Below are 55654 nucleotides of genomic sequence, written 5' to 3' on the forward strand. Positions count from 1 at the left end.
CTATGCGTCGGCGGCCGAGTTCCACGCCGATCTCGACGTGATCGACCGCTCGCTGAAGACCCACAAGTCCGGCGCCATCGCCCGCGGCAAGCTCCGCGCCCTGCGCCGCGCCGTCGATTGCTTCGGCTTCCACCTGGCCATCCTCGACTCGCGGCAGAATTCGGACGTGCATGAGCGCTGCATCGGCGAACTGTTCGAGGTGGCGGCGCCCGGCACCGGCTACAAAAGCCTGCCGGAGGGCACGCGCGTGGCACTGCTGCTGCGCGAATTGACCACCGCGCGACCGCTGACCTCGCCCTTCGCCGCCTATTCCGACGAGACGGTCGGCGAGATGGACATGCTGCGCACCTGCGCCCGCATCCACACCATTTTCGGCGCCGAGGCGATCCAGACCTGCATCATCTCCAAGGCCGAGGGCGTCTCGGACATGCTGGAGCTGGCGCTGCTGCTCAAAGAGGTCGGCCTCGTCGACCCGGCCGGGTCGAGCGCGGTGAACATCGTGCCGCTGTTCGAGACCATCGAGGACCTGCGCAACTCGGCCAGGGTGATGGAGCAGATGTTCCGCCTGCCGGAATACCGCAAGCTGGTGGACAGCCGCGGCGGCATGCAGGAGGTGATGCTCGGCTATTCCGACAGCAACAAGGATGGCGGCTTCGTCACCTCCGGCTGGGAGCTCTACAAGGCCGAGATCGAGCTCATCGAGGTGTTCAAGCGCCATGGGGTGCGGCTGCGGCTGTTCCATGGCCGCGGCGGTTCGGTGGGGCGCGGCGGCGGGCCGAGCTACGACGCCATTCTCGCCCAGCCGGGCGGGGCGGTGCAGGGGCTGATCCGCATCACCGAGCAGGGCGAGATCATCTCGTCGAAATATTCCAACCCGCAGGTCGGGCGCGGCAATCTGGAGATCCTGGCGGCGGCGACGCTGGAGGCGACGCTGCTCTCCGGCGATGCCAAGGCGCCGCGCGAGGAATATCTCACCGTGATGGAGGCGCTGTCGGACGCCGCCTTCAAGGCCTATCGCGGCCTCGTCTACGAGACCCCGCGCTTCGAGGATTATTTCTGGGAATCGACCGTCATCAACGAGATCGCGACGCTGAACATCGGCTCGCGCCCGGCCTCCCGCAAGAAGACGCGGCGCATCGAGGACCTGCGCGCCATTCCCTGGGTGTTCTCCTGGGCGCAGTGCCGGCTGATGCTGCCGGGCTGGTACGGTTTCGGCACCGCCATCCGCGAATGGCTGGCCAAGAACCCGAACGGCCTGCCGCTGCTGCAAGAAATGTATCGCGAGTGGCCGTTCTTCCGAACCCAGCTGTCCAATATGGACATGGTGCTGGCGAAAAGCTCCATCGCCATCGCCTCGCGCTACGCGCAGCTGGTGGAGGACGCGGAACTGCGCGAGAGCATTTTCGGGCGGATCCGCGCCGAGCATCAGGCGGCGATCGACGCGCTGCTCGTCATTTCCGAGCAGCCGAAGCTGCTGGGCTCCAACCCGATGCTCGACCGCTCGATCCGCGCGCGCTTCCCCTATATCGATCCCCTCAACCATGTGCAGGTCGGGCTTTTGAGGAAGTACCGCGCCAACGACACCGACGAGAAGGTGCTGCAGGGCATCCAGCTCACCATCAACGGCATCTCGGCCGGCCTGCGCAATTCCGGCTGAGGCTCAGGCCGTCGCGGCCGCCGCAGGCGGCAGCCGCGCCATCAGGAACGCGGCCTTGATGAGCTCGGCATTGCCGGCGGCCTCCTCGCCGCCCGGCAAATGCTTGCCGTCCTCCAGGCCGATGCGGCTATCGAGGCCACGCATCAGCGCGTCGCGATAGACCGGCCAGACGGTGGCGTCATAGCCGTGCTGCAGCACCGGCAGGTCGAGGCTGGCGCGAGCGAGCACGGTGCGGATGGCGGCGGCGGCGGCGAGGCCCTCGGCCTCGTCCTGCTCGTTGATCTCGACGAGTATGCGCAGGCATTTCGGCGCCGTGTCGAGCTTCACGAAACGCTCGGCGTCGGCGACCGACCACAGGCCGGCCTCGACGCCGATGTCCTGTCCGAGCGCCAGCGCGATCATTTCCGGCGCGTCGTCCTCGCTGAGATTGACCGAGACGTAGTCGGGCCGCTCCGTCCACGCGGCGACGGCGTCGAGCCGCCCGCGCCCGCCGGGCGCGATGCCGGCATGGGTCGACAGGCCGACCGGCACGCCGGGCACCCGCTTGCGAATGGCGATGAGCGCCGCAGCGACATGGGCGGGATCCAGCGTCTCGGCGCCGCTGCCGTCGCGTGGATGGACATGCAGTTCGCCGGCACCCGCCGCCACCGTCGCCTCCGCCTGGAAGGCGAGTTCGGCGGGAGAGAGCGGCGTCTCGGCGTGAAAGCCCTTGTCGCGCGAACCGTTGAGGCAAGCCTGGAGCATGATGGGTTTCCTTGTCGCGTGAGGATTGCTCTCCTTCAACCCGCCTGGAAGCCCATTCGTTTCAATCGGGAGACGGTTCTCTCCAGCGCCTGAAGGAATTCGGAGCGGTCGCGCGGCGAGAAGGGGCGGGGGCCGCCGGTGATTTCGCCGACCTCGCGCAACTCCTGCATGAGGTTGCGGGTGGCGAGCTGCAGGCCGATGGACGAGGCGGTGAATGCCTTGCCGTTCGGCGCCAGCGCCTCGGCACCCTTGGCGACGGACCGCGCGGCCAGCGGCACGTCGGCGGTGATCACGACGTCGCCCGGCTCCACCCGTTCGGCGATCCAGTCATCGGCGACATCGAGGCCGGCCGGCACGATCACCCGCTCGATCCAGTCCTCGCGCGGCACCGCGATGAAGCTGTTGGAGACGACGAACACTTTCAGCCGGTGCCGCTCGGCGACCCGGTAGGTTTCCGCCTTCACCGGGCAGGCATCGGCATCGACATAGATGAGGATGGGCTTGGCCAAGGTATTCCGCAGTGATCGTGAGGAGGGCTCAAGAAAGAAGGGCTGCCCTTGCGAGCAGCCCTTCCCATGTCAGACCGCGGTCCGGCCCGGTAGCCGCCTCAAGGGCGGCGCGAAGTGTCGCTTCACGCGGCACGGACCTCGCAAGAGGCAAGTGTCCAGGTCACGGAAACCGACGACCGCGGATCAAGACGATCAGACACTGGATCACCTCCTTTCAATTGTTGACGACCATTGGAGCTTAGCGTGATTCGCGCCTTCGTCATCCTCCCCCGTGCGACGACCGTTCACTTCCGGTTACGGTGTGACATGTTTGGTGCGCGACGCGCGACGCGGGAGGTGACCGATGCGCAAGTCAGTCGGCAAGTCAGTCGGATGGATGATGGCGCTGATGCTGATGGCGGTTCCCGCCTTCGGGCAGCAGGCGTCGGATACGCAGGTGCCGGAAGCTCCCAGCGCCGTCGCGGCCGCTTCGAAATCGGCGACGTCCGGGCACTGGATGGTGGCGACCGCCAATCCGCTCGCCACCCGCGCCGGCGCCGCGACGCTGCGCGCCGGCGGCAACGCCATCGACGCGCTGGTGGCGGTGCAACTGGTGCTCGGCCTCGTCGAGCCGCAATCCTCCGGCCTCGGCGGCGGGGCGTTCCTGGTCTATTGGGACGCGGCGGCCGGCAAGCTCACCACCTTCGACGGGCGGGAAACCGCGCCGAGGGCGGCGACGCCGACGCTGTTCCAGGACGAGAAGGGCGAGCCGCTGAAATTCATGGCCGCGGTGGTCGGCGGGCGTTCGGTCGGCACGCCGGGCACGCCGCGGCTGCTGGATTTCGTGCACCGGCGCTACGGGCATCTCGCCTGGAGCCATCTGTTCCGTCCGGCGGTCCGGCTCGCCGAGGACGGCTTCCCGGTCTCGCCGCGCCTGTCGCAGCTGATCGCCGAGGACGCCGAGACGCTGAAGGCGAACCCGGTCACCGCGGCCTATTTCTTCGACGACGCGGGCGCGCCGGTGGCCGTCGGCACGACGCTGAAGAACCCGGCCTATGGCGACACGCTGCGCCAGCTCGCCCGCCATGGCTCCCCTGCCTTCTATCGCGGCCCGATCGCCCGCGACATCGTGCGCACCGTGCGGGGGGCCGGCAATCCGGGCGTGCTGTCGCTGGAGGACCTGCGCGCCTATCGCGTGAAGGAGCGCGCGGCCGTCTGCGCCGCCTATCGCGGGCTCGACGTGTGCGGCATGGGGCCGCCGAGCTCCGGTGCGCTGACGCTGGGCCAGATCCTCGGGCTGCTGGAGCCCTATGACCTTAAGGGACTGGGCCCGCAATCGCCGGAGGCGTGGCGGCTGATCGCCGATGCCTCGCGCCTCGCCTTCGCCGATCGCGACCGCTACATGGCGGATCAGGATTTCGTGCCGATGCCGACCAAGGGGCTGCTGGACCCGGAATATTTGAAGGCGCGGGCGGCCTTGCTCAGGGGCGACGATGCGCTGCCCGAGGTGGCGCCCGGCACGCCGACCTGGGACCACGCCATGCTGGCGCCGAAGCGGGCCGACGACGAGGCGATCGAACTGCCCTCGACCACGCAGGTCACCATCGTCGACGAGGAGGGCAACGTCGCTTCCATGACCTCGACCATCGAGGCCGGCTTCGGCTCGCGGCTGATGGTGCGCGGCTTCCTGCTCAACAACGAGCTGACCGATTTCTCCTTCCGCTCGCAGCGCGACGGCGTGCCGATCGCCAATCGCGTCGAGCCGGGCAAGCGCCCGCGCTCCTCCATGGCACCGACCATCGTTCTGAAGGACGGCAAGCCGATGCTGGCGCTGGGCTCGCCGGGCGGCAGCCAGATCATCGGCTATGTCGCCAAGACGCTGATCGCCCATCTCGACTGGGGCATGGCCCTGCCGGAGGCGATCGCGGCGCCCAACGTGCTGGCACGTTTCGATACGGTCGAGATCGAGCAGGGGACATCGGCCGAAGCATTGGAGCCGAAGCTGACCGCGCTCGGCTTCAAGGTGAAGAAGGCACCGATGACCTCGGGCGTGCAGGCGGTGGCGATCGGCCCGGACGGGTTGACCGGCGCCGCCGACCCGCGCCGGGAGGGAGCGGTCGTCGGTGAGTAGCCGACCGCCGATTCAGTGGCTGATCATCCAGGGCCGCGCCGAGGGGAAGCTCTTGACGCCGGCCGGGGCGGTCGCGGTCTTGCTCTTCCGGCTCTTCATGCCGGCCGAGCAGCAGGAGCATCCCGAGCCGTGCCTCTGCTTCGCCGCGAACTCGCCATTGGTGAGCGGCGCGTTGGCGGCTCGCTCGTTGGTGGCGTGGGCGACAAGGCTGTCGCGCGACATGCCGGAGAAATGCGGCGCGGTCAGCATCACCCGCGGCGCGGCGATGCCGCAATCCGGGCAGGGCTGCGGGTCGCGATATTCGCTCATCGGCCGGACGGCGGTGAAGTCGCCGCAGGCGTCGCACATATATTCATAGACGGGCATCGGCGGGTTCCTTGGGCACCTTGAACGGTTGCTTGGGCGTTTCCTCGATCAGGTGGCGGGACGGCCTTTCGACCGCCCCGCCTGCCGGACTAAGCGGGGGGTCAAAGGTCCGGCGAAAGCGGCATGTCGACGGTGCCGTCGATGAACTTCGTAGGCCCGGCGGCGGTCGGGTTGATGTCGAAATCGAAGATCTCGGTCGGCAGCCACAGCGTGGCGCAGGCATTCGGGATGTCGACGACGCCGGAGATGTGACCCTGCACCGGCGCGGTGCCGAGGATCGAATAGGCCTGCGCGCCCGAATAGCCGAATTTCTTCAGATATTCTATGGCGTTGAGGCAGGCCTGCCGGTAGGCGACATTGACGTCGAGATAGTGCTGCTGGCCGTGCTCGTCGACCGAGATGCCCTCGAAGATGAGATAGTCCTTGTAATTCGGGGTCATGGGCGAGGGCTTGAAGATCGGCGTCTTGATGCCGTACTTGGCCATGCCGCCCTTCAGCACGTCGACCTTGAGATGCACCCAGCCGGCCATTTCGATGGCGCCGCAGAAGGTGATCTCGCCGTCGCCCTGGCTGAAATGCAGGTCGCCCATCGACAGGCCGCCGCCGTCGACATAGACCGGGAAGTAGATCTTCGAGCCGCGCGACAGGTCCTTGATGTCGCAATTGCCGCCATGCTCGCGCGGCGGGACGGTGCGCGCGCCCTCGGCCGCCGCCTTCGCCTTGGCGTCGCCGGTGAGCTGGCCCATATGGGCGGTCGCCGCGAAGGGCGGGTTGGCCAGCGGCGGCACGCGGGTCGGGTTGGTGGCGATGAAGCCGACCTCGCGCTCGTTCCAGGTGGCGAGCAGCTTCGGGTCCGGCAGGCAGCCGATCAGGCCGGGATGGATGAGGCCGGCGAAGTTCACGCCCGGGATGTGGCGCGAGTTCGTGTACATGCCCTTGAAGTCCCAGATCGACTTCTGGGCCAGCGGGAAGTGGTCGGTCAGGAAGCCGCCGCCGTTCTTCTTGGAGAAGAAGCCGTTGAAGCCCCATTCATTGCCGGGGATGGCGCCGATGTCGAGCAGGTCGACCACCAGGAGATCGCCGGGCTCGGCGCCCTTGACGCCGATGGGGCCGGACAGGAAGTGGACGATCGACAGGTCGATGTCGCGCACGTCGTCGGCGCTGTCATTGTTCTTGATGAAGCCGCCGGTCCAGTCATAGGTCTCGACGATAAAGTCGTCGCCCGGCTTCACCCAGGCCACCATCGGAATGTCCGGGTGCCAGCGGTTGTGAACCATGTCGTTGTCATAGGCTGACTGCGACAGATCTATCTTGATCAGCGTATCGGGCATGCTTTTTCTCCGTTCCCCTTGGGCCGAACTACACGGACAGGAAGCGCGCGACCTTCGCCTCGTCGACGTCGGCGCGCAGATCTTCGTGGACGATTTCACCGTTTTCGATCACCAGCACCCGGTCGGCGATGTCGAGCGCGAAGGACAGGACCTGCTCGGACACCACGATCGACAGGCCGCGCTGGTCGCGGATGCGCTTCAGCGTGCGCGCCATCTCGCGGATGATGGAGGGCTGGATGCCTTCCGTCGGCTCGTCGAGCAGCAGCACCTTGGGCTGGGTGGCGAGCGCGCGGGCGATGGCGAGCTGCTGCTGCTGGCCGCCGGAGAGGTTGCCGCCACGCCGGCCCTTCATCTCCAGCAGCACCGGGAACAGCTCGTAGAGGTCCGGCGGCACGGCGATCTTGCCGCGCGGGATGAGGCCGGTCTCGATATTCTCCTGCACCGTCATGGTGGAGAAGATCATGCGGCCCTGCGGCACATAGGCGATGCCGTTGGCAACCCGCTCATAGCTCTTGAGCCGGGTGATGTCGGTCGGGCCGATGGAGACCGAGCCGCTCCTGGTCGGCACGATGCCCATGAGCGATTTCATGAGCGTGGTCTTGCCCATGCCGTTGCGGCCCATGATGGCGACGATCTCGTTCGGCGCGACCTTGACGTCGATGCCGTGGAGGACCTCGCTCTGGCCGTAGGAGACGACGAGTTTGGACACGTCCAGCATGAAGCGCTCCCTCAATGGCCGAGATAGACTTCGATGACCTTGGGGTCCGCCTGGACCTTGGCCATGGAGCCTTCCGACAGGATCTTGCCCTGGTGCAGCACGGTGACCTTGTGGGCGATGTCCTCGACGAATTTCATGTCGTGCTCGATCACGATCACCGAGCGATCCTTGATGATGCGGTTGAGCAATTCGGCGGTCTTCTTGCGCTCGGATACGCTCATGCCGGCGACCGGCTCGTCGAGCATCAGCAGCTCGGGGTCCTGGATGAGCAGCATGCCGATCTCCAGCCACTGCTTCTGGCCGTGGGAGAGGAATTCGGCGCGCTGGTCGAGCTGGTCGGCGAGGAAGATGGTCTCGGCGACCTCCTGCACCCGGCTCTTCACCGCGGCGTCGCGCCGGAAGGTGAGGGCGCCCAACACCGAGCGCCCCTTGGGATAGGAGATTTCCAGGTTCTCGAAGACGGTGAGGTCCTCGTAGATCGAGGGATTCTGGAACTTGCGCCCGACGCCGGCGCGCACGATCTCGTGCTCCTTCAGCGTGGTCAGCTCGCGCTCCTTGAAGCGGATCGAGCCGGCGGTCGCCTTGGTGCGGCCGCAGATGAGGTCGAGCACGGTGGTCTTGCCGGCGCCGTTGGGGCCGATGATGACGCGGATCTCGTTCTCGTCGACATAGAAGGACAGGTCGTCGACCGCCTTGAAGCCGTCGAAGGAGACGGTCAGTCCCTCGACCGCCAGCACGAAGTCCGGGTTCATCGTGTCGCTGATCACTTGCGCGTTCATGGGAGGCGTCCTCACTCGGCGGCGACGGGAGCGGCATCGGGGCTTTTCGGCCTGGAGCCGAAGAGCGGGCCGAGGCGCGGGGCGACATAGGACTGCCAGAGGCCGGCAAGGCCGTTGGGGAACAGCAGCACCACGGCGATGAACAGGCCGCCGAGACCGAACAGCCAGAGTTCCGGGAAGCTCTCCGAGAACGAGGTCTTCGCCCAGTTCACCAGCAGCGTGCCGTAGATGGCGCCGAGGATGGACAGGCGCCCGCCGACCGCCGTGTAGATCACCATCTCGATCGACGGCACGATGCCGACGAAGGAGGGGGACATGAAGCCGACCTGCAGCGTGAACATCGCGCCGCCGATGGCCGACAGCGAGGCGGCGAGGCAGAACACGAACACCTTGAAATTCGCCACGTCATAGCCGGAGAACCGCACCCGGTCCTCCTTGTCGCGCATGGCGACCAGGATGCGGCCGAGTTTCGAGGACTTCACGAAATACGCGATGAGGATGCAGGCGAGCAGCAGGCCGACGCAGACGAAATAGAGGATGTTCTTGGCGCTGTCGGTGCGGATGTCCCAGCCGTGCAGGGTTCGCAGGTCGGTGATGCCGTTGATGCCGCCCGTATAGCCCTGCTGACCGACGATGAGGATGGTGAGGATCGCGGCCAGCGCCTGGGTGATGATGGCGAAGTAGACGCCGCCGACGCGCCGCTTGAACATGGCGAAGCCGACGATGAAGGCGAACAGCGCCGGCACCAGGATGACCGCCAGCAGGGTCAGCCCGAGATTGTTGAAGGGCTGCCACATCAGCGGGAGTTCGGTGATCTGGTTCCAATCCATGAAATCCGGGATGCCGGGCGTGGACTGGATCTTGGTGTTCTCGACGCTGGAGGCCTCCAGCTTGAGATACATCGCCATGCAGTAGCCGCCGAGGCCGAAGAACACGCCCTGGCCCAGCGACAGAATGCCGGCATAGCCCCAGCACAGCACCAGGCCGAGCGCGACGAAGGCGTAGGTGAGGTATTTGCCGACGAATTGCAGCCGGAAGCTGTCGAGGGTCAGCGGCAGCACCACCACCAGCAGCACGATGAGGAGGGCAACGCCGATCATGTCTTTCGGCGCGAGGAAGAAGGTACGGCCCGATTTCGTCATGTTCGCCTCCTCAACGCCGGACCTTGATGACGAACAGCCCCTGGGGCCGCAGCATCAGGATGATGACCACGCCGAGCAATGTGAGAACCTTGGCCATCGAACCGGAGAGGAAGAACTCCATGGTCGACTGGGCCTGGGAGATGGTGAAGGCCGACGCGATGGTGCCGAGCAGGCTCTGCGCGCCGCCGAAGACGACGACCAGAAAGGTGTCGACGATGTAGAGCTGGCCGGAGGTCGGACCGGTGGAGCCGATCATGGTGAAGGCCGAGCCGGCGACACCCGCGATGCCGCAGCCGAGGCCGAACGTGTAGCGATCCACCTTCTCGGTGTTGATGCCGACGGCGCCGGCCATGACGCGGTTCTGCACCACGGCACGCACCTGCTTGCCCCATCTCGACTTGTACATCAGCAGCGCGACCGCGATGGTGATCGCGATGGTCAGGCCCATGACGAACAGGCCGTTGATCTGCACCTCGACGACATCCGTCACCGGGAGCGAGCCCATCATCCAGCTCGGCAGCTCGACGCCGACCTCGCGCGGGCCGAACACCGAGCGATAGAACTGCTGAAGGATGAGGCTGAGTCCCCAGGTCGCCAGCAGCGTATCCAGCGGGCGCTTGTACAGATGCCGGATCATCAGCCATTCGACCGCCATGCCGAGGGCCCCGGAGGCGACGAAGGCCAGCGCCATCGCCACGAAGAAATAGCCGGCGAACAGGCCGGGCAGGAAATTCAGGAAGAACTGCGAGGTGAAGTAGGTGACGTAGGCGCCGAGGATCATGAATTCGCCGTGCGCCATGTTGATGACGCCCATCTGGCCGAAAATGATCGCCAGTCCCAGCGCCATCAGCAGGAAGACGGAGAACAATATCAGGCCGGCAAAGCCCTGCATCAGGAAGATGGAGCTGAGTTCGGCCAGCGAATAGTCAGAAAACATCACGAATCCCCCGGCATGTGCGCTGCGACGCGATCCCCGATCGAACGGAAGTTGCCCGGAGAGGACGCGTTGGCCCTCTCCGGGTGGCCGTCCTGCCGATCACTGGTAGCCCTTGGGGAAGGGATCCGGCTCGATGAGCTCGGGCGTCTCGTAGACCACCTTGAACTGGCCATCGAGCTGGGCCTGGCCGACGCGGGCCTTCGACCACAGATGGTGGTTCGGATGGATCTTGACGTAGCCTTCCGGCGCCTTGGTGAACTCGATGCCGGCCGAGGCGGCGGCAATCTTGTCGACGTCGAAGGAGCCGGCCTTCTCGACCGTCATCTTCCACAGCCACGGGCCGAGATAGGCGGCCTGCGTCACGTCGCCGATCACGGTCTTCTCGCCCCACATCTTCTTGAAGGCGGCGACGAATTCCTTGTTGTTCGGATTGTCGAGCGACTGGAAGTACTTCATGCAGGCATAGGCGCCGGCGATGTTCTCGCCGCCGATGCCGTCGATTTCGTCCTCGGTCACCGAGATGGTCAGCATGGTCTGCTTGCTGAGGTCGATGCCGGCCGCCTTGAGCTGCTTGTAGAAGGCGACGTTGGAGCCGCCGACGACCGCGGCATAGATCACGTCCGGCTTGGTCAGCTTGATCTTGTTGATCACCGAGTTGAACTGGGTGTGACCGAGCGGGAAATACTCTTCGCCGGAAACCTTGCCGCCGAGATGCCCTTCGATATGCTTGCGGGCGATCTTCATCGAGGTGCGCGGCCAGATATAGTCCGAGCCGATGAGGTAGAAGCTCTTGCCGTTCTTGGTCTTGGAGACCCAGTCGAGGCCGGCGAGGATCTGCTGGGTGGCTTCCTGGCCGGTATAGATGACGTTCTTCGACTGCTCGAGGCCTTCATAGAAGGTCGGGTAATAGAGCATGCCGTTATACTGCTCGACGACCGGGAGCACCGCCTTGCGCGAGGCCGAGGTCCAGCAGCCCATGATGGCCGCGACCTTGTCGTTCACCAGCAGCTTCTTGGCCTTTTCGGCGAAGGTCGGCCAGTCGGAGGCGCCGTCCTCCTGGATGAACTTGATCTTGCGGCCGAGCACGCCGCCCGTGGCGTTGATCTGCTCGATGGCGAGCTTCTCGGCCTGCACCGAGCCGGTTTCCGAGATCGCCATGGTGCCGGTCACAGAGTGCAGGATGCCGACGGTGACTTCCGTGTCGGTAACGGCGAGGCCTGTCGTGTTGATGGCGGATGTCGCCGGCGCCTGGGCGAAGGCGCTCGAAGAAAACAGGGCGGTCGATGAAAGCAGAGGTGCCGCCGGAAGGACGGCAAGACCTTTGAGAAGTTTGCGGCGCGTCGACGAAAAATCATTCGAATCGTCGTTGTACGAAGGCATACGATCCCCTCCACGGGTTTGACGTGGTCTCAACAAGCTTGTCGATGTGCTTGTGTTGGTGTGATCGTGGTGGCCGATGCCGCGCCGCAGCAATACGTCGATTGACGTATAGGGGTTTCGCGCCATACGCCTCACCATGTCTGCGAGCTTGGCGGAATAGGTTCTGTCAATCGTGCTATTTATTTTTACGCGCGCGCGTGAGGCATGGCGCGGCCTATACTTTTTGTTTGATCGGAGAGGAGCCAGGTTTCCGGCCATCTAGACGGCGCTTCATTGTCGATGGCGGTGCGAGTTCATGGCCGGAGTTGGCGCTGTACAATCCTGGCGTGCGTGGTGCGGTTTTTGCTGGCGTATGACCGGCCCGGAACGAGGCTGGCAGCAGAACAGGCGTGGGAGGCAGGCGGAGGGGATGTCGGGCGGCAGGGTGGCGAGGCAGGAATCCATGGCGGCCGAGCAGAAGATCGTGCGCGTGCGACGCCGCTACAACCAGTGGGTCGTCAACGAAACGCTCGAGGACTACGCGCTGCGCTTCACCGCCAAGAGCGCGCGGCGCTGGTCGGCGTTGCGGGTCGCCAACACCGCGCTCGGGGCGGTATCCTTCCTGGCGCTGGAGGCGATCGGCGGCGCGGTGACGCTGACCTACGGATTCCACAACGCCGTCGCGGCCATCCTCGTCGTCTGCGTGCTGATCTTCGCCGCCGGCCTGCCCATCAGCTACTACGCCGCCAAATTCGGCGTCGACATCGACCTGCTGACCCGCGGTGCCGGCTTCGGCTATATCGGCTCGACCGTTACCTCGCTGATCTACGCCTCCTTCACCTACCTGTTCTTCGCCATCGAGGCGGCGATCATGGCGCTGGCGCTGGAGATGTGCTTCGGCGTGCCGCTGATGGTGGGCTATTTCATCAGCGCCCTGGTCGTCATTCCCCTGGTGACGCATGGCATCACCTTCATCAGCCGTTTCCAGCTCTGGACGCAGCCGATCTGGCTGGCGCTGAACCTGATCCCCTTCGTTTTCATCTTCTTCAATCACGGCGCCTCGTTTGCCGCATGGACCGGCTACACCGGTCGTCTGGGCGCGTCGGACGGCTCGTTCGACATCCTGCAATTCGGCGCCGCCGCGACCGTCATCTTCGCGCTGGTGGCGCAGATCGGCGAGCAGGTGGATTTCCTGCGCTTTCTGCCGCGGCGGGCGCCGGGCCGCAGCGAGGCGATGCGCAACGCGGTTTGGTGGTTTGCGCTGCTCTCGGCCGGGCCGGGATGGATCGTTCCGGGCGGGTTGAAGATGCTCGCCGGCTCGTTCCTCGCCTATTTCGCGCTGACGCACGGCGTGCCGTTCATCCATGCCGCCGAGCCGACCCAGATGTATCGGGTGGCGTTCGAAACCGTGTTCTCGCCGCCGGTCGCCTTGGCCTTCACCGGCGTCTTCGTCATTCTCGCGCAGCTCAAGATCAATGTGACGAACTCGTATGCCGGTTCGATCGCCTGGTCGAACTTCTTCTCGCGCCTGACGCACAGCCATCCGGGACGGGTGGTGTGGCTGGTGTTCAACGTGACCATCGCGCTGATGCTGATGGCGCTCGGCATCTACAAGGCGCTGGAACAGATTCTCGGTCTCTACGCCATCGTGGCGGTGGCCTGGGTCGCGGCGCTGGTGGCCGATCTCGTGGTCAACAAGCCGATGGGCTGGAGCCCGCCCGGCATCGAGTTCAAGCGGGCGCATCTCTACGACATCAACCCGGTCGGCGTTCTCGCGCTCATTGCCGGGACCGGTGTCGCGGTGCTGGCCTTTGCCGGGCTTTTCGGTCCGGCGCTGCAGGCCTTCGCCCCTTTCGTGGCGCTGGTGGTCTCGTTCGGAACCGCCTGCGGCGTCGCCTGGGGCACCGGGGGGCGCTACTATCTCGCCCGTCGCGCCTCCAAGAAATGGGAGGGGCGGGCGGCGCTCAAATGCTGCATCTGCGAGCACAAGTTCGAGCCGGAGGACATGGCGCATTGCCCGGTCTATGCCGGGCCGATCTGTTCGCTGTGCTGCTCGCTCGACGCCCGCTGCCATGACCGCTGCAAGGAAGAGGCGCGGTTTCCCGACCAGATCCTCGCGGTGCTGCGCGCGACGCTGCCGGTATGGGCGGTGGCGCAGATCAATTCGCGGCTCGGCCATTATATCGGCGTGCTGGCGCTGCTCGCCTCCGTCATCGGCGCCATTCTCGGCGTGATCTATTTCCAGGCGGCGTTGTCGCCGCCGGCCGAGCACGAGGCGATCGGCGGCATCCTGTTCACGCTGTATTTCATCCTGCTGATCATTGCCGGCGTCGCCGCCTGGCTGTTCGTGCTGGCGCAGGAGAGCCGGCGCGTCGCACAGGAGGAGAGCAGCCGCCAGACCGCGCTGCTGATGCGCGAGATCGAGGCGCACAAGCGCACCGACGCCAAGCTGCAGAAGGCCAAGGAAGTCGCCGAGGCCGCCAATCTCGCCAAGAGTCGCTACGTCGTCGGCATCAGCCACGAGCTGCGCACGCCGCTCAACGCCATTCTCGGCTACGCGCAGCTTCTGGAGCGCGATACCGCCATTCCCACGCACCGACGCGATGCCATCCGGGTGGTGCGGCGCTCGGCGGAGCATCTGTCGGGATTGATCGACGGCCTGCTCGACATTTCAAAGATCGAGGCCGGGCGGCTGCATCTGACCCGCGACGAGGTGCGCATCGGCGAGTTCCTCGATCAGCTGGTCGACATGTTCCGCCTGCAGGCCACCGCCAAGGGCATCGACTTCGTCTATGTCCGGGCGGAACGGTTGCCGGCGGTGGTCTATACCGACGAGAAGCGGCTGCGGCAGATCCTCATCAACCTGTTGTCCAACGCCATCAAATTCACCCATGCCGGGCGGGTTGCGCTCCGCATTTCCTACCGCAACCAGGTCGCCGAGTTCGAGGTGGAGGATACCGGCATCGGCATCCCCAAGACCGATCACAAGCGCATCTTCGAGCCTTTCGAGCGTGGGGAGCGGGCCGGCACCTATTCGACCAGCGGCATCGGCCTCGGCCTGACCATCACCAAGCTGCTGACCGAGATCATGGGCGGCGAGATCTCGCTGGTCTCGACGCCGGGCAGCGGTAGCACCTTCCGCGTCAAGATGATGCTGTCGGAGGTGGCGCGGCCGACCCGCAACGCCTCGATTCCACACCGGCGCATCTCCGGCTATGTCGGCCGGCGCCGCACCGTGCTGGTCGCCGACGACGATGCGGCGCATCGCGACCTCATGCATGAGGTGCTGGTGCCGCTCGGCTTCACCGTCGTTGCCGCGGCCGACGGGGTGGCGGCGCTGGAAATGGTGCGGCAATGGGACCCGGACCTCCTGCTGCTCGACATCGCCATGCCGGGCCTCAACGGCTGGGAGGTGGCGCGCCAGCTTCGGGACGAGGGCTTCCTGCGGCTGCGGATCCTGATGATCTCCGCCAATGCCGGCGAGATCATCAGCGAGAGCCTCGATGACCGGCACCATGACGACCAGATGGCCAAGCCGGTGCAGCTCGGCGCCCTGCTGGACAAGCTGGAGAAACTGCTCGATCTCGACTGGACGGGCGAGGGGCAGCCGCCGGTAGCGGTTCCGGCCGCGCCGCCGGTGCTGCGTCCGCCGGCGAACGTGCATATCGAGGACCTGATGAAGCTGGGCGAGATCGGCTATGTGCGCGGCATTCAGGCCAAGCTCGCCGAGATCGAGACCGTCTCGCCGGACCATGGTGCGTTCGTCTCGCACATGCGGGACCTGATGGAAACGTTCGACCTCAAGCAATATATGGCCGTCCTGGAGGCGTTGCGCACCAATGATGCATAGCGTGGAGCGCCGCGACATCGTCCTGGTGGTGGACGATTCGCCCGAGACCCTCAGCCTTCTCACCGATGCGCTGGAAGCCGCCGGCGCCACCGTGCTGGTGGCCGTCGAGGGCGCCAACGCCTTGGCGCTGGTCGAGCGCATCACGCCCGACGTCATCCTGATGGACGCGGTGATGCCGGGGATGGACGGCTTCGAGACCTGCCGGCGGTTGAAGAGCAACAAGTCCATCGCCCATGTGCCGGTGATCTTCATGACCGGACTGTCGGAAACCGAGCAGATCGTGAAGGGACTGGAGGTCGGCGGCGTCGACTATGTCACCAAGCCGATCTCGCCCTATGAGCTGATCGCCCGCATCAAGGTGCATCTCGCCAATGCCCGGCAGACCCATAGCGCGCGGGCGGCGCTCGATGCCTCGGGCCGCTTCCTCATGTCGTCCACCGCCGAGGGCCGGGTGCTGTGGAGCACCCCTCAGGCGACGTCGCTGCTGACGGCCATCACCGTCTCGCCGCCGGGCGATGCCTTCCTGCTGCCGGAGGCGGTGCGCCGCTGGCTCGCCGGCCGTCGCGGCGACGGCGCGCCGGGTGTGGAGCGAGAGGCGATCGAACTGCCGATCGAGGGATCGACGCGGCGGCTCCGCCTTTCCTATGTCGGGCAGATCGGCCCGGACGAGCTGCTGCTGCGCATCGTCGAGGACGAAGGCCTCGCTCCCCAGCAGGTGCTCAAGGCCAGGCTGAACCTGACGCTTCGCGAAGCGGAGGTATTGATGTGGCTGGCGCGCGGCAAGGCCAATCGCGATATCGGCGAGATTCTCGGCCTGTCGCCGCGCACGGTGAACAAGCACCTGGAGCAGATCTATTCGAAGATCGGCGTCGAGAATCGCGCCGCCGCGACCGCGCTGGCCGTGACGACGCTCACGCCGCGATAGCGGTGCACCGTGTCGGTGTGCCGTGCCGGTGCGCCTTCGGGCGTCCGGCGTTTTCTCGCCCGAGATAATCAGGTATGAGCCTGCGCCGGATCACCCGATGAGGCCGGCATCGCCCTGGTTTGGCGCGTCAAAACGTCGCGACTGGGATGTATTTCGATTTTAGAATATAATTTACTTGAAAATACAACGAATTTATCCGCCATAATCGCCCCGTCAATCAAGCTGGAAGAATCCCGCGCCGACGGGGGGACGAGATGAAGCAGGGACTGGGGCTTTGGGGTTGTGCATCGCTGCTTTGCGCCGCGGTGCAGGGGCCGGTGGTCGCCGCTCCCATGCAGCAGGGGGCGATGGCCGAGACGGCCGAGCGCCTGTGCGTCGTCGAGATCACCTCGCCGAGCAGCGAAAGCATCCGCATCCAGAATCTCTGCCGTAACCCGGTCGCGGTACGGATCAGCTGGGGCGACGGGCGGTTGTTCGATTATTGCCTGAACAGCAGCGGCGACGTGCGCTCGGTGGCGAAGCGGACGACGTCCTACAAGCTGACCCGCGAGCAGGCGATCCTGCTCTGCCAATAGGTCGCGGCGCCCGCTGACGTGCGCGCTCCATGAACGTATACGCGCCTCGGCCGCAAGCCGGGGCGTTTTGCTGTCGAACTGACCGCCGGGGAGATCGCGCGTCGCCTTGGACGTGATCCGCAGCGCCTTCGCGGCTAGACGGCCGGACCGCGGCCGAGCGGCGCGAGGTGGTCCAGATCGGCGTCGGTGAAGAGCCGCGAGCGGGTGAGGAAGCGCACGCCACGCCCGTTCTCTAAGCTGAACATGCCGCCGCGCCCCGGCACCACGTCGATGATCAATTGCGTGTGCTGCCAATAGTCGAATTGCGACGAGCTCATGTAGAAGGGCGCCCCGCCGATCTCGCCCATGCGGACGTCGTCGTCGCCGACGATATAGTCGCCCTGCGGGTAGCACATCGGCGAGGAGCCGTCGCAGCAGCCGCCGGACTGGTGGAACAGCACCGGGCCGTATTCCGCGCGAAGTTCCTCGATCAGATTCAGGGCGTCCGTCGTCGCCCGCACGCGCGGCACCGTCTCGGCGTCAACGATCATGTCCTGCGTCATCGTCGTTCTCCCGAGAATGGTGCTGCCGTCCCGATCGCCCCGGCGCGCGGCCGGGGCGAGGGATATGCGACCGTATCAGAAGAAGCCGAGCTTCTTCGGGCTGTAGCTGACCAGCAGGTTCTTGGTCTGCTGATAGTGGTCGAGCATCATCTTGTGGTTCTCGCGCCCGATGCCGGACTGCTTGTAGCCGCCGAACGCCGCATGCGCGGGATAGGCGTGGTAGCAGTTGGTCCACACGCGGCCGGCCTGGATGGCGCGGCCGAAGCGATAGGCGCGGTTGCCGTCGCGGGTCCACACGCCGGCGCCGAGGCCATAGAGCGTGTCGTTGGCGATGGAGAGCGCCTCGTCCTCATCCTTGAAGGTGGTCACGGACACGACCGGCCCGAAGATCTCCTCCTGGAAGATGCGCATCTTGTTGTGGCCCTTGAACACCGTGGGCTTCACATAGTAGCCGCCGGCAAGGTCGCCGGACAGGTTGTTGCGCTCGCCGCCGGTAAGCACCTGCGCGCCTTCCTGCTTGCCGATGTCGATATAGGACAGGATCTTCTCCAGCTGCTCGGAGGAGGCCTGCGCGCCGATCATCGTCGCGGGATCGAGCGGCGAGCCCTGCACGATGGCCTCGACGCGCTTCAGCGCCTTCTCCATGAAGCGGTCATAGACCTTCTCCTGGATCAGAGCGCGGCTGGGGCAGGTGCAGACCTCGCCCTGGTTGAGCGCGAACATCACGAAGCCCTCGACCGCCTTGTCGAAGAAGTCGTCGTCCTCGGCCGTCACGTCGCTGAAGAAGATGTTGGGCGACTTGCCGCCGAGCTCGAGCGTCACCGGAATGAGGTTCTGGCTGGCATACTGCATGATCAGCCGGCCCGTCGTCGTCTCGCCGGTGAAGGCGATCTTGGCGATGCGCGGCGAGGAGGCCAGCGGCTTGCCGGCCTCGAGGCCGAAGCCGTTGACGATGTTGAGGACGCCCGGCGGCAGCAGGTCGCCGATCAGCTCGACCAGCACGAGGATGCTCGCCGGGGTCTGCTCGGCGGGCTTCAGCACCACGCAATTTCCGGCCGCCAGTGCGGGAGCGAGCTTCCACACCGCCATCAGGATCGGGAAGTTCCACGGGATGATCTGGCCGACCACGCCCAGCGGCTCATGGAAATGATAGGCCACGGTGTCATGATCGATCTCGGAGAGGCCGCCTTCCTGCGCCCGCACGGCGCCGGCGAAATAGCGGAAATGATCGATGGCGAGCGGCATGTCGGCGGCCGTCGTCTCGCGGATCGGCTTGCCGTTGTCCCAGGTCTCGGCGAGCGCCAGGAGATCGAGGTTGTCCTCCATCCGGTCGGCGATCTTGTTGAGGATGATCGCACGCTCGGCGGCGCTGGTCTTGCCCCAGGCGTCCTTGGCCTTGTGGGCGGCGTCGAGCGCCTTTTCGATGTCGTCCTTATCGGAACGCGGTATCTCGCAGATCTTGCCGCCGGTGACCGGCGAGGTGTTGTCGAAGTAGCGGCCATTGACCGGCTCGACGAACTGCCCGCCGATATAATTGCCGTAGCGCGCCTTGAACGGCGACTGCTTGGTGATGGCGATTTCCGGTTTATTCATTTTGGGTCCTCCCATGTTGGTGGACCCCAAGACTGCACCGCACGTGCCAGAGCTCTGTGGCGACGCACAAAATCGTTGACGCAGCACGGCAAAATATTGAAACGATTGGTGAAAGAATTCAGCTCACATTCGTTTCAAAAGAAAGGGTGTGGACCTTGCGCCGGAACTTTGCCACAACTGTCGTGCAAAACAACAAGAACTAGAACAGGTGTTGCACAATGCAACACTCCGGGAGGAGCGCATGCGAACCGACACGATGTCGAGGGCGGTTTCGGCCGCCCGCAGGCAGTTCTTCGACCAGGGACGGCCGCCGCAATCGCTGGTCGCCGAGCCGATCCTGCGGTCCTGGCGTCGCTGCGCCGACCGCGGCCTGGACAATCATTCCCTGCCCTCCCTGGTTCCGCTGACGGCGCCCGAGCTGCGCGAAGCGAGCGAGCGCAACGAGCGGCTGCGGCGGCTCAGCCGGCCGGAGATCGAGAGCCTCTATGCCGAGGCGATGCAGACCGGCTGCGTGGTTATCCTGACCGATGCGTCGGGGCTCATCCTCGAATCGCGCGGCCATACCGCCTTCGCCTCGCGCGCGGCGCAGGTGGCGCTGCGGCCCGGCGTCGACTGGAGCGAGGCGGCGACCGGCACCAATGCGGTCGGTACCGCGCTGCTGGAGAGCCGGCCGATCGCCGTGCATGGCGGCGAGCACTATCTCGACCCGCACGGCATATTGAGCTGTTCGGCGGCGCCGATCATGGACCCGTTCGGCCACGCGGTCGGGGTGCTCGATCTCTCCGGCCCCGCGGCGGTGGACCATCGCCACGCGCTGGGGCTGGTGCGGCTCGCGGCCGAGCAGATCGAGCATCGCTTCTTCGATGACGGGTTTTCCGGCCTGCGGGTGCTGCGTGTCGGCGCCGACAGGGCGCTGCTCGGGACCGCGCGCGAGGGCGTGCTGGTGTTCGACGGCGAGCGGCTGGTGGCGGCGAACCGCCACGGGCTGGGGCTGTTCGGCATGGACTGGTCGGCGCTCGGTGTCCGCCGGGCCGACGAACTGGTCGAAGGGCTGCCGCATGGATCGGGCATCGCGAGGCTGGAGACGGCGGGTGGACGCGCCCTGTTCGCCCGGCTGGACGGCGAGGAGGCGGAAGCGCCGCGCCGTCGCGGCGTCGCCGTTCGTCCGGCAGCGAAGGGGCTGCCGCATTTCGGCGATCTGCTGCTGCGCGAGGAGGACGAGCGGGCGCTGTCGCGGGCGGTTCGGATGATCGAGGCGGGCGTACCGGTATTGATCCAGGGTGAGACCGGCACCGGCAAGGAGATGGCCGCGCGGGAGATTCATCGCCGCGGGCCGCGCGCAGCAGCGCCCTTCGTGGCGGTGAACTGCGCGGCGATCCCGGAAACGCTGATCGAGGCCGAACTGTTTGGCTATGAGGAGGGAGCCTTCACCGGAGCCCGCCGCCATGGCCGCAAGGGCCTGCTGCGCGAGGCCGATGGCGGCGTGCTGTTCCTCGACGAGATCGGCGACATGCCGCTCGCCCTGCAATCGCGGCTGCTGCGGGTGCTGCAGGACCGCGAGGTGCAGCCGCTGGGCGGGGGAAAGCCGGTCAGCGTCGATTTCGCGCTGGTCTGCGCCACGCACCGCAATCTCCGGGAGCTGATCGAGAAACAGGCCTTCCGGTCCGACCTCTATTTCCGCATCGCCCACTACACGATCGACCTGCCGGCGGTGCGCGACCTGCCGGATCGCCTTTCGACGGTGCGCGAATTGTGGCGGCGGGCGGCGTCCGATGCGGATCTCACCTTGTCGGCCGCCTGCGAGAGCCGATTGGCCGCCCATGACTGGCCCGGCAATTTTCGCCAGCTGGTCGGCACGCTGCGCGTGCTCGCCGCGCTGGCCGAGCCGGGTCAGCCGGTCGATGCCGATATGCTGCCCGAGGACGTGGCATCCGCCGCCGCGCGGCGCGAGCCGGGCAAGGAGGCGCCGAACGCCGGGTCTGAGGACCTGCAGGCCATCGAGCTCGCGGCGATGCGCCGGGCGCTGGACGCCCATGGCGGCAACGTCTCGAAGGCGGCGCGGGCCCTCGGCATCAACCGCTCGACGCTGTATCGACGGCTGCTCAGCGCGAACTGAGGTTCACGGTTCGCGCCGCTCCAGCGAGGCCGTATCGGTCGGAGGCACCTCGGGATTTCCCTCCACGCGGTCGCGGTGGAGCGAGGCGCGGGCGAGCAGCATCAGCGTGACCGGCGTGGTGACGGTGACGAACACCGCGATCAGCACTTCGTGCACCATCGGCCGGCTCTGCAGCACGCTGAAGCAGATCATCGAGCCGATCAGGATGCCGCCGACGCCCAAGGTCGCGCCCAGCGTCGGTGCGTGGACACGGGCGTAGAAACTGTCCAGCCGGATGAGGCCGATGGAGCCGACAAGGGCGATGGCGGCGCCGGCAACGACGAAGAAGCCGACAAGGAGCGCCGCCCAGAGCGGCAGGTCGGGAGCGGCGGTCATTCGATCACCTCGCCGCGCATGAGGAACTTGGCGAGCGCCACCGTGCCGCTGAAGCCGAGCAGGCCGATCACCAGTGCGGCCTCGAAATAGAGCGTGGTGCCGGAGCGGATGCCGACGGTGAGCAGCAGCAGCATCGCGTTCACATAGAACGTGTCGAGGCCGAGGATACGGTCCTGCGCGCGCGGGCCGATGAGGATGCGGTAGAAGGCGCAGGCCATGGCAAGGCCGATGAGGACCTGCGCGAGGGTGAGGGACCAGCCGAGGACTGTCATGCCGAGCGGGGCGGTCATTCGAAGATCTCCATCAGCAGGCGCTCATAGCGTAGCTTGATGAGGTCGATCCACGCCTGTTCGTCGACGAGGTCGAGCACATGCAGCAGCAGCGTGCCGCGAGAGGGATCGTAATTGACCCATAGCGTGCCCGGCGTGCAGGTCAGGACGATCGCCAGCACCGCCAGCCCGTAATGGCTGCGCAGGTCGAGTTCCACGGTCATGAAGCCGGCATGGGCCGCCCGCTGCCCGCCGCGCAGGATGATGGTGCCGACCGCGAGATTGGAGCGGAACACGTCGACGAGCACGCGCCCCGCAAGGCGCACCATCGCCGCAGGCCGCCGCAGCCGCACCGGCTCGGGCCGCAGCGCCACCATCGCCCAGGTGCCGCCGAAGGCGACGATGGCGCCCAGCACCATATGGCCGGCCGCCAGCGTCTGGTTGAGCAGCAGCCACATGGCAAGCAGCGACAGGAACAGCAGGGGGAAGGGCAATATCCGGCGGAGCAGGGTCATGGCGTGACCCCGCTGCCGGAAGTGGGGCGCAGCGGCACCATGCCGGCCGGCGTCATCCCCATGATGTCGCGGGCATATTCCTGCGGCCAGTAGAGCATCTGGGCGGTGGCGTCCATGTAGCGCATGGCCGGTCCGCCGAACACCGTCAGCGCGGCGCAGAGCAGCAGCAGCGCGCCGATCGGCGCCGCCTCGACCGCGCGCACCCGCGGGATGGCACCTTCGTTCGGCATCCACAGGGTGCGGATGCCGGTGCGCGTCATGGCGATCAGCGTGGCGAGGCCGGTGAGCATCAGCAGCGCGACGAGCGTCCAGTGCGAGAAGGAGATGGCGCCGGCCTCGTTGATCAGCGCCGAGAGCATGGCGAGCTTGCCGACGAAGCCCGAGAGCGGCGGCAGGCCGGCGAGCAGCGCCGTGCAGGCGACGAAGGCGCCGCCGAGCAGGGCGATGGTGGCCGGAATGGCGATGCCGACCTCCTCGTCCTCGTCCTCGATATCGTCCTCGGGGTCGCCGAACGCCTCCATGGTGACGGCCAGCACGTCGGCGCCGGCTTCGCGGCCGCGCTCGATGAGCTCGATGAGCAGGAACAGGGCGGAGATCGCCAGGGTGGAGGTGACGAGGTAGAACAGGGCGCCGGAGATGACGGCGCTGTTGGTGGTGCCGACGGCGGCAAGGATGGTGCCCGACGACACCAGCACGCTGTAGCCGGCGAGCCGCAGCATCGATTGCGAGGCGAGCACGCCGATGCCGCCGAAGGCCAGGGTCGCCATGCCGCCGAAATACAGCCAATCCGCCCCGAAGCCTGCCGAATTGCCGGCATCGCCGCCGAAGCACAGCAGGAACAGGCGCAGGATCACATAGGCGCCCACTTTGGTCATGATGGCGAACATGGCGGCGATGGGCGCGCAGGCGGCGGCATAGGTGGTCGGCAGCCAGAACGAGAGCGGCCACATGCCGGCCTTGATCAGGAAGGCGACGCCGAGCACCGCCGCCCCGGTCTCGAACAGCGCGCGCTCGTCGACATTCAGCGTCGGCACCAGCCGGGCGATGTCGGCCATGTTCAGCGTGCCGGTGACGCCGTAGATGATCGCGACGCCGATGAGGAACAGCGAGGAGGCGACGAGGTTGACCGGGATGTAGTGCAGCCCGGCCTTGACCCGCGCCGTGCCGGAGCCGTGCAGCACCAGGCCATAGGAGGCGGCGAGCATCACCTCGAAGAACACGAACAGATTGAACAGGTCGCCGGTGAGGAAGGCGCCGTTGAGCCCGGCGAGCAGCAACAGGAACAGCGTGTGGAAGCGCGGCCCCGCCTTGTGCCAGCGCGCCAGCGCGTAGAGCAGGCTGGAGACCCCCAGCACCGCGGTCAGCACCAGCATCATGGCCGACAGCCGGTCCACCACCAGCACGATGCCGAAGGGTGCCGGCCAGTTGCCGAGCGGGTAGACCAGCACGGTGGCGTCGCCGTCGGATTCGATGGTGTTGGCGCGCAGGAGCAGCAGGGCCGCCACCGCGAGCAGCGCCGTCACCGTGGCGAGGCTCAACGTCATCTTGAGCTGCCGCCGCCGCTCGTCGAGCAGCAGCATGGCGGCCCCCACCGCCAGCGGCAGCAGGATCGGGGCGATGACGAGGTGGTCGGCGAGAGAGCGGACCATCAATCCTCCCGACCGTTGACGTGATCGGTGCCGGTGAGGCCGCGTGCCGCCAGCAGCAGCACGAGGAACAGCGCGGTCATGGCGAAGCCGATGACGATGGCGGTGAGCACCAGCGCCTGCGGGGTCGGATCCGCCATGGTCGCCGGATCGCCGACCACCGGGCCGGGCAGGATCGGCGCCGCCCCCACCTTCAGCCGGCCCATGCTGAAGATGAACAGGTTCACCGCATAGGAAAGCAGCGACAGGCCGATAATGACCTGATAGGTGCGCGGGCGCAGCAGCAGCCACACGCCCGAACCGGCAAACACCCCTATGCCGATGGCGAGCACCATTTCCATCTACTCGCCCTCCGCCGTGCGGCTCGAGCGCGTGCTGCGCAGCGACTGATGCGCCAGCGCCACCAGCATGAGCACCGTGGCCCCGACCACCACCGCGAAGATGCCGAGATCGAACAGCAGCGCGCTCGCCACCGGGAACTTGCCGACCAGCGGCCAGTCGAGATAGCGCATATGGGTGGTGAGGAACGGATAGCCGAACCACCACGAGCCGGTGCCGGTCGCCGCCGCCACCAGGAGGCCGAGACCCATCCAGCGCAGCGGCAGCACGCGCAGATGGTCCTCCACCCAGCGGGTGCCGTTGGCCATGTACTGGACGATGAAGCCGATGGAGAGAGTGATGCCGGCCGCGAAGCCGCCGCCTGGCAGATCGTGCCCGCGCATGAACAGATAGACCGCGAAGGTGGCGATGACCGGGAACAGCCACTGCATGACCAGGCGCGGGATCATCAGATAGTCCGCCACGGTGTCGCCGGGCGTGCGGTCGGGCGCCGCCTCGTCCAGGGCGTCCTGGACGCGCTGTTGCTCGGGCATCTCGATGCTCTCCGCTGCCGGGCGGAAGCGGCGCAACAGCGCATAGACGGTGAGCCCGACCAGGCAGAGCACCACCACCTCGCCCAGCGTATCGAAGCCGCGGAAATCGACCAGGATGACATTGACGATATTGGTGCCGCCGCCGCCGACATAGGCGCGTTCGACGAAATAGCGCGAGACACTCTCCGCCAGCGGCCGGGTCATCATGGCATAGGAGATCACGGCGATGCCGGCACCGACGCCCATGGCGATGGCGAGATCGGTGTAGCGACGCAGCAGCACCGAGGCCGGCGCCCGTGTCGGATAGGGCTCCTCCAGGCGCTTGGGCAACCAGCGCAGGCCGAGCAGCAGCAGCACCGTAGTGACGATCTCGACCAGCAGCTGGGTCAGCGCGAGGTCCGGCGCCGACAGCCAGGCGAAGGTGATTGAACTCACCAGCCCGGCGCCGCCGAGCAGGACGAGGGCGGCGAAGCGGTGGAACTTCGCCTGCCAGGCGGCGGCGAGGGCGCAGCCGGCGCCGATGGCCCAGAGCAGCGCGAAGGCAGGGTCGAATTCGGTGCGCGGCTGCGTGCCGTCGGCGACCATGCCGCGCAGCCACAATGGCGAGACCGCGGCGAGCAGCGCCACCGCCACGACGATGCGCAGCTGCGGCTGCAGGCGCCGGCTGCCGAGCGCGCGCTCCAGCGCCCGGGCGAGCTGCCAGGACACCACGACGAGGATGCGTTCGAAGATGCGCTGGCCCTTGAGCTCCCGCACCACCGGCGGCCCTTCGACGCCGCTGTTGAGATAGTCCCGCAGGGCGAGGAACAGGATCACGCCGCCGATCATGGCGATGATGCTCATCACCAGCGCCCAGGTGACGCCGTGCCAGATGGCGAGGCTGTAATAGGGCAGGTCCGGCCCCACCACCGAACGGGCGGCATTGGCGAGCATCGGCCCGACGGTGAAGCTCGGCACGATGCCGATCAGCAGGCAGATCAACACCAGCAGTTCGATGGGAAAGCGCATCCAGTGCGCCGGTTCGTGCGGGGTGCGCGGCAGGTCGGTCGGCGGCGGGCCGAAGAACACGCCGGTGATGAAGCGCAGCGAATAGGTGACGCTGAACACGCCGGCAAGCGTCGCCCAATAGGGCAGGCTGTCGTCGAGCAGCGAGCCGGTGTGGTTCTCCACCGCCTCGGCGAAGAACATCTCCTTCGACAGGAAGCCGTTGAGCAGCGGAATTCCGGCCATCGAGGCCGCCGCCACCATCGCGAGCGTGGCGGTGAACGGCATGTAGCGGAACAGGCCGGAGAGCCGGCGCATGTCGCGGGTGCCGCTTTCATGGTCGATGATGCCGGCGGCCATGAACAGCGACGCCTTGAAGATGGCATGGTTCACGGTGTGGAAGATGGCCGCCACCGCCGCCAGCGGGCTGCCGAGGCCGAGCAGCAAGGTGGTGAGACCGAGATGGCTGATGGTGGAATAGGCGAGCAGGCCCTTCAGGTCCTGCTGGAAGATCGCCGAATAGGCGCCGACGAGCAGGGTGACGAGCCCGGTCGGCACCACGAGGTAGAACCAGGTGTCGGTGCCGGCAAGCACCGGCCATAGCCGGGTCATCAGGAAGATGCCGGCCTTCACCATGGTCGCCGAGTGCAGATAGGCCGAGACCGGCGTCGGTGCCGCCATGGCGTGCGGCAGCCAGAAATGGAACGGGAACTGCGCGCTCTTGGTGAAGGCGCCGAGCAGCACCAGCACCACCACCGGCACGTAGAGCGGGCTGGAGCGGATGAGGCCGCCAGCTTCCAGCACCTGGTCGAGCTCATAGCTGCCGACGATGCGGCCGATCAGCAGCACGGCGACGAACAGGCACAGCCCGCCCGCCCCGGTAATAGTGAGCGCCATGCGTGCGCCGTCGCGCGCCGCGGCCGTGTGGTGCCAGTAGCCGATCAGCAGGAAGGAGAAGAGGCTGGTCAGTTCCCAGAAGAACACGAGCTGCACGAGGTTGCCGGAGAGCACCACGCCGAGCATCGCGCCCATGAAGGCGAGCAGGAAGGAGAAGAAGCGGGGGACGGGGTCCTCGGCCGACATGTAGTAGCGGGCATAGAGCACCACCAGCGCGCCGATGCCGAACACCAGCAGCGCGAACAGCCAGGCTAGGCCGTCGAGCCGCAGGCTGACATTCACCCCGAGCATCGGCAGCCATTCGATGGCGAGGCGTACCGGCTGGTCCTGAGCGGTCGACCCGTACATCCACACGATCAGGGCGCAACCGACGACGGCAATGGTGCCGGCCATCAGCGCCGCGACGTTGCGGGCATGGGTGGGCAGAAAGGCGGCGAGTGCACTTCCTGCAAAGGGCAAAAACAGCGCGAGTAGAAGGAGCAGGCCGTTCGACATGGTTGAGCCGCCTCCCTCCTAATCGGCTTAAACCCTCGTTCTTGCGCGATTTCGCCCATTATGGTTGATTTGGGCGTCCGAAGGCAAGGCGGAAACGATGGATCTGTCGCCCGAACAGTGCCGCGCCGCGCGCGGTCTCCTCGACTGGACGCAGGAGCGGCTCGCCGCCCGCGCCGGGGTGTCGCGCAGCACGGTACGCGATTTCGAGCGTCACCGGCACATGCTGCACCGTGGTACCGAGTCCCTGCTGATCAGCACTCTGCAGGAGGCCGGCGTGGTGCTGCTGCCGCCTGGCGAACAGGGACAGGGTGTGCGGATGCGTTGAGCGCCGGGCGCTTGACAGGAGCGGGCCGGGCTAATAGCGGGCGTGATACCGGCGAACGCTGGGCCGGCTGCCGTTCCGTGAGTTTTCAATGAAGATGCGTGACCTCGCCGCCTATGTGGCGCTGGCGCTGGTATGGGGATTGTCGTTCCTGGTGGTGTTGAAGGTGGTGACCGCCTTCGGCTGGGCCGGGGCGGTGGCGCTGCGCTGCCTGGTGGCGGCCGCGACGCTGATCGTGCTCGCCGCGCTCACTCGCCGCCGGCTCGACTTCAGCGTCGGCTGGGCGCCCTTCGCCGTGGTGGGAGCAACCACCGTGGCGCTGCAGCTGATCGGGTTGTCCTACGCGACGCCATTGATCGGCACCGCCATGGCCGCGATCCTGGTGGCGACGATTCCGCTGTTCTCCATGCTGATCGGCCAGCTCACCGGGATCGAGCGCCTGAGCGGCGCCGGCCGGCTCGGCCTCGCGCTGGGCTTCGGCGGCGTCGTGCTGCTGGTCGGGTTTCCGGCGGCACCGATGACCATGAGCTTCGTCGTCGGCTGCCTCGCCTCGCTCGGGTCGGCCTTCTTCGCGGCGGTGGGGTCGATCTATGCCAGCTACCGGCTGCGCAAGGTCGGTTCGTGGGAAGTGACCATCGCCTCGTTCCTGGCCGGCGGCATGATGACGCTGCCGCTGATGGTGGTGGTACCGGTGCCGGGCGTGCCGACGGCGGCGGACTATCTCTACCTGCTCACCGCCAGCGTGCTCATGAGCGCGCTCACCTATGTGCTCTATTTCCGTCTCGTCGCCAGCATCGGCGCCACGCGGGCGATCAGCGTCGAGTTCGCGGTGACGGTGGTCGCGGTGGTGATCGGTGCCGGATGGCTGGGCGAGACGCTGTCGCCGGTTCAGATGATAGGTACGGCCGTGGTGATGTGCGGCTGCGCTCTGGTGCTCGGCCTGTTCGGCCGGCGCGGGCGGGCGGCGATCGCCTCCTGAACGGTGTCACGAAACGCCGAGCACGCGTGACCGGAACAGCGCCAGATCGATATTGCCGCCGCTGAGCGGCAGGCCGACGCGCCGGCCGGCCATGGCTTCGCGCTCCTTCATCAGCGCGGCGAGCGGGGCGGCGCCGGCACCTTCTGCAAGGTGATGCGTGTCGGTCCAGTAGATGCGGATGGCTTCGGCGATCTCGTCATCGCTCACCGTGACGATGCGGGAGGCGCCGCCGCGGATGATGTCGAGCGCTGCCGGAGAAGGGATGCGCACGGCGAGGCCGTCGGCGAAGGTGTCGGCGCGCTCGATCTCCACCGCGTATCCGGCCTCGAACGACAGCGCATAGGCGGGGGCGCCGGCGCTCTGCACGCCGATGATCTCGGTGGAGAGACCGAGCAGGTCGCGCACTGCGATGGCGCCGCAGATGCTGGAGCCGAGGCCGATGGGCACGTAGAGCGCATCGAGCGGCGGCGCGGCGCGGAACAGTTCCAGCGCCCAGGTGGCGACGCCGAGCACGAGATCCGGGTGGAAGGAGGGAGCGAATGTGAGATTTCGCTCCTGCGCGAGCCGCATCGCCTCGATGCGCGCCGCATCGAAGTCGGTGCCGTGCTCGACAAGGTCGGCACCGAAGGCCCGCATGGCGGCGTTCTTCTCGACGCTGTTGCCTTCGGGCACGACGATGGTGACCGGAACGCCGAACCGCCGGCCGGCGAAGGCGAGCGACTGGCCGTGATTGCCGCGCGTCGCCGAGATGAGGCCGTTCGGCGCCAGTCCCTCGCGTGCCACGCGCTCGACATGGATCAACCCGCCGCGCACCTTGAAGGCGCCGGTCGGCGTCTGGTTCTCGTGCTTGACCCAGACCGCCGTGCCGGTCCGCTCGGCGAGAAGCGGCCAGGCATAGGATGGCGTCGGCGCGAAAACATCATGGATGAGCGTGCTGGCCGCTTCCAGTTCGTCGATCGTGAACATTGCCGGTTCCCTGCGCTGCGCGCGTGGGAGATAGACGTTATGCGGGCAAAGGGAAGTCCGTTTCCGTTGCCCGGCGCGGCCTCACGACGCGAGCGGCGCGCCGACCGGGCGCTGGCCGGAGGGCAGCGGCGCACCGGCGAATTCGGCGCGCATGCGCGGCAGCGCGCCGGGATAGCTCGCCTGCAGGAAGGCGATGAGCTGCTCGCGCACGTCGCAACGTATGTCGAAGGTGCGGCCGGAACTGGAGGCGCTGACGAGGATGCGTACTTCCATCACGCTCTCCTTGAAGTCGGTGACCTGCACGTTCACCACCTTGCGGTCCCAGAGCGGCGAAGCCCGCACGATCTCGTCCACCTTGGCGCGCAGCACGTCGACCGGAACGCTGTAGTCGAGATAGATCATCACCGTGCCGATCAGCGCGGCACCCTCGCGCGTCCAGTTCTGGAACGGCTGCTCGATGAAGTAGCTGAGCGGCAGGATCAGCCGCCGCCAGTCCCAGATGCGCACCACGACATAGGTCGAGGTGATCTCCTCGACATTGCCCCATTCGCCCTCGACCAGCAGCGCGTCGTCGATGCGGATCGGCTGGGTGACGGCAAGCTGGATGCCGGCGATGAGGTTCTTGAGCACCGGCTGCAGCGCGAGGCCGACCACGAGGCCGGCGGCGCCGGCGGAGGCCAGCAGCGACACGCCGTATTGCTGCACGCTTTCGAAGGTCATCAGCCCTGCCGCCAGCGCCAGGGTGAAGATCGCCGTCGCGGCGACGCGGCGCAGGATGCGGGTCTGCGTCACGTGCTTGCGGGCAAGCAGATTGTCCTCCGCGTCGAGCTTGAACCGGCGCAGATAGACGGTCACCCAGATATGCAGAGCGGTATGAGCGAGCCAGGCGACGAGGCCGATGAAGCATAGAACCAGGAACCGGCGGACATAGAGCGTCTCGTCGCCGGTCAGCGGGGCGACGGCAGCGGCTATTCCGAGCAGGACGACGATGGCGGCGAGCCGTGTCGGGCCTTCGGTGCGCGAGACCAGCGAGCGCCAGAACAGATCCATGTCGCGGACCAGCCGGGTGATGAGCCGAAACGCAATGCGATGCGCGAACACGGCGACGACGATGGCGATGGCGAAGAACAGCAGGCTGATCGCCCAGCCAGGGGCCCAATAGAGCAGCCTCTGGAGCTGGTCGGCGGCGCGCTCGACAGCATTCATGCATTCCACTCCTCGTTAGCCTAAGCGGCTAACGGAAGGCCTTGGCGGATGTTCCCCGTCGGACCGAGAATTTTGCTGCAATGCGGCAGAAAATGCGTACGAAGCATTTCTTGGGGGGAGGCAGTGGAATAAGGTCGCGGCTCGGGGGGCATCCCGCGTGGTCGTCACGTCCGAGTAATGGGCAGGTCCCATCCTCGATCGGGCGGTGGCGCATGGCGTCCCGAAGTCGAGCGGATCGGCGCGAACGGCAAGGCGGGACGATATGAACGAGAGTCAGGATTCCTCATCTGCTGCCGGTCCCGATGATGATGGTCCCCCGGCCGGGAACGGCCGCACGCCGTTGCTGGTCGATCTGGCCCTCCAGGGCGGCGGTTCGCATGGCGCCTTCACATGGGGCGTGCTGGACCGGCTGCTTGAGGAGAGCTGGCTGAAGATCGACGGCATTTCCGGCACCTCGGCCGGGGCGATGAATGCCGCGGTGCTCGGCTACGGCTATGCCAGGGGTGGGGCCGAGGGCGGACGCGAGGCGCTGGCAACCTTCTGGAGCGAAGTCTCGAAGGCCGCGCGCTTCAGCCCCTTCCAGCGCGGTCCTCTCGACCGGCTGCTGGGGCGCTGGACGCTCGACAATTCGCCGATGTTCATCGCCATGGACCTGATGTCGCGGCTGGTTTCTCCCTACGATCTCAATCCGGGCGGCGGCAACCCGCTCCGCAGCATTCTCGAGGGACTGATCGACTTCGAGCTGCTGAAATCCTCGCCCATCAAACTGTTCATCACCGCCACCAGCGTGCGTACCGGGCGCGGCAAGGTCTTCCGCAACGGCGAGATCACCCCCGACGTGCTGCTCGCGTCCGCCTGCCTGCCGACCATGTTCCAGGCGGTCGAGATCGACGGCGAGCCCTATTGGGACGGTGGCTATTCCGGTAATCCGACCATGACGCCGCTGGTGCGCGAACTCGATTCCGACGACACCATCCTCGTGCCGATCAATCCGGTGCAGCGCGAGGGCACGCCGGACAATGCGCGCGATATCCTCAACCGGCTGAACGAGGTGTCGTTCAATGCCGTGCTGCTCAAGGAACTGCGCATGATGGCGCTGATGCGCAAGGTCGCCGATCCCGGCAACAGCGAGGGCGCGCAATGGGCGAAGATGCGCATCCACATGGTGCCCAACCCGGTGATGGGCACGCTCGGCTATTCCTCCAAGCTGAACGCCGAATGGGAATTCCTCCGCATGCTGCGCGACGAGGGCCGGGCGGCGGCGCAATCCTTCCTCGACATCCATGGCGATGATATCGGCAAGCGGTCTACGCTCGACATCGACCAATTGCTGGAAGGGGTGTGAAGCATGGGCCTCCTCGGAATCCTCGTCGGCCTCGGCCTGCTGATCGCGCTGGCCTTCCGCGGCTGGTCGGTGCTGCTGCTGGCGCCGATCGCCGCCCTCATCGCCGCCGCCTTCGCCGGCGAGCCGCTGCTGGCGCACTGGACGCAGACCTTCATGGGCAGCGCGGCGCGCTTCGTGGCGCAGTTCTTCCCGCTGTTCCTGCTCGGCGCGCTGTTCGGCAAGATCATGGACGACAGCGGCTCGGTGACCGCCATCGCCGAGTTCATGACCGAGAAGCTCGGCGCCGAGCGCGCGGTGCTCGCCGTGGTGCTGGCCGGCGCCTTCGTCACCTATGGCGGCGTCAGCCTGTTCGTCGCCTTCTTCGTGCTGGCGCCGATGGGCCTCGCGCTGTTCCGTGCCGCCGGGGTGCCGCGCCGGCTGATGCCGGCGGCGATCGCGCTCGGCACCTCGACCTTCACCATGTCGGCGCTGCCGGGTACGCCCTCGATCCAGAACGCCATCCCGATGCCGTTCTTCGGCACCACGCCCTTCGCGGCGCCGGGGCTCGGCATCCTGGCCTCCGCCATCATGCTGGCCTTCGGGCTGTGGTGGCTGCGGCACGCCGAGGCAAAGGCCCGCACCGCCGGCGAAGGTTTCGGGGCTGATGAGCCGGCCCCCGTCGACGCCGCGGCCGACGACCTGCTGGTCCGCGAGCGGGCAACCACCGCGCGCGAGTTCGACCCCGCCGAAATCCATAACGGCGTCCATGCCTACAGCCATCCGCCGATCACGCTCGCGGCGCTGCCGCTCATCGTGGTGGTGGTGGTGAACCTGATCATGTCGATGGCGGTGCTGCCAAATCTCGACGTGTCCTATCTCGCCGAACCGCGCTGGGGCGAGACTTCGCTCGCCGCCGTGGGCGGCGTGTGGTCGGTGGCGGTGGCGCTGACGGCGGCGATCCTGACGGCGCTCGCCATCAACTGGCGGCGGCTGCCGGGCCTGCGGGCCACCATCGATGCCGGCGCCAACGCCTCGGTGCTGCCGGTCTTCAGCGTGGCGAGCCTGGTCGGCTTCGGTGCCGTGGTGGCGGCGCTGCCGGCGTTCGAACTGGTGCGCGAATGGGTGCTCGGCATCGACGGCGGGCCGCTCGTCTCGCTCGCGGTGGCCACCAACATCCTTGCCGCGCTCACCGGCTCGGCCTCCGGCGGCCTGACCATCGCACTCGACGCGCTGGGGCCGACCTTCATGCAGATCGCCAGCACCACCGGCCTCGACCCCGCCCTGATGCATCGCGTGGCGGTGATCGGTTCCGGCACGCTCGACAGCCTGCCGCATAATGGCGCGGTGGTGACTTTGCTGGCGGTATGCGGCACAACGCACCGCCAGAGCTATTTCGACATCGTGATGGTCGGCATCGTCGGCGCCGTTCTGGCGCTTGTCGCCGTCATCGTCGTCGGCTCGGCGGTCGGGTCGTTCTGAACTGGCCGGATCGCTTGCGGGCGCTGCGATGCGTCAGAATTGGCGCGAGGAATAATGTCGACGATCCAGGTCTCGGGGCTGCTGAGCTTCACCATCGCCATTCTGGTATTCTTCACCGGGGCCGGCATCAATCGCGCGGTGGCGCCGCTGCGCCGCTGGAACATTCCCGAGGCGGTGACCGGCGGCCTGCTGGCCGCCCTGGCGACGCTGATCGCCTATCGCTTCTTCGGCGTCGAGATCGTCTTTGCGCTTGAAGCGCGCGACATGCTGCTGCTGTACTTCTTCACCGGCATCGGCCTCAATGCCCGTCTCAGCGACCTGATCTCCGGCGGGCGACCGCTGCTGGTACTGCTGGGACTGACGCTGATCTATCTCGTCATCCAGAACCTGATCGCCGCCGGCAGCGTCGCCGCGCTCGGCTTGCCGGAGGGCATCTCGGTCTTCCTCGGGTCGGCATCGCTGATCGGCGGGCACGGCACCACCATCGCCTGGGCGCCGCTGATCTCCCAGCGCTTCGGCCTTACCAACGCGCTCGAGGTCGGCATCGCCGTGGCCACCCTCGGCCTGGTCGTGGCGAGCCTCGTGGGCGGCCCGATCGCCAAATATCTGATTGGACGTCATAATCTTCACGGTCCGCGCTCGGGCGAGACGGTGATGGGCCTGCCCGACAAGCTCGGCCACGCTGGCGATGACGACGTGAACCATGTCAGCCTGCTGCGCACCATCCTGGTGATGAACGCCGCCATCCTGATCGGCTTCGGCATCGAGACGCTGATGGAGGACGTGGCACTGAAGCTGCCGCTGTTCGTCATCTGCCTGCTGGTCGGCATCGTGCTCACCAATACCGTGCCGCGCCTGCTGCCGCGTATCGTGTGGCCGACGCGCTCGCGGGCGCTGGCTCTGGTCTCGGACCTGTCGCTCAACGTGTTCCTGGCGATGTCGCTGATGAGCATGCAGCTGTGGACGCTGGGCGGGCTTGGGCTGGTGCTGGTCATCGTGCTTGCCATCCAGACGCTGGTGGCGGTGGCCTACATCATCTTCGTGGTGTTCCCGGCGATGGGGAAGAATTACGAGGCGGCCGTGCTCTCGGCCGGTTTCACCGGCATCAGCCTCGGCGCCACGCCTACCGCGATCGCCAATATGACGGCGGTGACCAAGGTGCATGGGCCGGCGACACGGGCTTTCATTATCTTGCCGCTCGTTTCCGCCTTTTTCATCGATATCGCCAATGCTGCGATGATCGGCTTCCTCGTCCGCTGACCGCCTCGATGGTCGGCGGGCCCTACTCGGGAATGGATAGATGATCGACCGCCGTTCGCTTCTCGCCGGACTTTTCTCGGCCGCCGCGCTGGTGCCTCTTGCCGCGCTCGGCACCTCCACCGACGCCGAGGCACAGGCCGGCCCGATGATGGCGCCGCCTCCGCCGCGCCGGGAACCGCGACCGGCCGCGCGCCGCGGCTATACCTGGGTGCCGGGCCACTGGAACTGGCGGCGCGGTCCGGGCTGGATATGGCAGCCGGGCTATTGGGAGCCGAACCGGCGCGGCTTCACCTTCGTCGGGCCACGCTGGGTGCTGCGCCGCGGCGTGTGGGTCTACGAGCCCGGCCGCTGGGTGCGCAGCTGGTGAGCTGACTTCGCGCGCCGGGCGGCCTTCTCAAGGACGTCCGGCACCGTCGCCGGCCGGGGATACTATTGCCGGGCGGGATTGGCGGCGGTACCGCCGATGACCTGGCCGAACTGGTCGACCTGCGCCTCGTAGGTTCGGCGCGTCGCGGGGTCGAACACCGCGATCGGCGCGCTGATGGCGACGCTGGCGGCGCTGCCGACCGTCTGCCCGACGCCCATGGCGACGGTGCCGATGCGGTCGCCGAGGCTCACCTCGGAATCCGTGATCGTCTGGCCGGCGACGAGGCGCGTGCCGATGAGCCGCACCACTTCCGGCGAGCTGGCGAAGCGGCCATGGTTCAGCGCGTCGCCGCTGCGCAGCGCGGTGAGGTCGACGACGACGATGCCGGCCTTCTCGAGCTGGGCGTAATATTGCTGGGGGTCGATCTGCCCGACGCGGTCGACGTTGCCGGCGATCCGCCGCGACACCTGCAGCGCCCGGTCGTCGCGCGACACGAACAGCGTGAAGCGCGACGTCGGGCGGTTCAGCGCCCGCCATTGCGAGGCGAACACGTCGACATCGACATCCGGCGACGCGAGGATCACGTCGGTGATCTTGGGCGGCAGCTTGCCGCGCCGGATCGTCATCTGGCGCAGGCCCTCCATCGCGAGCCAGGCCCCCATGGAGTGCGCCATGATGGTGACGTCCTTCACCTCCGGGTCGCTGGCGATCTGCCAGACCGTCTCCTCGAAGGCGTCGCGGGAATAGATCGTGCTCTCGCGGTCGAACAGATAGTCGAACACCCGGGCGCGCGAGGGCCAGGTGAACAGCACCGGCGCGACATTGGCCTCGGAATCGTGCGCGATCTGGGCGAAGCGGTAGACGGCGTCCTCGAAGCGGTTGTTGAAGCCGTGCACGAAGATCAGCACCCGCTTGCTCGGCGTCAGGTGCTTGTGCAGCCAGCCGCGCGCGGCGTCCTTGCTCTCCAGAGGATCCACCTCGAGGGTGGCGAAATCGGTCTGCGGATTGGGAGGCAGGCGGCGCGGCCATTGTACTTCGCCAACCTGCCGATTCTGGTCCGCAGGGATCGACACCACGAACGAGGTGAGCGACATCTGCCCGCCGCGTTCGCCGGTGAACAGGATGGCGGGATCGGTCGAGGGCGCGCGGGTGGTGGCGACCAGCATGTCGACCTTGGTCGCCTCGGGTGCCGTCTCGGCGACCGGTGCCAGCACGCCGATCGGCCGGCTGGCACAGCCGGCAAGCAGCGCGCCGGCGACAACGACGGCGAGGAGACGGGTTCCCACCCCCCTCATTCGCCGCCCGGACAAAGACATTCCGGCGCGCATACTCGTCACACAGCCCCGTCTGTCGCGCGGATGACCCGCTCCACCGCACTCCAAGCCCTCCACGATTATCGAAACCCGGCAGGGGGCTCAAGCGCGGGCGGCGACATCAGCCGCCCGGCCGACCGATTCCCGCCGACAGTTGCAGGGCGGCACCAAGGGCGAACAGCACGACGAGCAGCAGAACGCCGGCGACCGGCCAGCGGCGCAGCACCTCGTCGCTGCGCTCGGCCGTGGCGACCAGCCGGCGCAACAGCGGCAGCGCGCGCTCGGCGATGACGATCAGGTCGCCCTCCGGCAATCGCGGCAGGCGGGGCACCGCACGATGCAGAAGCACGGCAAGGGCGCCGCCGAGCAGCAGCGGCCAGACTGCCTTCCAAAGCGAGGCCGGTGCGAGGGCGGCGGCATAGGAGGTGCCGGTTGCCGGCAGCAGTGCGCCGACGACGAGGAGGGAGGCCGCCGCCGTGGCGAGGAAGGGCAGCAGCAGGCCGGCGGGCGGCGTTTCTGCGGCGTCGGAGGGGAACAGGGTCGCGAGGCGGCGAAGGAAATGCAGCATCAGCAATGTGCTACCCGTCGCCGAAAGGGTGGCGACCAGTGCCGCGAGACCGTCGCCGAACAGGTCCTTGGTTACGTATTTCGCGAGCGCGCCCGAGGTGAACGGCAGGCCGGCCAGCGACAGCGCCAGCGCCGCCATGACGATGAACACCGGCCGCGCCGCGCGTCCACCGGCCTTGCCGGCGACGCCGACACCGAGGAACAGCGCGCCCTTCACCAGCATGTGGTGCAGCGCGTAATAGGCGGCGAGCACCGGGGTCGCGGCGCTGCCGGCGGCGAGCCCGGCGCCGACGATGGCGGCGACGATACCCATCTGGCTCACCGTCGAATAAGCGAGCACCACTTTCGGGTGCTTCTGGGTGAGGCCGACCGCGACGGCATAGAAGGCGGTGAACAGGCCGGCGGCGGTCAGCACCTCGCCCCAGAATTCCAGCGGCGCTCCGAAGGGCAGGAAGCGGATGAGGCCGATGATGCCGGCCTTGACCACGATGCCCGACAGCACGGCGGAAGCCGGCATCGGCGCCACCGGATGGGCGAGCGGCATCCAGACATGCAGCGGCACCAGCCCCATTTTCAGCCCGAAGCCGAGAAACAGCAGGACGAGAATGCCGCCGCGCCAGGGCGAGGCGGCAAGGTTCGCCACCGCATCGGCGATGGGCGGATTTCCTCCCGGCGCCCCGGTTGCCAGCATGACGAAGGCGAGCAGCAGAAAGGCCTCCCCGAGCAGCGCCAACGCCATATACACGCCGCTCGCGCGCCGCGCCGCCGGAGTTTCCTCGTAGGCGACGAGGCCATAGGCGGCGAGGCTGGCGACGGTGAAGAACAGGTAGAAGCTCGTCATGTCGGCGACGAGGCAGAGCCCGAGGCTGCCGGCCATGGTGAGGAGCCACCAGATCGCAAACGCGGTGCGCCGCGGCGAGGCCGCGAGATAGATGGCGGCATAGGCGCCGGCCGCGCACCAGAGCAGGGCGCTGCCGCCGAGCAGCATCGCCCCGGCCGCGTCCAGCGCCAGGGTGAGGCGCAGCGGGTCGGGCGCCAGCATCAGCGAGCCGCCCGGCGCCAGGATTGCCGCCGCCAATGCCGGCAAGGGCGCGACAGGCAGGGCGTGGAGCAGGTGCGCCCGCACCGCCGGCCACAAAGCCGCAACGACGAGGGCGAGGGGAAGGGCGAAGCTCGCCGCCAGCAGAAGGGCGTTCATGGCAGCGCCTCCATCGCCTCGAGCGGGCGTCCGATCGCCAGCAATGCGAAGGGCCGCAGCGGTACGAAGCCGAGCGCCAGCGCGCACAAGGCGAGCGCCAGCACCGCGCCCTGTCGGTAGGGTGCGACGGGCGCGACCGCCGGTTCTCCCTCGGAGAGGGCGCTGCCGAGCACGCGGAACACGTAGAAGGCGGCGAGGATGCCGCCGGCGAGGATGATGGCGGCGATCCACCAGGCGCCGGCCTCGACCGCGGCGGTGAGCAGCAGCAGCTTGGCGACGAAGCCGCCGCTCGGGGGCAGGCCCATCAGCGACAGGCCCGCCAGGGCGAAGGCGGCGAGCGTTACCGGCAACCGGCGGGCGAGGCCGGCGAGCTCGCCGATCCGGTCATGGCCGAGCGCCTCGGCGATCAGCCCGGCGGCGAGGAACATCGCGGCCTTGGCAAAGCCGTGCGAGACCAGTTGCAGGATGCCGCCGGTCCAGCCGATGCCGTCCCAGGGCGTGGGGCCGGACACCAGCGGGAACATGAGGAACAGGTAGCCGATCTGGGCGATGGTCGAATAGGCGATCATCAGCTTCAGCCGGGCCTGCCGCAGCGCCAGAACGCTGCAGAACAGGATCGCCGCACCGCCGAGCACCGCCAGGAATTCATAGGCGGCCGGCGCCGGCAGCGGCGGCATCAGGTCGAACCACAGGCGCAGGATGAGGAAGAACGGTGCTTTCACCACCAGCGCCGAGAGCACCGCGCTGGCGGGGGCCGGGGCGCCGGCATGGGCGGGCGGCAGCCACAGGTGCAGCGGGAACAGCGCGGCCTTCGCCATGAGACCCACCGTCATCAGCGCGACCGCGGCGAGGGTGACGGGGTCGGGCTGCACGATCTCGCGCAATCCGGCGAGGTCGAGCACCGCGTAGCGGCCATAGATCAGGCCGACGCCGAGCAGGTAGAGCACCGATCCGGCGAGGGCGAAGAGAAGGTAGCGCAGCGCGGCGACCAGCGCCTCGCGCTTGCCGTCGAGCGCCACCAGCGCCACGGCGCCGAAGCTAAGCATCTCCAGGGACACGAAAAAATTGAACAGGTCCTGCCCGACAAAGGCGAGGTCGAGCGCCGACCACAGCGCCAGCAGCAGCGTCCAGAACCCCAGTCCGGCGCGCTCCCCGGCTGCGCGGAACGGCGCCCAGGCGCAGATGGCGACGCCGGCCATCACCAGCGCCGTGAGCGTCAGCATCGTCGCGCCGACCCCGTCGACCCGCAGCGTCAGGCCGAGCGGCGGCAGCCAGCCGCCCAGCGCGTAGGCGAGCGCGTTCCCTTTGGTCGTTACCTCGTAAAGCGTTGAGAACGCTATGATAACGCCAAACGCGACGAAAGGGGCGGCGATCCGTTCCGGCCGCACGCGGCGCTCGAAGGCGAGGATCGCGCACATCCCCACCACGGGGGAAAGAATCGCGAGCACCGGCAACAGGTTAGCGCCCATCATGGCCGGTCTCCCGGCCCGTCGTCGGGCTCGGCCAGCCGCACCAGCAGCGTCGCGGCGAGCGCGGTGGCGGCGAAGGCGACGACAATGCCTGTAATCACAATGGCTTGCGGCACGGGGTCCCCGGCCAGCCCGGCGGCCGCCGCCCGTCGCGCCGCCACGCCGAAGACGAGGAAGATTCCGGCGCCGAGCAGGTTGAAGGCGAGCAGCTTGCGCAGTGCAGTGGGGTGTACGATGAGCCCGAAAACACCGATGCCGGCCAGTGCCGCGCCGGTGAGGCCGATGAGGAGCGCGCCGCTCATGATCCGGCCTCCATGTCGGCCTCCATGTCGGTCGCCGGGGCTCGCGTGCCGGATGGCAGGGCGTCCGCTTCGGGAGGGCCCGCGACCAGCATCACCAGCGCGGTGACGACGGAAGCGGCGAGCGCCAGCTCGACGACGACGATGGCCGGCTTGGCGTAGCCCTCCGGCCAGGCGAGGAAGCTGCCCTCGGTGGCGAGGCCCAGCAGCCCGGCGGCGATGAAGGCGAGCGGGCCGACGGCCAGCGCGACGCCGACCGCCCGCGCCCCGGTGCGCGGCGCCGGGGCCAGCCCGGCCATGATGGCGATGAGCCACATGGCGGCGGCGACCGTGCTCGCCTGGAACTTGCCGCCCGGCTCGTCGGCGCCGATCCAGAACAGGTAGGCGGCGAAGACCAGGCCGGCCGGGATCAGCATGCGGGCGAGGAAGGCGAGGGCGGGCGAAGGCGGGCCCGCCGGCCAGGGAAGCGGGCGCGCGCCCCAGCCGCCCGCCGGCCCGAGCACCCGCATGCCGATCACCGCGATCAGCAGCACCACGATCTCCAGCAGCGTATCGAGCGCGCGATAGGCGAGCAGCACCGCGGCGACCGGATTGCCGAGCTCGGTCCGCGGCAGGGATTCCATCGCGGCGGCGGCGAGGCTCGGGGCCGGATCCGGCAAGGCGAGCAGCAGCGCGGCGAGGGCGAAGGTCGCCAGCGCCGCCAGGCCGGCCGCCGCCAGCCGCAGCCGCGGCCCGGCGGCGGCGCCGAGCCGCACCGGCCGCGTCAGCCGCCCGCTCGCCCGCAGCAGCAGGATGCCGGTTGCGCCGCCGCCGATGGCCGCTTCGGTGAGGGCGACGTCGACCGCTTCCAGCTCCACCCAGGCGAGCGCCAGGAACAGCCCGAAGGCCATGAAGCCGAACAGGGCGGCGCGGGTCTGCCGCGCGGCGATCACGAAGAAGGCGCCGGCGACCAGCGGCACCGCGATGAGGCCCGCCAGCAGCTCATTCATCGCCTTCTCCCGCATCGGCGGCTCCCGCATGGGCGGCGGCCTCCCCGTCGCGGTGCAGGCGGGCGAGAAGCTGACCGGCGGCGGTGCTGCCCGCCAGCACCAGCAGCCAGACCAGCAGGAGCTTGAGCGCCATCCACACGCTGCCCGCCTGCGACACCAGGCCGAGCGCGATGAGGCCGAGGCCGAGCGTATCCGCCTTGGTGAGGGCATGGAGGCGCGACAGCGGATCGGGAAAGCGCAGCAGGCCGACCGTCCCGGCGAGGAAGAAGGCCGCGCCGGCGCAAACGAGGGCGATGGTGAGCAGATCGGCGATCATCGCTCACCGCTCGGATGCGGCAGCGGCCGCTCCGCCGGGTGCGGGGGGTTCGCGGCGGCGGGCTTCGGGTTGGCATCCGGGCCCGCTCCCTGCCGGCCGACCGCCCCCCGGCTCATGGCGGCGGTCGCCAGCGCCGCCAGCAAGGCGAGGGTGAGGGCGACGTCGACCAGCGCCGGCGCCGCGCGCGCGGTCGACAGCAGCAGGCAGATGGCGGCGCCGGCGGTGCCGACCAGCTGCACCGCCATCATCCGGTCCACCGCGCCCGGCCCGCGCAGCAGCCGCACCAGGCCGAGCACGGCGGCGAGCGCGACGAAGGCGGCGGCGGCGTGGAGAAAGTCGCTCATGTCGCGTCCGATGGTCCGAAGGCGCGGGCGAACCGCGCCTCCTCCTGCGCGAGGGCGGTAGCGACCGGCATGCTTTTGTCGAGGCAATGAACGAGCCAACCGTCGCCGTCCTCCGCCTCGATCGGCAGTGCGCCGGGCTGAAGCCCCATCAGCGCGCGGAAAGCGTCGCGCGCCTCGCCGGCCGGCAGGCGAGGACGGTAGCGGACGAAGCCGGGAGCGATCGGCAGCGAGGGCGCGAAGGCGCGCCGCGCCACGTCGATGCCGCCGATGAGGGTGGCGGCCGCCAGCCGCCCCGCCAGCACCAGCGCGGCCAGCGGGCGCAGGTGGAACGCCGAAGGCGGCGCCAGCCGCAGGCTGATCGCGGCGGCGGCTGCCGCGGCGACGATGCCGGGGGCGAGGGCACCGCCATCGGCCATCACCAGCCAGAGCAGGAGCAGGCCCGCCCCTCGCAGGGCGAAGGCCATCGCGGCGTTGCCTCGCTTATGGGCGTGGCCTCGCTCATGCGAGGGGCGCATCGGCAGGCCGGTCGTCATGTCGCCGCCTCCCTCATGCTCGCCGCGGCAAAGCGACGGTGGACGGATATCCAGCGCGAATCGACGCGCCTGCCGCCTGCCGGGAGCATGCCCCGCTCGCGGAGGTATTCAAATGACGGGCCGATGCGACTTTTTTCCAATGCCGGCGCAAGCCGCTGCAAATCATCGTCTTTCGATCCCGGCTGTTTTTGGCTGCGGTTGCGTTCCGCCGTCCGCGACGGAGTTGAGTATCCCGAAAACGCGAAAAGGGGCACCATTCGTCACAGGTGCGATGTCGTAGCCGTGCGACCGTGCCATAGCTTGGCCGAATGATAATCGAACGAGATGTCGTCCCCATGTTGAAGCGCCCTCGCTCCGGGAAATCCGCCCGGCCCGCCATCCTTCTGGCCGCCGGCGTGGCGCTGCTCGCGGGGGCCTGCTCGCAGGAAGAGCAGGCGGCGGCGCCGCAGGTGCGCCCGGTGCGGGTGGTCACGGTGACGGACGCGCCCTCCAGCCAGTCGGTGTCGATCACCGGCACCATCCAGGCCGAGGACGAGGCGGCGCTCGCCTTCCGCATCTCCGGGCGGATGATCGAGCGGCTGGTCAATGTCGGCGACCGCGTGACCGGCGGGCAGGTGGTCGCCCGGCTCGACCCGCAGAACGCACTTAATACGCTGCGCTCGGCGCAGGCGGCGCTGACCGCGGCGGAGGGCCAGCTGGTGCAGGCCTCCAACCATTACGACCGCCAGGAGCGGCTGCTGCAGAGCGGCTTCACCACCCGCGCGCTCTATGACGAGGCCCGGCAGGGCCGCCTGTCGGCGCAGGCGCAGGTCGACAACGCGCAGGCGCAGCTGAAGATCGCCGAGGACAATGTCGGCTATACCGAACTGAAGGCCGACGCCCCCGGCGTGGTGACGGCGCGCGGCGCCGAGCCCGGCGAGGTGGTGCAGGCCGGGCAGATGATCGTGCAGCTGGCCCGGCAGGACGGGCGCGACGCGGTGTTCGACGTTTCCGCCCAGATCATCCGGCAGGTGCCGGGCGATCCGGTGATCACCGTCACCCTGGCCGACGACGCCTCGGTGAGCGCGACCGGGCGGGTGCGCGAGGTCGCGCCGCAGGCCGATCCGGTGACGCGCACCTTCCGGGTGCGGGTCGGGCTCGACAACCCGCCGGCGGCGATGCGGCTCGGCTCCACCGTGACCGGCCGCGTCGATCTCGAATCCGCCTCCGGCATGGAGGTTCCCGCCTCGGCGCTGACCGCCGTCAACGGCCAGCCGGCGGTGTGGGTGGTCGATCCGTCCACCGCCACGGTGGCGCTGCGCAATGTCGAGGTGGCGCGGTTCAATCCGGCGACGGTGGCGATCGCCACCGGCCTCGGCGTCGGCGACGTCGTCGTCACCGCCGGCGTGCAGGCGCTGCATCCGGGCCAGAAGGTCCGCCTGCTGGGCGCCGCGTCGGAAGCGGCGGGTTCGTGATGCGCTTCAATCTATCGGAATGGGCGATCCGCGAACGCTCGCTCGTGCTGTTCTTCATGCTGGTGGTGGTGGTCGCGGGCCTGACGTCCTATTTCCGGCTGGGACGCAGCGAGGACCCGGCCTTCATCATCAAGACCATGGTGGTGCAGGCGGCCTGGCCGGGCGCTTCCACCGAGGACATGCTGCAGCAGGTCACCGAGCGGCTGGAGCGCACGCTGCAGGAAACGCCGCATCTCGACCGGCTGCGCTCCTATACCAAGCCCGGCGTGACGACGATCTTCGTCGACCTCGAAGGCGCGACCACCGCCGCGCAGGTGCCGGACGTCTGGTATCACGTGCGCAAGAGCATCGGCGACATGCGCCACACCCTGCCGCAGGGCGTGGTCGGGCCGGGCTTCAACGACGAGTTCGGCGACACGTTCGGGCTGATCTACGGCTTCACCGCCGACGGCTTCACCCATCGCGAGCTGCGCGACTATGTCGAGGAGGTGCGCTCGAAGCTGCTGCAGGTGCCGGACGTCTCCAAGATCGAGATCCTCGGCGCGCAGGACGAGCGCATCTTCGTCGAGTTCTCGGTGGAGGAGCTCGCCAGCCTCGGCGTCAACCGGCAGGCGCTGGTGGCGGCGCTGCGCAGCCAGAACGTGGTGCAGCCCTCCGGCACCATCGAGACCGGCGACGAGAAGCTGGCGCTGCAGGTCTCCGGCGCCTTCGACAGCGAGCGCGACATCGCCAATATCAACTTCGCCGTCGACGGGCGGATGCTGCGGCTCGCCGACATCGCCACGGTGCGGCGCGGCTTTGCCGACCCGCCGCAGCCGCTGTTCCGGGTCAACGGCCAGCCGGCGATCGGCCTCGCCATCGCCATGCGCGAGGGCGGCGACATCCTGCGGCTCGGCGCCAACGTGCAGAAGGCGGTGGACGCGATCACCGCCGACCTGCCGATCGGCATCGGCGTCAACCTGGTCGCCGACCAGGCGGTGACGGTGGACCACGCCATCGCCGAGTTCATGGAATCGCTGTGGCAGGCCATCGCCATCATCCTGGTGGTGAGCTTCATCGCGCTCGGCGTGCGGCCGGGCCTCGTGGTGGCGCTGTCGATCCCGCTGACGCTGGCGGCGGTGTTCTCCGTCATGGAGCTCGCCAATATCGACATGCAGCGCATCTCGCTCGGCGCGCTGATCATCGCCCTCGCCCTGATGGTCGACGACGCGATGACCACCACCGACGCCACCATCAACCGACTGGCGCTCGGCGAGAAGAAGGAAGTGGCGGCGGTCTTCGCCTTCAAGACCTATGCCTTCGCCATGCTGGCCGGCACGCTGGTGACCATTGCCGGCTTCGTGCCGATCGGCTTCGCCGCGTCTTCGGCGGGCGAGTACACCTTCTCGCTGTTCGCGGTGGTGAGCATCGCGCTGCTGGTGTCGTGGCTGGTGGCGGTGCTGTTCGCGCCGCTGATCGGCCTCGCCATCCTCAAGCCGCCGAAGAACGCCGGCACCGAGCCGGGGCGGGTGATGCGGGCCTATCGCGGCTTCCTGTCGGCGGCGCTGACCGCGCGCTGGGTCACCATCGCGGCGACGCTCGGCCTGTTCGTCGCCTCGATCCTGCTGCTGCCGCTGATCCCGAGCCAGTTCTTCCCCTCGTCCGACCGGCCCGAGCTGCTGGTCGACATGACCCTGCAGCAGAATTCCTCGATCTATGCCACCGAGAGCGCCATGGAGCGGCTCGACGCGGCGCTGAAGGGCGATCCCGACGTCGAGCGCTGGAGCGGCTATGTCGGGCGCGGCGCCATCCGCTTCTACCTGCCGCTCAACGCCCAGCTGCCGAACGACTTCTTCGGCCAGGCGGTGGTGGTGGCCAGGGACACGCCGGCGCGCATCCGCCTGCAGGCGAAGCTGGAGAAGCTGCTCGCCGAGGATTTCCCCGGCGTGGTGGCGCGCGTCTCGCCGCTCGAGCTCGGCCCGCCGGTCGGCTGGCCGGTGCAGTATCGCGTGCTGGGCCCCGATCTCGCGCAGGTGCGCGACATCGCCTTCAAGCTGGCGCAGGTGATCGCCGCCGAGCCCGACGCGGTGCAGGTGAACTACGACTGGATCGAGCCGGCGCGGGAAGTCCGCATCAAGGTCGACCAGGACGAGGCGCGCCGCCTCGGCCTCTCCTCCGAGGCGATCAGCGGCGTGCTCAACACGGTGATCTCCGGCCAGCCGGTGACGCAGGTGCGCGACGACATCTATCTGGTCGACGTGGTGCTGCGCGCCACCGACGAGCAGCGCGTCTCGCTCGACAACCTGCGCACCATCCAGGTGCCGATCCCCGGCGGACGCACCGTGCCGCTCAGCCAGTTCGCCACGTTCGACTATGCCCAGTCCTACCCGCTGGTCTGGCGCCGCGACCGGGTGCCGAGCCTGACGGTGCAGGCCGACGTGGCGCCCGGCACGCTGCCGGACGAGGTGGTGCGCGCGCTCGCCCCGAAGATCGACGCGCTCGCCGCCGAGCTGCCGCGCGGCTACCGCATCGAGACCGGCGGCACGGTGGAGGAGAGCGCCACCTCGCAGGCCTCGGTGGTGGCGGTGGTGCCGCTGATGATCTTCATCATGCTCACCGTGCTGATGTTCCAGCTGCGGCGCTTCTCGCTGCTGTTCCTGGTGCTGTCGGTGGCGCCGCTGGGGCTGATCGGCGTGGTGCTGGCGCTGCTGCTCTCCGGCCGCCCGCTCGGCTTCGTCGCCATTCTCGGCGTGCTGGCGCTGCTCGGCATGATCATCAAGAACGCGGTGATCCTGATCGGCCAGATCGAGGCGGAGCGCGAGGCGGGCAAGAGCGTGCGCGAGGCGGTGCTCGACGCCTCCAGCGCCCGCTTCCGTCCGATCATGCTGACCGCGGTGTCGACCGTGCTCGGCATGATCCCCATCGCGCCGACGGTGTTCTGGGGGCCGATGGCCTTCGCCATCATGGGCGGGCTGCTGGTCGCCACCGTGCTGACGCTGATCTTCCTGCCGGCGCTCTATGTCGCCACCATCAGGGACCGGCCGGCGGCGGCATAGCCGGCCGCCGCGCGAGCCGATCGGGCCGAGGCGGTCCGGTTGGCGCGATCATGCGGTTGCCGTCGAAGTCGGAACGTTCGCCCAGCGTCGAGTGGTTCGGCGCGCGGGGTAGTTCCGCGACTTCGACATTCATTTGCTGCATCGCGACATGAATAGCGCGCGGCATGTGCTTTTCGATCACGTAATCGGACGCAGCCGAAAAATCGAAATCGATGCCTATTGTTGGCCAAACCTGCCGACGGTATGTAGGTGGTATCGATTCACTATGGGGAACGTCTGACATGGTTCGCGTGATTGCAATTTCTCTCGTTGCTCTTTCTATCGCCGGTTGCACCACCACCGAGAAGCGGGCCGGTACCGGCGCGCTGATCGGTGGCGGCGCCGGCGCCATCATCGGCGGCATTGCCGGCGGCGGCACCGGCGCGGCGGTGGGTGCGGCGGTCGGCGCCGGCACCGGCGCGGTGATCGGCGCGGCAACCGCGAACTGATCTTTCCGACGTGTTGCAGAGCGGCCGTGCATCGAGGGATGCACGGCCGTTTTGTTTTTGACGGCCGGGACGTGGCGAGGGGCGGCGGCGTGCGTCCTTCGAGGCCCGGCTGCGCCGGGCGCCTCAGGATGACGGGGGACGGAAAGACGATTCCATGTCCCCGTCATGCTGAGGAGCGGGGCGGAGCCCCGCGTCTCGAAGCACGCAGGCTCTCGCCACTCCGCCGCCCCGGCATTCAGTCCAGACCCCGGCGAATCCTCAGCGGCGCGGGGTGGCGATCTGCTGGCCGACCCGCTCGGCGACATAGGGGAAGAACGGGTTGGACGACATGCGGGTCAGCGCGTCGAGGCTGACGATCAGCGCCCCGCGCTCGCCGCGCACCGCCATCGCCCCCAGCTGCAGGCCGAAATTCTCCGCCGGATCGGGGTTGGAGCCATAGAGCCCGTCGCTCTCCGGGAAGGGCAGGGCGACATGCGACAGCGAGAACACGTCCGGCGGGTAGAACAGGTTCAGCGGCCGCTCGGCGGTGTCGGTGGCGCCGGCCGGGGTGGTGCGCTCGACCACTTCGGCGCTGTCGGGGCCGGCATTGGTGATCAGCGACAGGGCGAAACGGCGCGGCGCCGGCGGGACGTTCCGGTTCAGCGCCGCCGCCGAGGTCGCCCCGCGCAGCAGCGGTCCCAGCTTGGTGTTGCGGTTGAGGTCGAACAGCACCAGCTCGCTGCCATTGTCCGGCAGCAGCCCGTAGAAGGCGGTGACGACGGCGCGGGTGGAGACGGTGAAGTCGAGCGCCGACTGGAAGGTGAGCGTCGGCGGCAGCATCGCCAGCCCGCCGCGTGCGGCCTGGCGGGAGATCGAATCCTGCAGGGCCTGCGTCAGCCGGTGCGACTGCCGGGCGCCGTTGACCGGGAACGAGTTGTATTTGAACGGATTGAATTCCGGCAGCACCGACAGCCACGCGGCTTTGGCGAAGGCCGGCAGGAAGGCCGGGAGGCCTGCCAGGCCGGCGAAACGGGCGAAGCGGGTGATGCCGATCATCGGCGACAGCAGGATCAGCCGGTCCGGCCGTGCCAGCGCCGGATCGTCCAGCGCGTCCAGCGCATATTTCAGCGCCAGCGCGCCGCCATTGGAGAAGCCGACGATATGGAGGGGAGCGGCTCCGGCGAGGCGGTGGGCTTCCCGCACGGCGAGCCGGGTGGCGGCGAGCCAGTCCTCCCATTCCGACTCGGCGAGTCCGGCCGGCACGGTGCCGTGGCCCGGCATGCGGATCGCCACCACCGCCCAGCCGGCCTGCTCGTAGAGCCGGGCGATGTGGCGCAGGCTGTAGGGGGAATCGGTGAGCCCGTGCAGCAGCACCACCGCGCCCTTGGGTGCGGTGGTGGGCACGATCTCGTAGGAGCGGTTGAAGTCGCGGGTCAGCTTCGGCGGGTAGACGACGCTGCCGGCGAAATAGCGGTTGGAGGGGACGCGCTCCTCCTCCGGCAGCCGCTGGATGACGTTTTCCCACACCTCGTCGAAGATGCGGTCCTCGGCTTGGAGGAAGCCGGCCCAGTCGGTCTCGTCCATCTCTCCGACGGTGAGCTCGTGCGGCACGAAGGTGTGCCAGGGCTCCAGCGGCGCGCCGGTCTGCGAGAAATAGACGCGGGTGCCGACGAAGGTCGCCAGCATCAGCACCAGCGCGGCGGCGAGCCAGAGGACGAGGCGCTTGAGGCGGGCGGCCATGCGGGTTGCTCCTTCGCGGGCGCGGGTTCGCTCAGGCTTCCGGTGCGCGGCCGGAGAGCAGCCGGGCGACCCAGCGGGCGGACGGGATGTGCTCGCACAAGGTGAGCGCGGCGATGGTGAGCGGCACGCCGATGAAGGCGCCCGGCAGGCCCCACATGAACGACCAGAAAAATACCGCCAGCAGCACCAGGAACGGCGACATGGCGAGCGCGCGGCCGGCGATGCGCGGCTCGATATAGGAGCCGGAGAAGAACTGGATGACGTTCATGCCGGCGAAGACCGCAATCGCCGTCTGCCAGGATTCGAACTGGGCGACGGCGAACAGCGTCGGCAGCAGCGTCGCCACCAGCGGGCCGATGAAGGGGATATAGTTGAGCGCGAAGGCGATCACGCCCCAGGCGAAGGCGAGGTCGAGCCCCGCCGCCGCGGTGAAGCCCCAGATGGCGAGGCCGGTAATGGCGCTCATCGCCGTGCGCACGATCATGTAGCGGCGGAACTTGGTGCCGATGTCCTCGGCGGCGGCAAGCAGCCGCGCCCCGCCTTCGCCCCCCTCGCCGCCGGCGAGCTTGCGGCGCACGATGTCGACCTCCAGCAGGCCGAGCAGCACGAAGATGAAGGTGACGACGGCGAAGCCGGCCATGCCGTTCAGCCGCGCCGCCACGCCCTGGAAGAAGCGGATCAGCCAGGAGACGTTGAAGGTCTCCATGAAGGTGCCGGCGACATAGAGCCCGTGCCCCTCCAGCCACGTCGCGCCGTTGAGATAGAGGGTCTGGAAGCGGTTGGCGTTGGCGACCAGCCACTGGGCGGCGCGGCCGAAGCCCCATACCGTCATCGAGGTGAGGGCGAGGATGACGACGAGGCTGACCGCGAGGCTGATGAACAGGGCGAGCAGTTGCGGCAGCCGCGCCTGCAGCGTCTTCTGCAGCGGCCAGACCAGCGCCATGAAGAACAGCGCGAAGGCCACCGGCGCGATGATGGAACGGGCGATGAACAGAGCCGCGCCGATGAGGATGGCGGCGATGATGCCGAGGAGAATCAGGGTGCCGCGGCTGCTCATATCTCTCTCGCCAGAAGATGCCTGATGCCGGATAAAGCCTGCGCCGCCCGGCGACAAGACAATACCGTCGCGCGGCGGCGGGATGGGAAGCGCGATCACGAGGATGGAAAAATCAGCCTATTGTGATTGAATGATTATTCGTCTTATTGTGCTGCATTATAATATCAATTCTATTCCCTAGCGAGATGGAGTGGGCAGGGTGCTGAAGCTCGGCTACAAGGCCTCCGCGGAGCAGTTCGACGCGCGCAAGCTGCTCGATTTCTCCGTGCTGGCGGAAAAAAAGGGGTTCGACTCCGTCTTCGTCAGCGACCATTTCCAGCCGTGGCGTCATACCGGCGGCCATGCGCCCGCTGCCATCGCCTGGATGGGCGCGCTCGGCGCCTCGACCTCGCGGATCGTCATGGGCACCAGCGTGCTGACCCCGACCTTCCGCCACCACCCCGCCATGGTGGCGCAGGCCTTCGGCACGCTCGGCCAGCTGTTTCCGGGCCGCGTGGTGCTCGGCGTCGGCTCGGGCGAATCGCTGAACGAGGTGCCGGCCACCGGGGCGCCCTGGCCGGAAATGAAGGAGCGCTTCGCCCGGCTGCGCGAGGCGGTGCGGCTGATCCGCCAGCTGTGGAGCGAGGAGCGGGTGACGTTCGAGGGCGAGTTCTACCGCACCGAGGGCGCCACCATCTATGACCGGCCCGACGAGCCGGTGCCGATCTACATCGCCGGCGCCGGGCCGATGGTGGCGAAGTTCGCCGGACGGGCGGGAGACGGCTTCATCTGCACCTCCGGCAAGAAGTGGGAGCTCTATACCGAGACCCTGCTGCCGAACGTGGCGGCGGGGCTGGAAGCGTCCGACACTCCCGGCCGGCGCTATGGCCGCATGATCGAGATGAAGGTCTCCTTCGACGCCGACCGCGCCAGGGCGATGGCCGACACCAAGCTGTGGGCGGCACTGGCGCTGTCGCCGGAGGAGAAGATGTCGGTGGAGGACCCGCGGGAGATGGAGAAGCTGGCCGACGCGCTGCCGGTGGAGCGGGCGGCCTCGCGCTGGATCGTCTCCACCGACCCGGACGAGCATGTCGAGCGCCTCGCCGCCTATGTCGCGCTCGGCTTCGACCACCTCGTCTTCCATGCGCCGGGCGAGGACCAGGAGCGGTTCCTGACGCTGTATGCCGAGCAGGTGCTGCCGCGCCTGCGCGCCCGGTTCGGCTGAGCCACAGCCATGAGCGCACGCGCACCTTCCCGTCTGGACCTTCTCGCGCTGCCGGATTTCCCGCTGGTGGAGCCGGGCGACGACCTCGCCGGCTTCGTCCTCGACGGGATCGCGCGGCTGGGGATGCAGCTCCGCGCGGGCGACGTCGTGGTGCTGGCGCAGAAAGTGGTGTCCAAGGCCGAGGGGCGGCTGGTGCGGCTGGCGGAGGTGGTGCCCTCCGCGCGGGCGCTGGCGCTGGCGGGCGAGGTGCGCAAGGACCCGCGCCTCGTCGAGCTGATCCTCGCCGAGAGCGTGCGGGTGGTGCGGGCGCGGCCGGACGTGCTGATCGTCGAGCACCGGCTCGGCCTCGTCATGGCCAATGCCGGCATCGACCAGTCGAATGTGCGCCATGACGGCGGCGAGGCGGCGCTGCTGCTGCCGCTCGACCCCGATGCCAGCGCCGCCCGGCTGCGCGGGGAGATCGCCGGGCGCTGCGGCGTGGCGCCGGCGGTGGTGATCAACGACAGTTTCGGCCGGGCATGGCGGCGCGGCACTACCGGCATCGCCATCGGCGCCGCCGGGCTGCCGGCGCTGGTCGACCGGCGCGGCGAGAGTGACCTGTTCGGCCGCACGCTGCGGGCCACGCTGATCGGCTATGCCGACGAGATCGCCGCCGGCGCCTCGCTGGTGATGGGGCAGGCGGAGGAGGCGACGCCGGCGGTGCTGGCGCGGGGGCTGAGCTGGACCGCTGCCGAGAATCCCGCCGGGGCGCTGATCCGCCCGGCGCAGGAGGACCTGTTCCGGTGAACCGGCCGCTGCCGGCTGGCGGGCTGTGGGCGGTGGTGCCGGTGAAGCCGTTCGGCCTCGCCAAGCAGCGGCTCGCCCCGGCGCTGGCGCCGGCGATACGGGCGCGGCTGGCGCGGGCGATGCTGGAGGACGTGCTGGCGGCGCTTACCGGGGCCGAGCAACTCGCCGGCACGCTGGTCGTCTCCGCCGAGCCGGAGGCGGCGGCGATCGCGCACGCGCACGGGGCGGTGCTGCTGCCGGAGGCGGAGGCCGCCGGGCTGAATGCGGCGCTGGCGCGCGCGGCCGGGCACCTCGTCGCGCTTGGCGCCGGCGGGCTCCTGGCCATTCCCGGCGACGTGCCGGGGGTGACGGCGGGCGAGGTGGCGCGGCTCGTCGGCGCTCATGGAGAGGGGCGGGCGCTCAGCCTCGTCGCCGCGCATGACGGGCAGGGCACCAATGCGCTGCTGGCGACGCCGCCGGACCTGATCGGCTTCGCCTTCGGTCCGGGCAGCCTCGAGGCCCACCGCGCGCGCGCCGCCGCCATCGGGGTGACGGCGCGGGTGCACGGGGACGGCGCGCCGCCGGCTTCCGCCTTGCCGGGGCTGTCTTTGCCGGGGCCGGGCTTGTCCGGGCTGTCTTTGCCTGGGCTGTCCTTGCCGGGGCTTGCCTTCGATGTCGACACGCCCGGCGATCTGTCGCGTCTCGATGCCCTGCCGGCGGAATCCCGTTCGCGCCGGGCGCTCGCCGCCGAAGGAATTTTGCCGGCGCATCCCTAAGCTGACGATAGGAGAGACCCATGGCGCAGTTCGTTCTCGTGCACGGATCGTTTCACGGCGCCTGGTGCTGGCAGCGGCTGATACCGCTGCTGGAGGCGGAGGGCCACACGGTGCTGGCGCCGGACCTGCCGGCGAGCGGCGGGGACGCCGCGCCGCCGGAGACCGCCGACCTCGAAAGCTATGTGACCCGCATCTGCTGGGCCATCGACACGCTGCCGGACAATGTGGTGCTGGTGGGTCATTCCATGGGCGGCATCGTCGCCGCGCAGGTGAGCGAGCGGCGGGCGCACCGGCTGGCGGCATGCGTCTATGTCAACGGCCTGCTGCTGCAATCGGGCGAGAGCCTGGTCAGCTTCCTCGGGGCGCAGGCGCATCTCGGCGTCGAGGACCTGGTGCTGAAGAACATGCAGGTGTCGGCGGACGGGCTGACCGCGACCTTCCCGCGCGAGGCGGCCGCGGACGTGTTCTACAACACCTGCGCGCCGGAAGACGCCGCATGGGCGGCCGGCCGGCTGACGCCGCAGCGCATGAAGGTCTATCACGACGCGCTCGCGCTCACGCCGGCGCGGTTCGGCACGGTGCCGCGCTTCTATGTCGAGGGCACGCGGGACAACGCCGTCTCGCTTGCCTATCAGCGCGCCATGACCGCCGCCACGCCCTGCCGGCAGGTGTTCACGCTGGAGGGCGACCATTCGCCCTTTCTCGGCGCGCCGGAGGCGCTGGCCGGGCTGCTCGACGAGGTGGCGGCCGGGGTCGGCGCCTAGGCGGCCTCCGGTCGCCCAATCCGGTAGCAGAAGGTGCCTCTCGGCTGCTTTTTTAAGCAGGTGTTCAACGGCAAAACGGTATTTCGACCGCCTGTCGGATAGAGTGTCTATACACCAGCACACTTTGGCACAGAACTTGGATTGTTCATCGGCATAGCTGTTGGAGTGCCGGATGTCGTCGATCGCCTTTCAGTCGGTTTTCAAGCGCTACGGCGAGGTCGATGCCGTCAAGCATCTCGACCTCGCCTGCGCTTCCGGCGAGATGCTCGCTTTGCTGGGGCCTTCCGGCTGCGGCAAGAGCACCACGCTGAAAATGGCGGCGGGGATCGAGAGCGTCACCGAAGGCGAGATCTATTTCGGCGACAAGCCGGTGTCGCGGCTCGCGCCGGGCGAGCGCAACATCGCCATGGTGTTCGAGGATTATGCGCTCTACCCGAACATGACGGTGTGGGAGAATGTCGGCTTTCCGCTGAAGGTGCGCGGCATCACCGGCCAGCCGGCCTCCGCGCGCATCGGCGAGGTGCTGCAACTGCTCGGGCTGCGGCAGATGGCCGACCAGCCGGTGCGCGGCCTGTCCGGCGGCGCGATGCAGCGCGTCGCCATCGGCCGGGCGCTGGTGCGCGACCCGGAAGTGATCCTGTTCGACGAGCCGCTGTCGCATCTCGACGCCGACCAGAAGGTGCAACTGCGCGCCGAGATCAAGCGGCTGCAGAAGCTGCGGCAGGTCACCTCGATCCTCGTCACCCACGACCAGACCGAGGCGATCGCCATGGCCGACCGGGTGGCGGTGATGAACCATGGCGTGCTGCAGCAGGTCGGTGCGCCGCAGGACCTCTACGAGCGCCCGGCCAACCTGTTCGTCGCCAATTTCATCGGCGAGCCGCCGATGAACCTGATGAAGGCGGCCTATGCCGGCAACCGCATCGTCGGCGAGGGCTGGGCGGTGACGCTGGGCACGGCGCGGCGCGCCAGGCTGCCCGACGGCGCCATCGTCGCCGGCATCCGCCCCGAGCATGTCGCGGTGGCGGGGCCGGACGCGACGGGCGACGCGGCGCGGGGCGTCGTCACCTATCGCGAGCCGCGCGGCGATGCCGACGTGCTCACCATCGCGCTCGATGCAGGCAGTGCGGTCGGCGGCAGGCTGGTGGCGGAGATCGCCGGGCCTTCGGCCTGGCGGGCGGGCGACCATGTGTCGGTCGGGCTCGATGTCGGCAAGCTGCTGGTCTTCGACGAAAAGAGCGAGCGGAACCTGGAGGTGGCGCAATGAGCCCGGCCGCGCATGGCGGGCTCGTGGCCCGCGGCATCTCCAAGAGCTTTGCGTCCAAGAGCCCGCAGCACAAGGTGCTGTCCGAGATCGGCATCGAGGTGGCGCCGGGCGAATTGCTCGCCATTACCGGCCCCTCGGGCGCCGGCAAGACCACCTTCTGCCGCATCCTCGCCGGGCTGGAGCGGCCGGATGCCGGCAGCGTCGAGCTTGGCGGGCGCTCGCTCGCCGGGGTGCCGGCCGGCCAGCGCCGCGTGGCGCTGATGTTCGAATCCTATGCGCTCTATCCGCATCTCACCGTGCGCGGCAACGCGCTGTCGCCGCTGCAGGCGCCGGGCGGCAGGCTGTCGCCGGCGGACGCCGACAAGCGCGTCGACGAGGTGCTGGAACTGCTGGAGATCCGCCATCTCGGCGCGCGGCTGCCGGGCGCTCTCTCCGGCGGGCAGAAGCAGCGGGTGGCGCTGGCTCGCCTGCTGGTGCAGTCGCCGGCGCTGTACCTGCTCGACGAGCCGATCTCGCATCTCGACGCCAAGCTGCGCCACAAGCTGCGCGGGGAAATCCGCCGCCGGCTCTCCGGCCTGCCGGTGCCGACCGTCTGGTCGACGCCGGACGGCATGGAGGCGCTGTCGGTCGGCGACCGGGTGGCGGTGATCGATGGCGGGCGCCTCGAGCAGATCGGCACGCCGGAGGAGATCTGGCTGCGGCCGGCGAGCGCGCGCGTCGCCCGGCTGCTCGGCGACCCGCCGATGAACCTGATCGACGGCGAGCTCCTGCGCGAGGATGGCGAGCTGTTCTTCGTGCGCCGGGCGCTGCGCGTCAGGCTGGCCGGTGCGCTGGCGCGGGCAGCGGAGGCGGCGAGAGGGCCGGCGGCGACGCTGGGCCTGTGGCCGG

The 55654-nt window shown here is 68.3% G+C and carries 50 protein-coding genes (2 of these 50 running past the window's edge); 21 read left to right on the top strand and 29 right to left on the bottom strand.

Going from position 1 to position 55654, the window contains the following annotated elements:
• Nucleotides 1-1657: the 3' portion of a phosphoenolpyruvate carboxylase gene (ppc, locus tag AC1RU4_RS01150; protein WP_492889144.1), read on the top strand. Its footprint begins 1136 nt before the window's first position; only the last 1657 of its 2793 coding nucleotides appear in the window; its start codon lies off the left edge, out of view; the stop codon is at nt 1655-1657.
• 3 nt (nt 1658-1660) lie between these two features.
• On the opposite strand, the gene AC1RU4_RS01155 is transcribed toward ppc, so the two are convergent.
• On the bottom strand, nt 1661-2401 hold the full coding sequence (locus AC1RU4_RS01155; protein WP_492889145.1) for a 3-keto-5-aminohexanoate cleavage protein: 741 nt from the start codon (nt 2399-2401) through the stop codon (nt 1661-1663).
• Between the two features lie 35 nt (nt 2402-2436).
• Nucleotides 2437-2910, bottom strand: a complete 474-nt coding sequence (locus AC1RU4_RS01160; RefSeq protein WP_492889146.1) for a YaiI/YqxD family protein — start codon at nt 2908-2910, stop codon at nt 2437-2439.
• A gap of 343 nt (nt 2911-3253) precedes the next feature.
• Here AC1RU4_RS01160 and ggt point away from each other — a divergent pair, with 343 nt between their 5' ends.
• Nucleotides 3254-5020 (top strand): gamma-glutamyltransferase, encoded by a 1767-nt coding sequence (ggt, locus tag AC1RU4_RS01165; protein ID WP_492889147.1) that lies wholly within the window; start codon nt 3254-3256, stop codon nt 5018-5020.
• A gap of 12 nt (nt 5021-5032) precedes the next feature.
• Here ggt and AC1RU4_RS01170 read toward each other — a convergent pair whose 3' ends face one another.
• The 7 genes from AC1RU4_RS01170 to urtA all read right to left on the bottom strand — a co-directional run bounded on the left by AC1RU4_RS01170 (nt 5033) and on the right by urtA (nt 11673).
• The gene (locus AC1RU4_RS01170; RefSeq protein WP_492889148.1) at nt 5033-5386 is read right to left on the bottom strand and encodes an FmdB family zinc ribbon protein; all 354 of its coding nucleotides are present in this window, start codon (nt 5384-5386) and stop codon (nt 5033-5035) included.
• 101 nt (nt 5387-5487) lie between these two features.
• A complete protein-coding gene (gene fmdA, locus AC1RU4_RS01175) occupies nt 5488-6717 on the bottom strand; it encodes a formamidase (RefSeq protein WP_492889149.1) in 1230 nt (409 codons plus the stop codon).
• A 28-nt stretch (nt 6718-6745) separates the two neighbouring features.
• Nucleotides 6746-7435 (bottom strand): urea ABC transporter ATP-binding subunit UrtE, encoded by a 690-nt coding sequence (gene urtE, locus AC1RU4_RS01180; protein ID WP_492889151.1) that lies wholly within the window; start codon nt 7433-7435, stop codon nt 6746-6748.
• 11 nt (nt 7436-7446) lie between these two features.
• Complete coding sequence (urtD, locus tag AC1RU4_RS01185; RefSeq protein ID WP_492889153.1) at nt 7447-8214, bottom strand: urea ABC transporter ATP-binding protein UrtD; 768 nt, start codon at nt 8212-8214, stop codon at nt 7447-7449.
• A gap of 11 nt (nt 8215-8225) precedes the next feature.
• Entirely contained in the window at nt 8226-9356 is a 1131-nt protein-coding gene (gene urtC, locus AC1RU4_RS01190) for an urea ABC transporter permease subunit UrtC (RefSeq protein ID WP_492889154.1), read from the bottom strand.
• 10 nt (nt 9357-9366) lie between these two features.
• Nucleotides 9367-10293 carry an urea ABC transporter permease subunit UrtB gene (gene urtB, locus AC1RU4_RS01195; RefSeq protein ID WP_492889155.1) on the bottom strand — a complete coding sequence of 309 codons (927 nt, stop codon included), beginning with the start codon at nt 10291-10293 and terminating at the stop codon, nt 9367-9369.
• 99 nt (nt 10294-10392) lie between these two features.
• Nucleotides 10393-11673 (bottom strand): urea ABC transporter substrate-binding protein, encoded by a 1281-nt coding sequence (gene urtA, locus AC1RU4_RS01200; protein ID WP_492889156.1) that lies wholly within the window; start codon nt 11671-11673, stop codon nt 10393-10395.
• 442 nt (nt 11674-12115) lie between these two features.
• On the opposite strand from urtA, the gene AC1RU4_RS01205 reads away from it, so the two are divergent.
• The 3 genes from AC1RU4_RS01205 (at nt 12116) to AC1RU4_RS01215 (ending at nt 17002) form a co-directional block, all read left to right on the top strand.
• On the top strand, nt 12116-15502 hold the full coding sequence (locus AC1RU4_RS01205; protein WP_492889401.1) for a hybrid sensor histidine kinase/response regulator: 3387 nt from the start codon (nt 12116-12118) through the stop codon (nt 15500-15502).
• Entirely contained in the window at nt 15492-16427 is a 936-nt protein-coding gene (locus AC1RU4_RS01210; RefSeq protein WP_492889157.1) for a response regulator, read from the top strand. The genes AC1RU4_RS01205 and AC1RU4_RS01210 overlap by 11 nt, the downstream gene beginning before the upstream one ends.
• 254 nt (nt 16428-16681) lie before the next feature.
• Nucleotides 16682-17002 carry a hypothetical protein gene (locus AC1RU4_RS01215; RefSeq protein ID WP_492889158.1) on the top strand — a complete coding sequence of 107 codons (321 nt, stop codon included), beginning with the start codon at nt 16682-16684 and terminating at the stop codon, nt 17000-17002.
• A gap of 134 nt (nt 17003-17136) precedes the next feature.
• Here AC1RU4_RS01215 and AC1RU4_RS01220 read toward each other — a convergent pair whose 3' ends face one another.
• A complete protein-coding gene (locus AC1RU4_RS01220; protein ID WP_492889160.1) occupies nt 17137-17544 on the bottom strand; it encodes a DUF779 domain-containing protein in 408 nt (135 codons plus the stop codon).
• Between the two features lie 75 nt (nt 17545-17619).
• Complete coding sequence (gene adh / locus AC1RU4_RS01225; RefSeq protein WP_492889161.1) at nt 17620-19137, bottom strand: aldehyde dehydrogenase; 1518 nt, start codon at nt 19135-19137, stop codon at nt 17620-17622.
• Between the two features lie 241 nt (nt 19138-19378).
• Here adh and AC1RU4_RS01230 point away from each other — a divergent pair, with 241 nt between their 5' ends.
• Nucleotides 19379-21253: a sigma-54-dependent Fis family transcriptional regulator gene (locus AC1RU4_RS01230; protein WP_492889162.1), complete on the top strand. Its 1875-nt coding sequence runs from the start codon at nt 19379-19381 to the stop codon at nt 21251-21253.
• A gap of 3 nt (nt 21254-21256) precedes the next feature.
• Here AC1RU4_RS01230 and mnhG read toward each other — a convergent pair whose 3' ends face one another.
• The 6 genes from mnhG to AC1RU4_RS01260 are packed head-to-tail and all read right to left on the bottom strand — an operon-like array spanning nt 21257 to nt 27306.
• A complete protein-coding gene (mnhG, locus tag AC1RU4_RS01235) occupies nt 21257-21628 on the bottom strand; it encodes a monovalent cation/H(+) antiporter subunit G (RefSeq protein ID WP_492889163.1) in 372 nt (123 codons plus the stop codon).
• Complete coding sequence (locus tag AC1RU4_RS01240; protein ID WP_492889164.1) at nt 21625-21918, bottom strand: K+/H+ antiporter subunit F; 294 nt, start codon at nt 21916-21918, stop codon at nt 21625-21627. Before AC1RU4_RS01240 ends, mnhG begins: the two co-directional genes overlap by 4 nt.
• Nucleotides 21915-22412, bottom strand: coding sequence for a Na+/H+ antiporter subunit E (locus tag AC1RU4_RS01245; RefSeq protein WP_492889165.1), 498 nt, complete (start codon nt 22410-22412; stop codon nt 21915-21917). Before AC1RU4_RS01245 ends, AC1RU4_RS01240 begins: the two co-directional genes overlap by 4 nt.
• A complete protein-coding gene (locus AC1RU4_RS01250; protein ID WP_492889166.1) occupies nt 22409-24061 on the bottom strand; it encodes a monovalent cation/H+ antiporter subunit D in 1653 nt (550 codons plus the stop codon). The genes AC1RU4_RS01245 and AC1RU4_RS01250 overlap by 4 nt, the downstream gene beginning before the upstream one ends.
• Nucleotides 24061-24399, bottom strand: coding sequence for a Na+/H+ antiporter subunit C (locus AC1RU4_RS01255; RefSeq protein ID WP_492889167.1), 339 nt, complete (start codon nt 24397-24399; stop codon nt 24061-24063). The genes AC1RU4_RS01250 and AC1RU4_RS01255 overlap by 1 nt, the downstream gene beginning before the upstream one ends.
• Nucleotides 24400-27306, bottom strand: coding sequence for a monovalent cation/H+ antiporter subunit A (locus AC1RU4_RS01260; RefSeq protein WP_492889169.1), 2907 nt, complete (start codon nt 27304-27306; stop codon nt 24400-24402). It lies immediately after the preceding gene.
• A 97-nt stretch (nt 27307-27403) separates the two neighbouring features.
• On the opposite strand from AC1RU4_RS01260, the gene AC1RU4_RS01265 reads away from it, so the two are divergent.
• The gene (locus AC1RU4_RS01265) at nt 27404-27631 is read left to right on the top strand and encodes a helix-turn-helix domain-containing protein (protein ID WP_492889170.1); all 228 of its coding nucleotides are present in this window, start codon (nt 27404-27406) and stop codon (nt 27629-27631) included.
• Between the two features lie 88 nt (nt 27632-27719).
• Complete coding sequence (locus AC1RU4_RS01270; protein WP_492889171.1) at nt 27720-28607, top strand: DMT family transporter; 888 nt, start codon at nt 27720-27722, stop codon at nt 28605-28607.
• A 6-nt stretch (nt 28608-28613) separates the two neighbouring features.
• Here the strand turns inward: AC1RU4_RS01270 and AC1RU4_RS01275 are convergent, their stop codons facing one another.
• Together AC1RU4_RS01275 and AC1RU4_RS01280 are read right to left on the bottom strand one after the other, a co-directional pair.
• A complete protein-coding gene (locus AC1RU4_RS01275; RefSeq protein ID WP_492889172.1) occupies nt 28614-29573 on the bottom strand; it encodes a threonine dehydratase in 960 nt (319 codons plus the stop codon).
• An 81-nt stretch (nt 29574-29654) separates the two neighbouring features.
• A complete protein-coding gene (locus AC1RU4_RS01280) occupies nt 29655-30779 on the bottom strand; it encodes a mechanosensitive ion channel family protein (RefSeq protein ID WP_492889173.1) in 1125 nt (374 codons plus the stop codon).
• A gap of 262 nt (nt 30780-31041) precedes the next feature.
• Between AC1RU4_RS01280 and AC1RU4_RS01285 the strand changes: the two genes are divergently transcribed.
• From AC1RU4_RS01285 to AC1RU4_RS01300, 4 genes are read left to right on the top strand one after another with little or no spacing between them, the layout of a single operon-like run.
• Complete coding sequence (locus AC1RU4_RS01285) at nt 31042-32124, top strand: patatin-like phospholipase family protein (protein ID WP_492889174.1); 1083 nt, start codon at nt 31042-31044, stop codon at nt 32122-32124.
• Nucleotides 32125-32127: 3 nt separating this feature from the next.
• Nucleotides 32128-33582, top strand: coding sequence for a GntP family permease (locus AC1RU4_RS01290; protein ID WP_492889175.1), 1455 nt, complete (start codon nt 32128-32130; stop codon nt 33580-33582).
• Nucleotides 33583-33636: 54 nt separating this feature from the next.
• Nucleotides 33637-34842 (top strand): sodium/glutamate symporter, encoded by a 1206-nt coding sequence (gene gltS / locus AC1RU4_RS01295; RefSeq protein ID WP_492889176.1) that lies wholly within the window; start codon nt 33637-33639, stop codon nt 34840-34842.
• A 40-nt stretch (nt 34843-34882) separates the two neighbouring features.
• Nucleotides 34883-35209 (top strand): hypothetical protein, encoded by a 327-nt coding sequence (locus tag AC1RU4_RS01300; protein WP_492889177.1) that lies wholly within the window; start codon nt 34883-34885, stop codon nt 35207-35209.
• 62 nt (nt 35210-35271) lie between these two features.
• Here the strand turns inward: AC1RU4_RS01300 and AC1RU4_RS01305 are convergent, their stop codons facing one another.
• The 8 genes from AC1RU4_RS01305 to AC1RU4_RS01340 all read right to left on the bottom strand — a co-directional run bounded on the left by AC1RU4_RS01305 (nt 35272) and on the right by AC1RU4_RS01340 (nt 42237).
• Entirely contained in the window at nt 35272-36504 is a 1233-nt protein-coding gene (locus AC1RU4_RS01305) for an alpha/beta hydrolase (protein WP_492889178.1), read from the bottom strand.
• Nucleotides 36505-36643: 139 nt separating this feature from the next.
• The gene (locus tag AC1RU4_RS01310; protein ID WP_492889179.1) at nt 36644-38287 is read right to left on the bottom strand and encodes a complex I subunit 5 family protein; all 1644 of its coding nucleotides are present in this window, start codon (nt 38285-38287) and stop codon (nt 36644-36646) included.
• Nucleotides 38284-39759, bottom strand: coding sequence for a complex I subunit 5 family protein (locus AC1RU4_RS01315; protein WP_492889180.1), 1476 nt, complete (start codon nt 39757-39759; stop codon nt 38284-38286). The genes AC1RU4_RS01310 and AC1RU4_RS01315 overlap by 4 nt, the downstream gene beginning before the upstream one ends.
• The gene (locus AC1RU4_RS01320; RefSeq protein ID WP_492889181.1) at nt 39756-40058 is read right to left on the bottom strand and encodes an NADH-quinone oxidoreductase subunit K; all 303 of its coding nucleotides are present in this window, start codon (nt 40056-40058) and stop codon (nt 39756-39758) included. Before AC1RU4_RS01320 ends, AC1RU4_RS01315 begins: the two co-directional genes overlap by 4 nt.
• The gene (locus AC1RU4_RS01325) at nt 40055-41044 is read right to left on the bottom strand and encodes a hydrogenase subunit MbhD domain-containing protein (protein WP_492889182.1); all 990 of its coding nucleotides are present in this window, start codon (nt 41042-41044) and stop codon (nt 40055-40057) included. The genes AC1RU4_RS01320 and AC1RU4_RS01325 overlap by 4 nt, the downstream gene beginning before the upstream one ends.
• Nucleotides 41037-41360, bottom strand: a complete 324-nt coding sequence (locus AC1RU4_RS01330; protein ID WP_492889183.1) for a cation:proton antiporter — start codon at nt 41358-41360, stop codon at nt 41037-41039. The genes AC1RU4_RS01325 and AC1RU4_RS01330 overlap by 8 nt, the downstream gene beginning before the upstream one ends.
• Nucleotides 41357-41704: an MrpF/PhaF family protein gene (locus AC1RU4_RS01335; RefSeq protein WP_492889184.1), complete on the bottom strand. Its 348-nt coding sequence runs from the start codon at nt 41702-41704 to the stop codon at nt 41357-41359. Before AC1RU4_RS01335 ends, AC1RU4_RS01330 begins: the two co-directional genes overlap by 4 nt.
• A complete protein-coding gene (locus AC1RU4_RS01340) occupies nt 41701-42237 on the bottom strand; it encodes a Na+/H+ antiporter subunit E (RefSeq protein ID WP_492889185.1) in 537 nt (178 codons plus the stop codon). The genes AC1RU4_RS01335 and AC1RU4_RS01340 overlap by 4 nt, the downstream gene beginning before the upstream one ends.
• Nucleotides 42238-42572: 335 nt before the next feature.
• Between AC1RU4_RS01340 and AC1RU4_RS01345 the strand changes: the two genes are divergently transcribed.
• From AC1RU4_RS01345 to AC1RU4_RS01355, 3 genes are all read left to right on the top strand, one after another.
• Nucleotides 42573-43691, top strand: coding sequence for an efflux RND transporter periplasmic adaptor subunit (locus AC1RU4_RS01345; protein WP_492889186.1), 1119 nt, complete (start codon nt 42573-42575; stop codon nt 43689-43691).
• Nucleotides 43691-46726 (top strand): efflux RND transporter permease subunit, encoded by a 3036-nt coding sequence (locus tag AC1RU4_RS01350; RefSeq protein WP_492889403.1) that lies wholly within the window; start codon nt 43691-43693, stop codon nt 46724-46726. Before AC1RU4_RS01345 ends, AC1RU4_RS01350 begins: the two co-directional genes overlap by 1 nt.
• 281 nt (nt 46727-47007) lie before the next feature.
• Nucleotides 47008-47214 (top strand): YMGG-like glycine zipper-containing protein, encoded by a 207-nt coding sequence (locus tag AC1RU4_RS01355; RefSeq protein ID WP_492889187.1) that lies wholly within the window; start codon nt 47008-47010, stop codon nt 47212-47214.
• Between the two features lie 258 nt (nt 47215-47472).
• On the opposite strand, the gene AC1RU4_RS01360 is transcribed toward AC1RU4_RS01355, so the two are convergent.
• On the bottom strand, nt 47473-48933 hold the full coding sequence (locus AC1RU4_RS01360) for an alpha/beta hydrolase (protein WP_492889188.1): 1461 nt from the start codon (nt 48931-48933) through the stop codon (nt 47473-47475).
• A 31-nt stretch (nt 48934-48964) separates the two neighbouring features.
• Nucleotides 48965-49990, bottom strand: coding sequence for an AI-2E family transporter (locus tag AC1RU4_RS01365; protein WP_492889189.1), 1026 nt, complete (start codon nt 49988-49990; stop codon nt 48965-48967).
• 190 nt (nt 49991-50180) lie between these two features.
• On the opposite strand from AC1RU4_RS01365, the gene fgd reads away from it, so the two are divergent.
• From fgd to AC1RU4_RS01395, 6 genes are all read left to right on the top strand, one after another.
• Nucleotides 50181-51194: a glucose-6-phosphate dehydrogenase (coenzyme-F420) gene (gene fgd, locus AC1RU4_RS01370; protein WP_492889190.1), complete on the top strand. Its 1014-nt coding sequence runs from the start codon at nt 50181-50183 to the stop codon at nt 51192-51194.
• A 9-nt stretch (nt 51195-51203) separates the two neighbouring features.
• The gene (gene cofE / locus AC1RU4_RS01375; protein WP_492889191.1) at nt 51204-51980 is read left to right on the top strand and encodes a coenzyme F420-0:L-glutamate ligase; all 777 of its coding nucleotides are present in this window, start codon (nt 51204-51206) and stop codon (nt 51978-51980) included.
• Nucleotides 51977-52735, top strand: a complete 759-nt coding sequence (cofC, locus tag AC1RU4_RS01380; protein WP_492889192.1) for a 2-phospho-L-lactate guanylyltransferase — start codon at nt 51977-51979, stop codon at nt 52733-52735. Before cofE ends, cofC begins: the two co-directional genes overlap by 4 nt.
• Before the next feature lie 20 nt (nt 52736-52755).
• Nucleotides 52756-53499, top strand: coding sequence for an alpha/beta fold hydrolase (locus tag AC1RU4_RS01385; RefSeq protein ID WP_492889193.1), 744 nt, complete (start codon nt 52756-52758; stop codon nt 53497-53499).
• 172 nt (nt 53500-53671) lie between these two features.
• A complete protein-coding gene (locus AC1RU4_RS01390) occupies nt 53672-54766 on the top strand; it encodes an ABC transporter ATP-binding protein (protein WP_492889194.1) in 1095 nt (364 codons plus the stop codon).
• Nucleotides 54763-55654, top strand: partial view of an ABC transporter ATP-binding protein gene (locus AC1RU4_RS01395; protein ID WP_492889195.1) — the 5' portion only. The gene runs 254 nt beyond the window's last position; only the first 892 of its 1146 coding nucleotides appear in the window; it begins with the start codon at nt 54763-54765; its stop codon lies off the right edge, out of view. Before AC1RU4_RS01390 ends, AC1RU4_RS01395 begins: the two co-directional genes overlap by 4 nt.

This window comes from Ancylobacter sp. GW821-FHT10E12 (assembly GCF_058809335.1).

Excerpts from the sequence above, each read along its gene's own strand:
- AC1RU4_RS01250 (WP_492889166.1), bottom strand. The coding sequence starts at position 24,061 with ATGGTCCGCTCTCTCGCCGACCACCTCGTCATCGCCCCGATCCTGCTG.
- AC1RU4_RS01290 (WP_492889175.1), top strand. The coding sequence starts at position 32,128 with ATGGGCCTCCTCGGAATCCTCGTCGGCCTCGGCCTGCTGATCGCGCTG.
- AC1RU4_RS01385 (WP_492889193.1), top strand. The coding sequence starts at position 52,756 with ATGGCGCAGTTCGTTCTCGTGCACGGATCGTTTCACGGCGCCTGGTGC.
- adh (WP_492889161.1), bottom strand. The coding sequence starts at position 19,137 with ATGAATAAACCGGAAATCGCCATCACCAAGCAGTCGCCGTTCAAGGCG.
- AC1RU4_RS01275 (WP_492889172.1), bottom strand. The coding sequence starts at position 29,573 with ATGTTCACGATCGACGAACTGGAAGCGGCCAGCACGCTCATCCATGAT.
- AC1RU4_RS01355 (WP_492889187.1), top strand. The coding sequence starts at position 47,008 with ATGGTTCGCGTGATTGCAATTTCTCTCGTTGCTCTTTCTATCGCCGGT.
- AC1RU4_RS01365 (WP_492889189.1), bottom strand. The coding sequence starts at position 49,990 with ATGAGCAGCCGCGGCACCCTGATTCTCCTCGGCATCATCGCCGCCATC.
- AC1RU4_RS01240 (WP_492889164.1), bottom strand. The coding sequence starts at position 21,918 with ATGACCGCCCCGCTCGGCATGACAGTCCTCGGCTGGTCCCTCACCCTC.
- AC1RU4_RS01270 (WP_492889171.1), top strand. The coding sequence starts at position 27,720 with ATGAAGATGCGTGACCTCGCCGCCTATGTGGCGCTGGCGCTGGTATGG.
- AC1RU4_RS01280 (WP_492889173.1), bottom strand. The coding sequence starts at position 30,779 with ATGAATGCTGTCGAGCGCGCCGCCGACCAGCTCCAGAGGCTGCTCTAT.
- AC1RU4_RS01300 (WP_492889177.1), top strand. The coding sequence starts at position 34,883 with ATGATCGACCGCCGTTCGCTTCTCGCCGGACTTTTCTCGGCCGCCGCG.
- AC1RU4_RS01285 (WP_492889174.1), top strand. The coding sequence starts at position 31,042 with ATGAACGAGAGTCAGGATTCCTCATCTGCTGCCGGTCCCGATGATGAT.
- urtB (WP_492889155.1), bottom strand. The coding sequence starts at position 10,293 with ATGTTTTCTGACTATTCGCTGGCCGAACTCAGCTCCATCTTCCTGATG.
- fmdA (WP_492889149.1), bottom strand. The coding sequence starts at position 6,717 with ATGCCCGATACGCTGATCAAGATAGATCTGTCGCAGTCAGCCTATGAC.
- AC1RU4_RS01245 (WP_492889165.1), bottom strand. The coding sequence starts at position 22,412 with ATGACCCTGCTCCGCCGGATATTGCCCTTCCCCCTGCTGTTCCTGTCG.
- AC1RU4_RS01310 (WP_492889179.1), bottom strand. The coding sequence starts at position 38,287 with ATGAACGCCCTTCTGCTGGCGGCGAGCTTCGCCCTTCCCCTCGCCCTC.
- AC1RU4_RS01260 (WP_492889169.1), bottom strand. The coding sequence starts at position 27,306 with ATGTCGAACGGCCTGCTCCTTCTACTCGCGCTGTTTTTGCCCTTTGCA.
- AC1RU4_RS01360 (WP_492889188.1), bottom strand. The coding sequence starts at position 48,933 with ATGGCCGCCCGCCTCAAGCGCCTCGTCCTCTGGCTCGCCGCCGCGCTG.
- AC1RU4_RS01255 (WP_492889167.1), bottom strand. The coding sequence starts at position 24,399 with ATGGAAATGGTGCTCGCCATCGGCATAGGGGTGTTTGCCGGTTCGGGC.
- AC1RU4_RS01390 (WP_492889194.1), top strand. The coding sequence starts at position 53,672 with ATGTCGTCGATCGCCTTTCAGTCGGTTTTCAAGCGCTACGGCGAGGTC.
- urtA (WP_492889156.1), bottom strand. The coding sequence starts at position 11,673 with ATGCCTTCGTACAACGACGATTCGAATGATTTTTCGTCGACGCGCCGC.
- AC1RU4_RS01315 (WP_492889180.1), bottom strand. The coding sequence starts at position 39,759 with ATGATGGGCGCTAACCTGTTGCCGGTGCTCGCGATTCTTTCCCCCGTG.
- AC1RU4_RS01230 (WP_492889162.1), top strand. The coding sequence starts at position 19,379 with ATGCGAACCGACACGATGTCGAGGGCGGTTTCGGCCGCCCGCAGGCAG.
- AC1RU4_RS01265 (WP_492889170.1), top strand. The coding sequence starts at position 27,404 with ATGGATCTGTCGCCCGAACAGTGCCGCGCCGCGCGCGGTCTCCTCGAC.
- gltS (WP_492889176.1), top strand. The coding sequence starts at position 33,637 with ATGTCGACGATCCAGGTCTCGGGGCTGCTGAGCTTCACCATCGCCATT.
- cofE (WP_492889191.1), top strand. The coding sequence starts at position 51,204 with ATGAGCGCACGCGCACCTTCCCGTCTGGACCTTCTCGCGCTGCCGGAT.
- urtC (WP_492889154.1), bottom strand. The coding sequence starts at position 9,356 with ATGACGAAATCGGGCCGTACCTTCTTCCTCGCGCCGAAAGACATGATC.
- AC1RU4_RS01345 (WP_492889186.1), top strand. The coding sequence starts at position 42,573 with ATGTTGAAGCGCCCTCGCTCCGGGAAATCCGCCCGGCCCGCCATCCTT.
- AC1RU4_RS01305 (WP_492889178.1), bottom strand. The coding sequence starts at position 36,504 with ATGAGGGGGGTGGGAACCCGTCTCCTCGCCGTCGTTGTCGCCGGCGCG.
- AC1RU4_RS01330 (WP_492889183.1), bottom strand. The coding sequence starts at position 41,360 with ATGATCGCCGATCTGCTCACCATCGCCCTCGTTTGCGCCGGCGCGGCC.
- AC1RU4_RS01325 (WP_492889182.1), bottom strand. The coding sequence starts at position 41,044 with ATGAATGAGCTGCTGGCGGGCCTCATCGCGGTGCCGCTGGTCGCCGGC.
- AC1RU4_RS01350 (WP_492889403.1), top strand. The coding sequence starts at position 43,691 with ATGCGCTTCAATCTATCGGAATGGGCGATCCGCGAACGCTCGCTCGTG.
- AC1RU4_RS01335 (WP_492889184.1), bottom strand. The coding sequence starts at position 41,704 with ATGAGCGACTTTCTCCACGCCGCCGCCGCCTTCGTCGCGCTCGCCGCC.
- AC1RU4_RS01340 (WP_492889185.1), bottom strand. The coding sequence starts at position 42,237 with ATGACGACCGGCCTGCCGATGCGCCCCTCGCATGAGCGAGGCCACGCC.
- AC1RU4_RS01155 (WP_492889145.1), bottom strand. The coding sequence starts at position 2,401 with ATGCTCCAGGCTTGCCTCAACGGTTCGCGCGACAAGGGCTTTCACGCC.
- AC1RU4_RS01205 (WP_492889401.1), top strand. The coding sequence starts at position 12,116 with ATGGCGGCCGAGCAGAAGATCGTGCGCGTGCGACGCCGCTACAACCAG.
- mnhG (WP_492889163.1), bottom strand. The coding sequence starts at position 21,628 with ATGACCGCCGCTCCCGACCTGCCGCTCTGGGCGGCGCTCCTTGTCGGC.
- urtE (WP_492889151.1), bottom strand. The coding sequence starts at position 7,435 with ATGCTGGACGTGTCCAAACTCGTCGTCTCCTACGGCCAGAGCGAGGTC.
- AC1RU4_RS01210 (WP_492889157.1), top strand. The coding sequence starts at position 15,492 with ATGATGCATAGCGTGGAGCGCCGCGACATCGTCCTGGTGGTGGACGAT.
- ggt (WP_492889147.1), top strand. The coding sequence starts at position 3,254 with ATGCGCAAGTCAGTCGGCAAGTCAGTCGGATGGATGATGGCGCTGATG.
- urtD (WP_492889153.1), bottom strand. The coding sequence starts at position 8,214 with ATGAACGCGCAAGTGATCAGCGACACGATGAACCCGGACTTCGTGCTG.
- AC1RU4_RS01220 (WP_492889160.1), bottom strand. The coding sequence starts at position 17,544 with ATGACGCAGGACATGATCGTTGACGCCGAGACGGTGCCGCGCGTGCGG.
- AC1RU4_RS01215 (WP_492889158.1), top strand. The coding sequence starts at position 16,682 with ATGAAGCAGGGACTGGGGCTTTGGGGTTGTGCATCGCTGCTTTGCGCC.
- AC1RU4_RS01170 (WP_492889148.1), bottom strand. The coding sequence starts at position 5,386 with ATGCCCGTCTATGAATATATGTGCGACGCCTGCGGCGACTTCACCGCC.
- AC1RU4_RS01320 (WP_492889181.1), bottom strand. The coding sequence starts at position 40,058 with ATGAGCGGCGCGCTCCTCATCGGCCTCACCGGCGCGGCACTGGCCGGC.